This window comes from Pseudoalteromonas sp. CO109Y (assembly GCF_004208935.1).
Classification (GTDB): Bacteria; Pseudomonadota; Gammaproteobacteria; order Enterobacterales; family Alteromonadaceae; genus Pseudoalteromonas; species Pseudoalteromonas shioyasakiensis.
The window spans coordinates 1-57,671 of record NZ_SGPD01000041.1 but is presented as its reverse complement, the minus strand read 5'-3'; the positions used below and the strand labels follow the sequence as shown (position 1 = coordinate 57,671).

Annotated in this window: 53 protein-coding genes and 1 pseudogene; 33 read left to right on the top strand and 21 right to left on the bottom strand. The window is 39.6% G+C overall.

What is annotated here, in order from left to right; genetic code table 11:
* The first annotated feature begins 148 nt into the window (after positions 1–148).
* The 3 genes from EXT43_RS16895 to EXT43_RS16885 all read left to right on the top strand — a co-directional run bounded on the left by EXT43_RS16895 (position 149) and on the right by EXT43_RS16885 (position 3,711).
* Positions 149–1,105, top strand: coding sequence for a patatin family protein (locus tag EXT43_RS16895; RefSeq protein WP_062565476.1), 957 nt, complete (start codon positions 149–151; stop codon positions 1,103–1,105).
* 119 nt (positions 1,106–1,224) lie between these two features.
* Complete coding sequence (locus tag EXT43_RS16890; RefSeq protein ID WP_062565475.1) at positions 1,225–2,634, top strand: alanine/glycine:cation symporter family protein; 1,410 nt, start codon at positions 1,225–1,227, stop codon at positions 2,632–2,634.
* Positions 2,635–2,661: 27 nt separating this feature from the next.
* Positions 2,662–3,711, top strand: a complete 1,050-nt coding sequence (locus tag EXT43_RS16885; protein ID WP_062565474.1) for a patatin-like phospholipase family protein — start codon at positions 2,662–2,664, stop codon at positions 3,709–3,711.
* An 11-nt stretch (positions 3,712–3,722) separates the two neighbouring features.
* On the opposite strand, the gene EXT43_RS16880 is transcribed toward EXT43_RS16885, so the two are convergent.
* From EXT43_RS16880 to EXT43_RS16870, 3 genes and pseudogenes are all read right to left on the bottom strand, one after another.
* Positions 3,723–5,282, bottom strand: a complete 1,560-nt coding sequence (locus EXT43_RS16880; protein ID WP_130167501.1) for a PAS domain-containing methyl-accepting chemotaxis protein — start codon at positions 5,280–5,282, stop codon at positions 3,723–3,725.
* A gap of 255 nt (positions 5,283–5,537) precedes the next feature.
* Positions 5,538–5,684 (bottom strand): annotated as a pseudogene (locus EXT43_RS20790) (cold shock domain-containing protein); the annotation flags it as partial.
* A 529-nt stretch (positions 5,685–6,213) separates the two neighbouring features.
* Positions 6,214–6,777 carry a YSC84-related protein gene (locus EXT43_RS16870; protein ID WP_062565471.1) on the bottom strand — a complete coding sequence of 188 codons (564 nt, stop codon included), beginning with the start codon at positions 6,775–6,777 and terminating at the stop codon, positions 6,214–6,216.
* 134 nt (positions 6,778–6,911) lie between these two features.
* Between EXT43_RS16870 and EXT43_RS16865 the strand changes: the two genes are divergently transcribed.
* A complete protein-coding gene (locus EXT43_RS16865) occupies positions 6,912–8,123 on the top strand; it encodes a tyrosine-type recombinase/integrase (protein ID WP_062565470.1) in 1,212 nt (403 codons plus the stop codon).
* Positions 8,123–9,310, top strand: a complete 1,188-nt coding sequence (locus tag EXT43_RS16860) for a cation:proton antiporter (protein ID WP_062565469.1) — start codon at positions 8,123–8,125, stop codon at positions 9,308–9,310. The genes EXT43_RS16865 and EXT43_RS16860 overlap by 1 nt, the downstream gene beginning before the upstream one ends.
* 36 nt (positions 9,311–9,346) lie before the next feature.
* Here the strand turns inward: EXT43_RS16860 and EXT43_RS16855 are convergent, their stop codons facing one another.
* Positions 9,347–12,391, bottom strand: a complete 3,045-nt coding sequence (locus EXT43_RS16855) for an FAD-binding and (Fe-S)-binding domain-containing protein (RefSeq protein WP_062565468.1) — start codon at positions 12,389–12,391, stop codon at positions 9,347–9,349.
* Positions 12,392–12,538: 147 nt separating this feature from the next.
* Here EXT43_RS16855 and EXT43_RS16850 point away from each other — a divergent pair, with 147 nt between their 5' ends.
* A complete protein-coding gene (locus EXT43_RS16850; protein ID WP_054553331.1) occupies positions 12,539–12,748 on the top strand; it encodes a PGPGW domain-containing protein in 210 nt (69 codons plus the stop codon).
* Between the two features lie 345 nt (positions 12,749–13,093).
* Here the strand turns inward: EXT43_RS16850 and ppsA are convergent, their stop codons facing one another.
* Complete coding sequence (gene ppsA, locus EXT43_RS16845) at positions 13,094–15,469, bottom strand: phosphoenolpyruvate synthase (RefSeq protein WP_054553332.1); 2,376 nt, start codon at positions 15,467–15,469, stop codon at positions 13,094–13,096.
* Between the two features lie 152 nt (positions 15,470–15,621).
* On the opposite strand from ppsA, the gene EXT43_RS16840 reads away from it, so the two are divergent.
* Positions 15,622–16,431: a pyruvate, water dikinase regulatory protein gene (locus tag EXT43_RS16840; RefSeq protein WP_058584340.1), complete on the top strand. Its 810-nt coding sequence runs from the start codon at positions 15,622–15,624 to the stop codon at positions 16,429–16,431.
* A gap of 62 nt (positions 16,432–16,493) precedes the next feature.
* Here the strand turns inward: EXT43_RS16840 and EXT43_RS16835 are convergent, their stop codons facing one another.
* Complete coding sequence (locus EXT43_RS16835) at positions 16,494–17,843, bottom strand: 3-deoxy-7-phosphoheptulonate synthase class II (protein WP_062565467.1); 1,350 nt, start codon at positions 17,841–17,843, stop codon at positions 16,494–16,496.
* A 433-nt stretch (positions 17,844–18,276) separates the two neighbouring features.
* Between EXT43_RS16835 and EXT43_RS16830 the strand changes: the two genes are divergently transcribed.
* Positions 18,277–19,152: a DNA replication terminus site-binding protein gene (locus EXT43_RS16830; RefSeq protein ID WP_062565466.1), complete on the top strand. Its 876-nt coding sequence runs from the start codon at positions 18,277–18,279 to the stop codon at positions 19,150–19,152.
* 58 nt (positions 19,153–19,210) lie between these two features.
* On the opposite strand, the gene EXT43_RS16825 is transcribed toward EXT43_RS16830, so the two are convergent.
* Positions 19,211–20,425 (bottom strand): hypothetical protein, encoded by a 1,215-nt coding sequence (locus tag EXT43_RS16825; RefSeq protein WP_054563104.1) that lies wholly within the window; start codon positions 20,423–20,425, stop codon positions 19,211–19,213.
* 769 nt (positions 20,426–21,194) lie between these two features.
* On the opposite strand from EXT43_RS16825, the gene EXT43_RS16820 reads away from it, so the two are divergent.
* The 5 genes from EXT43_RS16820 (at position 21,195) to EXT43_RS16800 (ending at position 29,644) form a co-directional block, all read left to right on the top strand.
* Positions 21,195–22,433: an AAA family ATPase gene (locus EXT43_RS16820; RefSeq protein ID WP_130167500.1), complete on the top strand. Its 1,239-nt coding sequence runs from the start codon at positions 21,195–21,197 to the stop codon at positions 22,431–22,433.
* A gap of 14 nt (positions 22,434–22,447) precedes the next feature.
* Positions 22,448–23,410, top strand: coding sequence for a hypothetical protein (locus EXT43_RS16815; protein WP_062565464.1), 963 nt, complete (start codon positions 22,448–22,450; stop codon positions 23,408–23,410).
* A 415-nt stretch (positions 23,411–23,825) separates the two neighbouring features.
* On the top strand, positions 23,826–26,969 hold the full coding sequence (locus EXT43_RS16810; RefSeq protein WP_062565463.1) for a DEAD/DEAH box helicase: 3,144 nt from the start codon (positions 23,826–23,828) through the stop codon (positions 26,967–26,969).
* Positions 26,970–27,198: 229 nt separating this feature from the next.
* Positions 27,199–28,665 carry a DNA recombination protein RmuC gene (rmuC, locus tag EXT43_RS16805; RefSeq protein WP_062565462.1) on the top strand — a complete coding sequence of 489 codons (1,467 nt, stop codon included), beginning with the start codon at positions 27,199–27,201 and terminating at the stop codon, positions 28,663–28,665.
* 1 nt (position 28,666) lies between these two features.
* A complete protein-coding gene (locus EXT43_RS16800; protein ID WP_062565461.1) occupies positions 28,667–29,644 on the top strand; it encodes a hypothetical protein in 978 nt (325 codons plus the stop codon).
* A gap of 29 nt (positions 29,645–29,673) precedes the next feature.
* Here EXT43_RS16800 and EXT43_RS16795 read toward each other — a convergent pair whose 3' ends face one another.
* On the bottom strand, positions 29,674–30,378 hold the full coding sequence (locus EXT43_RS16795; protein WP_054563110.1) for a hypothetical protein: 705 nt from the start codon (positions 30,376–30,378) through the stop codon (positions 29,674–29,676).
* 126 nt (positions 30,379–30,504) lie between these two features.
* On the opposite strand from EXT43_RS16795, the gene EXT43_RS16790 reads away from it, so the two are divergent.
* Positions 30,505–31,080, top strand: a complete 576-nt coding sequence (locus EXT43_RS16790; RefSeq protein ID WP_062565460.1) for a DJ-1/PfpI family protein — start codon at positions 30,505–30,507, stop codon at positions 31,078–31,080.
* On the opposite strand, the gene EXT43_RS16785 is transcribed toward EXT43_RS16790, so the two are convergent.
* On the bottom strand, positions 31,075–31,956 hold the full coding sequence (locus EXT43_RS16785; protein ID WP_062565459.1) for a LysR family transcriptional regulator: 882 nt from the start codon (positions 31,954–31,956) through the stop codon (positions 31,075–31,077). The genes EXT43_RS16790 and EXT43_RS16785 overlap by 6 nt on opposite strands.
* 97 nt (positions 31,957–32,053) lie before the next feature.
* On the opposite strand from EXT43_RS16785, the gene tmpT reads away from it, so the two are divergent.
* The 3 genes from tmpT to EXT43_RS16770 all read left to right on the top strand — a co-directional run bounded on the left by tmpT (position 32,054) and on the right by EXT43_RS16770 (position 36,024).
* Entirely contained in the window at positions 32,054–32,686 is a 633-nt protein-coding gene (gene tmpT / locus EXT43_RS16780; RefSeq protein ID WP_062565458.1) for a thiopurine S-methyltransferase, read from the top strand.
* Between the two features lie 112 nt (positions 32,687–32,798).
* Positions 32,799–33,599: a class III extradiol ring-cleavage dioxygenase gene (locus tag EXT43_RS16775; protein WP_062565457.1), complete on the top strand. Its 801-nt coding sequence runs from the start codon at positions 32,799–32,801 to the stop codon at positions 33,597–33,599.
* A gap of 94 nt (positions 33,600–33,693) precedes the next feature.
* Positions 33,694–36,024 (top strand): DPP IV N-terminal domain-containing protein, encoded by a 2,331-nt coding sequence (locus EXT43_RS16770; RefSeq protein WP_130167499.1) that lies wholly within the window; start codon positions 33,694–33,696, stop codon positions 36,022–36,024.
* Between the two features lie 220 nt (positions 36,025–36,244).
* Here EXT43_RS16770 and EXT43_RS16765 read toward each other — a convergent pair whose 3' ends face one another.
* The 3 genes from EXT43_RS16765 to EXT43_RS16755 form a co-directional block, all read right to left on the bottom strand.
* Positions 36,245–37,321, bottom strand: coding sequence for a sel1 repeat family protein (locus EXT43_RS16765; protein ID WP_062565455.1), 1,077 nt, complete (start codon positions 37,319–37,321; stop codon positions 36,245–36,247).
* A 227-nt stretch (positions 37,322–37,548) separates the two neighbouring features.
* Complete coding sequence (locus tag EXT43_RS16760; RefSeq protein ID WP_062565454.1) at positions 37,549–38,559, bottom strand: prolyl oligopeptidase family serine peptidase; 1,011 nt, start codon at positions 38,557–38,559, stop codon at positions 37,549–37,551.
* 70 nt (positions 38,560–38,629) lie between these two features.
* On the bottom strand, positions 38,630–39,478 hold the full coding sequence (locus EXT43_RS16755; RefSeq protein WP_130167498.1) for a LysR family transcriptional regulator: 849 nt from the start codon (positions 39,476–39,478) through the stop codon (positions 38,630–38,632).
* 119 nt (positions 39,479–39,597) lie between these two features.
* On the opposite strand from EXT43_RS16755, the gene EXT43_RS16750 reads away from it, so the two are divergent.
* Positions 39,598–40,260: an NAD(P)H-dependent oxidoreductase gene (locus EXT43_RS16750; RefSeq protein ID WP_062565924.1), complete on the top strand. Its 663-nt coding sequence runs from the start codon at positions 39,598–39,600 to the stop codon at positions 40,258–40,260.
* A 68-nt stretch (positions 40,261–40,328) separates the two neighbouring features.
* Here EXT43_RS16750 and EXT43_RS16745 read toward each other — a convergent pair whose 3' ends face one another.
* Complete coding sequence (locus tag EXT43_RS16745; protein WP_062565453.1) at positions 40,329–40,787, bottom strand: GyrI-like domain-containing protein; 459 nt, start codon at positions 40,785–40,787, stop codon at positions 40,329–40,331.
* Between the two features lie 192 nt (positions 40,788–40,979).
* Here EXT43_RS16745 and EXT43_RS16740 point away from each other — a divergent pair, with 192 nt between their 5' ends.
* The 6 genes from EXT43_RS16740 to EXT43_RS16715 all read left to right on the top strand — a co-directional run bounded on the left by EXT43_RS16740 (position 40,980) and on the right by EXT43_RS16715 (position 45,680).
* Positions 40,980–41,606 carry a fused MFS/spermidine synthase gene (locus EXT43_RS16740; protein ID WP_062565452.1) on the top strand — a complete coding sequence of 209 codons (627 nt, stop codon included), beginning with the start codon at positions 40,980–40,982 and terminating at the stop codon, positions 41,604–41,606.
* Positions 41,591–42,481, top strand: a complete 891-nt coding sequence (locus tag EXT43_RS16735) for a fused MFS/spermidine synthase (protein ID WP_062565451.1) — start codon at positions 41,591–41,593, stop codon at positions 42,479–42,481. The genes EXT43_RS16740 and EXT43_RS16735 overlap by 16 nt, the downstream gene beginning before the upstream one ends.
* Entirely contained in the window at positions 42,478–42,954 is a 477-nt protein-coding gene (locus EXT43_RS16730; RefSeq protein WP_130167497.1) for a TlpA disulfide reductase family protein, read from the top strand. Before EXT43_RS16735 ends, EXT43_RS16730 begins: the two co-directional genes overlap by 4 nt.
* A gap of 135 nt (positions 42,955–43,089) precedes the next feature.
* Positions 43,090–43,566: a MarR family transcriptional regulator gene (locus tag EXT43_RS16725; protein WP_058584360.1), complete on the top strand. Its 477-nt coding sequence runs from the start codon at positions 43,090–43,092 to the stop codon at positions 43,564–43,566.
* A gap of 4 nt (positions 43,567–43,570) precedes the next feature.
* Complete coding sequence (locus EXT43_RS16720; protein WP_058584361.1) at positions 43,571–44,632, top strand: HlyD family secretion protein; 1,062 nt, start codon at positions 43,571–43,573, stop codon at positions 44,630–44,632.
* 13 nt (positions 44,633–44,645) lie between these two features.
* Positions 44,646–45,680, top strand: a complete 1,035-nt coding sequence (locus tag EXT43_RS16715) for a DUF2955 domain-containing protein (protein ID WP_062565449.1) — start codon at positions 44,646–44,648, stop codon at positions 45,678–45,680.
* 16 nt (positions 45,681–45,696) lie between these two features.
* On the opposite strand, the gene EXT43_RS16710 is transcribed toward EXT43_RS16715, so the two are convergent.
* Positions 45,697–46,017 (bottom strand): hypothetical protein, encoded by a 321-nt coding sequence (locus EXT43_RS16710; protein ID WP_062565448.1) that lies wholly within the window; start codon positions 46,015–46,017, stop codon positions 45,697–45,699.
* Between the two features lie 135 nt (positions 46,018–46,152).
* A complete protein-coding gene (gene arfB, locus EXT43_RS16705) occupies positions 46,153–46,566 on the bottom strand; it encodes an alternative ribosome rescue aminoacyl-tRNA hydrolase ArfB (RefSeq protein WP_062565447.1) in 414 nt (137 codons plus the stop codon).
* 112 nt (positions 46,567–46,678) lie between these two features.
* On the opposite strand from arfB, the gene EXT43_RS16700 reads away from it, so the two are divergent.
* Positions 46,679–47,236 (top strand): short-chain dehydrogenase, encoded by a 558-nt coding sequence (locus EXT43_RS16700; RefSeq protein ID WP_130167496.1) that lies wholly within the window; start codon positions 46,679–46,681, stop codon positions 47,234–47,236.
* A 47-nt stretch (positions 47,237–47,283) separates the two neighbouring features.
* On the opposite strand, the gene EXT43_RS16695 is transcribed toward EXT43_RS16700, so the two are convergent.
* From EXT43_RS16695 to EXT43_RS16680, 4 genes are read right to left on the bottom strand one after another with little or no spacing between them, the layout of a single operon-like run.
* Positions 47,284–48,018 (bottom strand): phytanoyl-CoA dioxygenase family protein, encoded by a 735-nt coding sequence (locus EXT43_RS16695; RefSeq protein WP_130167495.1) that lies wholly within the window; start codon positions 48,016–48,018, stop codon positions 47,284–47,286.
* Between the two features lie 3 nt (positions 48,019–48,021).
* Entirely contained in the window at positions 48,022–48,603 is a 582-nt protein-coding gene (locus EXT43_RS16690; protein ID WP_130167494.1) for a uracil-DNA glycosylase family protein, read from the bottom strand.
* 19 nt (positions 48,604–48,622) lie between these two features.
* Complete coding sequence (locus tag EXT43_RS16685; RefSeq protein ID WP_062565443.1) at positions 48,623–48,985, bottom strand: VOC family protein; 363 nt, start codon at positions 48,983–48,985, stop codon at positions 48,623–48,625.
* Positions 48,986–48,994: 9 nt separating this feature from the next.
* Positions 48,995–49,687, bottom strand: a complete 693-nt coding sequence (locus tag EXT43_RS16680) for an aspartate/glutamate racemase family protein (protein ID WP_130167493.1) — start codon at positions 49,685–49,687, stop codon at positions 48,995–48,997.
* Between the two features lie 201 nt (positions 49,688–49,888).
* Between EXT43_RS16680 and EXT43_RS16675 the strand changes: the two genes are divergently transcribed.
* Genes EXT43_RS16675 through EXT43_RS16665 form a run of 3 tightly spaced genes read left to right on the top strand, consistent with a single transcriptional unit; the run spans position 49,889 to position 52,163 of the window.
* Positions 49,889–50,233 (top strand): hypothetical protein, encoded by a 345-nt coding sequence (locus EXT43_RS16675; protein ID WP_240701528.1) that lies wholly within the window; start codon positions 49,889–49,891, stop codon positions 50,231–50,233.
* Entirely contained in the window at positions 50,230–51,831 is a 1,602-nt protein-coding gene (locus EXT43_RS16670; RefSeq protein WP_130167492.1) for a PepSY-associated TM helix domain-containing protein, read from the top strand. Before EXT43_RS16675 ends, EXT43_RS16670 begins: the two co-directional genes overlap by 4 nt.
* The gene (locus EXT43_RS16665; RefSeq protein WP_062565440.1) at positions 51,828–52,163 is read left to right on the top strand and encodes a DUF3325 domain-containing protein; all 336 of its coding nucleotides are present in this window, start codon (positions 51,828–51,830) and stop codon (positions 52,161–52,163) included. Before EXT43_RS16670 ends, EXT43_RS16665 begins: the two co-directional genes overlap by 4 nt.
* 205 nt (positions 52,164–52,368) lie before the next feature.
* Here the strand turns inward: EXT43_RS16665 and EXT43_RS16660 are convergent, their stop codons facing one another.
* Positions 52,369–52,902 carry a lipocalin family protein gene (locus tag EXT43_RS16660; protein WP_063528008.1) on the bottom strand — a complete coding sequence of 178 codons (534 nt, stop codon included), beginning with the start codon at positions 52,900–52,902 and terminating at the stop codon, positions 52,369–52,371.
* 104 nt (positions 52,903–53,006) lie between these two features.
* Between EXT43_RS16660 and EXT43_RS16655 the strand changes: the two genes are divergently transcribed.
* The 5 genes from EXT43_RS16655 to ggt all read left to right on the top strand — a co-directional run bounded on the left by EXT43_RS16655 (position 53,007) and on the right by ggt (position 57,112).
* The gene (locus EXT43_RS16655; protein WP_062565438.1) at positions 53,007–53,456 is read left to right on the top strand and encodes a YaiI/YqxD family protein; all 450 of its coding nucleotides are present in this window, start codon (positions 53,007–53,009) and stop codon (positions 53,454–53,456) included.
* On the top strand, positions 53,453–53,995 hold the full coding sequence (locus EXT43_RS16650) for a hypothetical protein (RefSeq protein WP_240701527.1): 543 nt from the start codon (positions 53,453–53,455) through the stop codon (positions 53,993–53,995). Before EXT43_RS16655 ends, EXT43_RS16650 begins: the two co-directional genes overlap by 4 nt.
* A 70-nt stretch (positions 53,996–54,065) precedes the next feature.
* Entirely contained in the window at positions 54,066–54,434 is a 369-nt protein-coding gene (locus EXT43_RS16645; RefSeq protein ID WP_063530004.1) for a response regulator, read from the top strand.
* Positions 54,435–54,459: 25 nt separating this feature from the next.
* Positions 54,460–55,272: a transporter substrate-binding domain-containing protein gene (locus EXT43_RS16640; RefSeq protein WP_130167491.1), complete on the top strand. Its 813-nt coding sequence runs from the start codon at positions 54,460–54,462 to the stop codon at positions 55,270–55,272.
* Positions 55,273–55,414: 142 nt separating this feature from the next.
* Positions 55,415–57,112, top strand: a complete 1,698-nt coding sequence (ggt, locus tag EXT43_RS16635; protein WP_130167490.1) for a gamma-glutamyltransferase — start codon at positions 55,415–55,417, stop codon at positions 57,110–57,112.
* Positions 57,113–57,554: 442 nt separating this feature from the next.
* Here ggt and EXT43_RS20935 read toward each other — a convergent pair.
* Positions 57,555–57,671 (bottom strand): IS3 family transposase (locus tag EXT43_RS20935; RefSeq protein WP_346470011.1); only part of this gene is annotated, 117 nt, incomplete at its 5' end.

The following is a 57,671-nucleotide window of genomic DNA, read 5'->3' as shown; positions in this document are numbered from 1 at the left end:
TGTAATGAGTTTTATGCGCATTGATTAAGCCCTGACACTCATTTATTAAACGATTTTATAGATTAAATCAATTTATATAATCCGTTTTAAGGATTGAAATTAACTTAATACAATATATTTATTAACCATAACCCTAGGAAGGTGCACCGTGAAATCTCAAACAATTGCCGCAGTAGAACCACAAACAAAAACAGCATTAATCGCTGAGGGTGGTGGGCAACGAGGGATTTTTACCGCAGGTGTGCTCGATGCATGGTTAGAAAATAATTACGATCCATTCGATTTATTCATTGGCACATCGGCAGGCTCACAAAACTTAACAAGTTATTTAGCGCGTCAAAAAGGCTATGCAAAACGTTTGATCAGAGGCCTTTCTCGTCATAAACGTTTTTTCCAACTTGGCCGCGGGCTGTTTGGTAAAAGCATTGTTGACCTTGATTGGTATTTTGATAAAACCAAAGAGGTAAACCGTGCCCTTGATTTTAAAACAGCAACACAAAGCCTAGGTAAACGCGAACTGTTGATCACAACCACTAACGCAGCTGATCGTAAACCGTATTATTTGAGCCCAAATGGTGAAGATACGCAATGGTTGGCATTATTAAAAGCATCAAGCGCACTGCCATTTTTATATAAAGATGGAGTGAACTTAACGCCTTGGCTAACAACAAAGGCCGCAAACGATGCCATTATTCAAAGCTCTAATACTGATTTAGTGCATGATATGTATTTAGATGGTGGTTTAGCCGCACCTTTACCTGTGAAAGAAGCTTATAACCGTGGTGCTCGTGATATTGTGGTCATTCGTACTGTTGATGAAAACTTTCAAGTACAATCTGAATGGGTAAATAAGTTAAAGTCACTAGTTTGCGTATCAGGTTATTGCCCTAAAACCATTGATTACTTGGTTCAACACGAACAAGCTTATCAAGAAGAACTCGATTTCATTGCCAACCCACCAAGTGATGCCCGTATCACGCAAATTTTTGCAGGCGATAAATTACGCAGTAAGCTACTGGGTAGTACAGATTCAGATCTGCGCTATGATCACAAATTAGGTTTAGCGGCAGGTCGTGCCTTTTTACAGCAACAACTGCTAAATTAGTTGGGAGCAGGCCGGGCAATTAATCCCATTGCCTACTTGAGATATTTGTAAATAGAGTTAAAGTGGTTAGCTATTCACTTTTTGTGATTTTTTATCTATAAGAACAATAAAGGCTTGCCATGTTTAACAGTGCTGTATCGACAATCAATGGTCTTCTTTGGGGAGAAGGCCAAATTCTTATCTATATTCTTCTGTTTGCTGGGATCTGGTTTTCGGTAAGGTTAAAAGCGATTCAATTGGTTAAGTTTCGCCATATGTTTAGCCTATTAAAGTCGAGTAGCAGCACCGATAAAAACTCAATTAGTTCGTTTCAAGCTTTATGTACTGGTCTTTCAGCTCGCGTGGGCACAGGTAACCTTGCGGGGGTTGCCGTTGCTATTTCGTTAGGGGGCAGTGGCGCAATATTTTGGATGTGGGTGATTGCCATTTTGGGCATGGCCACAGGCTTTGCCGAGAGCGTACTTGGGCAAGTTTATAAAGTCAGGGATGCCAATGGCGAGTTTAGAGGCGGTCCTGCTTATTATATTCAGCAAGGCTTAGGCAGTAGAGCGCTTGCAGTGTGTTTTGCTTTTTGCTTGTTTCTTGGTTATGGCTTTACGTTTAGTGCCATGCAAACGAATACCATTACCGATGCCCTCAATTACGCATTTGAAATTCCTACTTTGTATTCAGGTATTGTGATCACGATACTGGCAGGCTCTATTATTTTAGGTGGCTTTAAAGCTATTGCCCGCTTTGCTGAACGAATTGTGCCAGTTATGGGCATTTTATTTGTACTAGCCGCCATTATTATTACTTTATTGAATATCGGTAAAGTGCCTGCGATGATTGAAGATATTTTACTTTCAGCCTTTGGCTTACAAGAAGCAGGCGCAGGAGCAATGGGTGCCGCAATTAAAAATGGTATTCAGCGAGGGCTTTATTCGAATGAAGCCGGAGCGGGTAGTGTGCCACATGCATCTGGCTGTGCATCACCAGTACCAAATCACCCAGTCACTCAAGGCTATATTCAAATGCTAGGGGTGTTTTTCGATACCATTGTGCTGTGTAGTTGTACGGCGGTGATTATTTTATTGGCTAATATTGATATTAGCGGCGAAATGGAAGGGATCCGCTTAACTCAATCTGCGATGACAGCGCATATGGCTGCTGGTGGCATTTACTTTGTAGCGGCTGCAATTTGTTTATTCGCGTTTACTTCAGTGGTTGCAAACTATGCCTACGCAGAAAGTAACCTACATTTATTTAAACTAGATAATAAACTCGGCCGTGGAATTTACACCTGTTTATATTTATCCATGATGATTTGGGGCGCATCGGCCACCATTAAACAAGTGTGGGATCTTGCAGACATTGCTTTAGGTTTAATGACAGTGGTGAACGTTATCGCTATCATACGCTTAACGCCAACCATCTTATCTGTGACAAAAGACTACCATAGTCAACGTGAAGCAGGGCAAGAACCGAGTTTTGATTCTGAAAAAGTGCAGGTTCAAGGTCAAACAGAACAAGGGATTTGGCGCAAATAATCTAAAACAATAACGAGAAAAGTAACCATGATAGATATTTACGCAGGGCCAAGTGCTGCAAAAGTAATTCAAGAGCAAGGCCTGTCTGCCGATTTGTTTAATACCTTTTTAGGAGCAAGCGGCGGGCCGAAATGGTTTACATTATTTGGTTTAGATAAATATCTATTTGGTGAATTTTTTAAAGACCGCACTACACCTCTAAACTTGTTAGGGTCAAGTGCCGGTGCATTTAGATCTGCCTGTTTTGCTCAAAATGACCCTGTTGCTGCAATATCTCGATTAGCAAAGTCTTACTCTGAAACACGCTATTCATCGAATAAAGCAAAACCAGAAGAGATAACAACAAAAGCGCGAGAGTTATTAAGCACAGTTTTTGCTGAAAATGGTATTCAAGAAATTATTAACAACCCTATTTTTAAAGCCCACTTTATAGTTGCAAAATCGAATGGCTTTACAGCATCAGAAAACAAAGTGATGCAGTTAATGGGGTTATCTAAAAGCTATTTAGTCAATAGAATGAATAGACGTTTGTTAAGTAAGCAATATGAACGTTATGTATTTCAGCCTGCGGATAGTCAGTTATCGTTTTCAGATAACAATACCTTTAATACGCATACTATTGAGCTAAGCGAAGATAATTTAGCGGATGCGTTACTTGCTTCAGGCTCTATTCCATTAGTCATGCAGGGCATTAAAAATATCAAAGGAACACCACCAGGTATGTATCGCGATGGCGGTATCATCGATTATCACTTTGACTTAAGTATTCATAATGACGGGCTTATTTTATATCCGCATTTTAATAACAGCCCTAAAGCAGGTTGGTTTGATAAGAGCCTAAAGCGCAGTGTTACCCCGAGTAACTATGAAAACGTAGTGATGATCACTCCATCAGCTGACTTTGTTGCTTCGTTACCTTATGGCAAAATCCCAGATCGTAAAGACTTTACAGAACTTGATGCTGATACACGAATTAAGTATTGGCAGCAGGTATTCAAAGAAACAGAACGGTTAGCAGAAGCATTCGATGCGGTGTGTACTAATAAGCACACACCGAAAATAAACCTAATTAAATAGTATTGCTTTCGCTACTTAAACTGATTAATCAAGGCAGTTTGCTCTGTCACTTTACTGAGGAGCGCTTCGCAAAGTTGCTGCGAAGTATGGCCAAGCTCTGTACACTCATGAGCAAAGTCTTGTGCTGACGTTAAGTTGGTAGCAATAACCTGGCTTGCTGTCAGTTGCTCGTTCATTGCATGCGCTATGATGCTATTGAGTTCACTTAGTTTGATAGACTGGGCTTTAATATGGTCTAAACTATCGCCGCTTTGATGTGCAAGCTCAACACTTTTAGCCGACAAGTTAAGTCCGTCTTTCATGGCAAGTTGTGCTTGTTTCGAGGCGTGTGTGAGCTGATTTAACACATTGTTTATTTCTTCAGTTGATTGCTGTGTACGTGATGCCAATGCACGAACTTCACCTGCAACAACAGCAAAACCACGGCCATGGTCGCCTGCTCGGGCAGCTTCGATAGCCGCATTTAAAGCAAGTAAATTAGTTTGATCGGCAATGGCGTTTATCTCAGATAAAATTGCCACAATGTGTTGATTACCTTCAATTAAGTTTTCTACTTGGCTACTTGCTTCTTTGAGTTTTTCATCAAGCTCACTAATTGAAGTTATCGTTTGTTTGACCGCAAGTGAGCCTTGTTCGGTTGCTTGGTTTGACTCTTCAGCAGCTTGATTAGACTGCATTGTGCTTGATGAAAGCTCATTGATTGAGGCCGTCATTTGCTCTGTGGCAACAACAATTTGAGAGACTTCATCTGTTTGTTTATTTAAAAGTTCAGTCACGTTATGACCAGACTCTGCACATTGTTGCGCGTTGTGATTAACGCCCATGGTCACATCATTAACTCGGCCAACAACAGCTTTTAATTTAGCTTGTTGCATCTCAAGGGCAAGATGTAAAAAGCCAGATTGATCATTGGTACCAGAATACAGGTAAGCCATTAAAGGATTATCGTAGACTTGTTTTGCTTTATTTATAAGCGCTAAATATTTTTGACGCCAAATATACATAAGCCCATTAGCTGATGCTAAAAATAGAACTAGTAGACAATGAAAAATATCGAATCCAGAGCTAAAAACGGCAGCCAGCGAACCTAAAAAACTAATGAATAATAGGGCACTTATGTAAAGAGTGGAATCGAACTTTGCTGCAGTGGCATGAGATTTTTGATTATTGTTTATTTTAGCGTATTCAGCGGTCGCTCTTTGTACGACATCGTCACTTTGTTTAGTTCTGACTGATTGAAACTCAACAGTACAACCACTTTTATCTTTAATCGGTGTTACAAAGGCATTAACCCAATAATAATCACCATTTTTACAGCGATTTTTAACAGGCCCCATCCAAGATTGACCATTTTTTAGATGTTGCCACAAATCTGCAAAAGCCAGTTTCGGCATATCAGAGTGGCGAACAAGGTTATGAGGCTTACCTACCATTTCGTCTAGCGTGAAACCAGCTATCTTGCAAAATTCATCATTGGCATAGGTAATATGGCTTTGCAAATCAGTAGTCGATAGGAGGATGTCAGATTCAGAAAATTTAACTTCGGTATCGGTATTAATTCTATGTTTCACGTTAAAATCACCCAAGTACAGCTTTAAGTTCAGAAAGTAAATTAGCGGAGTAAAAACAGTCTGAACCAGAAAGAGGTAGTGTTAATTTGAACACTAATGTTTATAAACAATTTAGCGATAAATTCGTGATAAAGAACTAGGAAAATTCCGGTTTTATGTTACAAAAGTTAATATTATTTAACTAAGAAAAGTTGGGGAGATGGGTTAAAAGTTAGCTAAATTGTAAAATTTAGCCAACTTGATTTTTAAAATACATTAATCTCGCAAAATAAAATCACTCTGGCAGGGGGCTTCACCAGGGCTTTGATCTAACTTTGTGTTAGGGCAATTTTTAGAAAAAAATAACGCTTCTTCTAGAGAGTTCATTTGGCTGCAATATTGTCGGCCATCACATTCATACTCGGGCTTTTCATAATCAGATATTGTGATATCTCGATTATGGCTGTAATTTGATTTTACGGGATCAATAATTTTTGTTTGAAGCGTTTGTGTTGGTGAGATACCCCCATAATTAACTGCATAATAATCCCATGCGAAATAGCCAATTATGATGATTAGAAAAAACTTCCTCATGATGAATCCTTGTTATTATTGTTTAGACTAATGTGATTCGTGAGCGGTATTGAGGCCTAAGCCTTATGTCCCAACCTGAAAGTCTTACTATAATAAGATGAAGAAATAATATTAAGTAAAATTAGTGGCTTATGAATTAAATACGAAATTTCTGATAGCGTAGATAAATAAAAAGTTTGAAATGAACAGCAGTTTTAAGTATTAAATCATTAGAAATGTGGATTTAGAAAACTAGTGATTACCTAAAGATTAAAATATAACAATTACCCATAAATTACGTTATGTTAAATTAGATAAAATAATTAAAAGCGGGAGTTAGGTTGCTAACTAGCCCACTTTTAGAAGGGTTTTAAATAGCTTAATTAAGCTCAGAATCTACCCAAAACTTAGTGCCTTTCAGTACCGCTTGTAACGCAAGGCCATTTTCGGTTAAAGAGTAAACAGTTACTTGGTCTGCAATTGCTTCGGCAACTAAAGCGCCACCTTTATCTTCATATTTGGCTGCTGCATCAGCGTTTCCACCGAATGCCCAACCATGTTCAATAAAGCGATTTACTGCTGCTTGGTTATGAAAAACCATCACAACATTAAAGTCTTTAACACCTAAACCTAGACCTAAACCCGCTTCACCCATATTCATGTAAGTTGATTTACCGGTTAGGTTGTTTTTAACAACACCATAGCCACCGCCAAAACTGGCTAAAACAACATTTACATTGGCATTATCAAAAACCGCATAACCAGCAGAGTTAGCAATTTGTTGTTTAACATCAGGTTTTTGAGTGTAAAGCTCTCTTAATGTATTGTTTTTCATGCTTTGTACTAAAGCACGTTTTTCATCGGGAGATGCACTGCCTGTTGTAGCACAACCGGCTAAAATTGTAGTGATTAAAACTAAACTAATAGCGATAAACTTTTTCATACATATTCCTTGAATATTAGTATGGCAATCTAGTTAATGTTGCAAATACTAAAGATATATTAAGTCCAATACTAGACAGTATCGGACTTTGTGGTAATCTTATAACTAGCTATTTTACAAGATATTACATCATTATGCTCGTTGCTCTCGTCGATACACTAAAACAACTGCGTTACCAAATTGCCCATCTTGAAGATGATACTCTTGCAACAGAATATCCAGAACTTGATAACTTTATACATCAAGTTGGATTGACTGTTGCTGAATCAAAAAATGACTTAGTTTTTCTTTATCAATTTTTATATGTGTATGGCCGAAAATCAGAAGCCACATTTAATCGTTTTCGAAATGAGCTTGAGCGTTTTTGTTTATGGTCTTGGTTGGTTGCTGAAAAATCGGTGTTCGATCTAAAGCGTGACGATATTGAAGCTTATGTTGATTTTATGGTTGAACCAGATTCAGCCTGGTTATCAAATTCAGTGCAATGGCGTTATAAAGATGAACAAGGCATAAGACGACTCAATACAAATTGGCGCCCTTTCATAAATAAAGAAAATATTGCTAGCCAACAAACACTCGCAGCTATGTTTACAGCACTCAATGTTTTTTATAAGTTCGCAATTTTAGAAGAAAAAACCTTTGCTAACTTTGTACCGGTTGTTAAAAAGAATAGCCCTTACTTAGTTGTGCAATCGCAAATTAAAATCCCCGATACACTCAGTGATATTCAATGGGAATATGTTTTTGGTGTTACTCGAGATTTATGTGAGCAACAACCTGATTTAGAGAGAAATTTATTCACTCTTGCTTGCTTAAAAGGATTGTACTTACGAATATCTGAGTTATCAGAACGCCCTCAGTGGTCGCCGGTTATGTCACATTTTTGGCAAGATAATGATGGTTTTTGGTTTTTAAGAATTATGGGTAAAGGTAACAAGTTACGTGATGTTACCTTAAGTGAAGATTTTATATTATATCTAAAACGTTATAGGCTTTACCGAGGTTTACCTGCCCTGCCCCGTGTTGATGAAGCTGAGCCGCTAGTTCATAAAATTCGTGGCAAAGGTGGAATGACTGTTCGTCAAATTCGTCGTTTGGTACAACAAAGTTTTGACTTAGCAAAACAGTCTCTTTTACAAGATGGCTTTAAAGATGATGCGGAACAACTTGAAGCGGCGACTGCTCACTGGTTAAGACATACCGGTGCAACACACGATGCTCAAACAAGACCGCTAAAACATTTATCTGAAGATTTAGGTCATGCAAAAATCGCTACGACAGATCAAATTTATATTCAAACAAATATAAAAGAACGCGCAAAGTCTGGAATAAAAAGGAAAGTTTAATGGAATATACAATACTGGCATTAGTTGGCTCAGCTCTTTTATTTTACTCGCTGACAATTCGTCAGCTAGAACGAACAGAAATTACTGGGCCGATGTTTTTTGTGTTGGTCGGAATTGCAATGTCTTACTTTTTGCCGAGTGAGTTTAAGTTAGGCGAAGCCGGACTCAGCGACATTTTACCTTTGGTAGAATTAACCTTAAGTATTTTTTTATTTACCGATGCAGCAAAATCAAAACTCCCCGTATTAAAACATAGTTATCAGTACCCTAGCCTGCTACTTTTTATGGCTTTGCCGATGACACTAATGTTAGGTGTTGCCGGTGGATTGTTTTTCTTTTCGGAGTTATCACTTTTTCAATCTGCCTTGATCGCGATTATTTTAACACCAACGGATGCTGCGCTTAGCAAAGGAATTTTAGAATGTACATCGGTACCAGAAAAAGTTCGCGAAGGAATAAATACTGAAAGTGGTTTGAACGATGGCCTTTGTGTCCCCATTTTTTTAGTTTTACTTTTATTAGTTCAAAACCCAGAAAGTGCTGTAACGACAATCGATACTTTACTTGTTTTTGCAAGAGAGTTAGGTGTTGCACTGGTTATTGCAGGCGTGTCGATGGCAGTATTTATTCCACTTTTAAAAATAGCATTAGCACGTCATTACTTTGCAAATAATAGCAGTCCATTTTTGTTGATTGGTTTAGTAATGGCCATTTTCTCTTTAACACAAAATTTTCATGGCAGTGGTTTTATAGCTGTTTTTGTTGCGGGACTTTTATTTGATTACTTATCACCTAAAAAAATACGTTCAACATTAGTTAAAGACTCTGAGCATATCGCTGAATTTGTTGCGCTACTAATTTGGTGTTTATTCGGTTTTGTATGTGGTCACTTAATTGTGAATGATATTACCTGGCCAATTGTTTTTTACGCGTTATTAAGTGTGACGGTTTTTAGAATTGTGCCGGTACTACTTTCACTTATGTTTACTAATCTAAATTTCAAAGACAAGTTTACTTTTGCGTGGTTTGGCCCAAGAGGTTTGGCGTCTATCGTTTTCACTTTAATGGTGATGGATACAGCAATTGCAAACAAAGAACAAATTGCCACGGTAACATTAACAACCATTTTATTTAGTGTTTTCATTCATGGCATGAGTACCAAGCCCATCGCAAAAAGTTACCAATAAAAAAGGCGCGTTGAGCGCCTTTTTTATTTTTACAACTTAAAGTAGCTCTGCAATTAATTGCAGTGGATGCTTTGGTTTAAATTTCTCATAGCGCTTCACTTGGCTACGACAAGAAAAGCCAGTTGCTAAAATAGTTTCAGGCTCATTACTTGAAATAATTGGTTGCCAACTCATTTCATAAAGTGCGCGTGAATTTTCTTGGTTTTGTTTTTCGTGGCCATACGTTCCTGCCATACCACAACAACCCGTACTGGTAGTTTCAAGCTGTAAATTTAGATCAGCAAAAATGGTTTGCCAAACTTTAGACGCATTTGGCATTGCTGTTGTTTCAGTACAATGACTTAATAATTTAAAAGTAGAATTCGACTTAGTGGTAAGTGAAAGCTGATTGAAGTTTTGTGTTTGAAGCCATTCATGAGCTAATTCAACTTTAAAGTCACCACGCTCATCTTTTAATATTGAGACATACTCATCTCTGTAACACATAACCAAAGATGCATCGAGCCCAACTAAAGGAGCGTTGATTTCACTCAGTGAATTTAAAAACTCAGCTGCATTTTTTGCTGTTGTTTTAAATTCATTTAAAAAACCTTTTACATGCTGAGCTTTACCATTTGGTTTAAACGGTAATAGCATTGGTTTTTTGCCTAACGCTTTAATCACTTTAATAAAGCTTTCGACTAATTCGGCTTCGTAAAAACTAGTGAATGGATCTTGTACTATCAGTACATATTCTGCTTGTTGTTCTTTTGAAAGCGAATTAAGTAATTGAAAATTAAATTGCTGATCTTTAGAAATACGTTTAGAAAGTTGCGGTACACTTAAGCTTGGCGTATCAACATAACCAATGGTATTTTTAATTAAACCTGAAACAAGCTTTGTATTTACAATTGGATTTACCACTTTAGCAAACTTTGCCATCACCGGCGCAGTTTGCTCGATACCTGCTACTAAGTAATCTTTAGCGGGACGAGCGTAATAACTGTGGTAGAAATTTAAAAAGCGTGAACGAAATGTCGGTACATCAACTTTTATTGGGCATGCAGTAGTACATGCTTTACAAGCTAAACATTCATCCATAGATTCTTTCACTTCGTGAGAAAAATCATAAACACCTTTTTTCTTATCGCGACTATGTTGATAGCGCTCCCACCAAGTGATTACTTCACCATTGATCAATTCTTTTTCAACATTGAGTAAATCAATATTTTCAGACTCTTGAAGTCGTAACCATTCGCGCATTAAACTCGCGCGTCCTTTTGGTGAATATCGGCGGTCACCTGTTACTTTATAAGACGGACACATTGGTGATTTTTCATCGTAGTTAAAACACAGACCATTACCATTACAGGTCATCGCGTTATTAAATTCTGTTTTAACATCGATAGAAATTTCTTTGTCGAACCAGGCACGCTTTTGATCGTCAACAGAAACGAGTAAGTCTTTACTTTCAAATGGCGTACAGATTTTACCCGGGTTTACTCTGTTATTTGGATCAAATGCCGCTTTAATTTTTCGAAGTTGTGTAAATAAATGCTCGCCAAAAAATTCAGGGCCATATTCACTTCGATATCCTTTGCCGTGCTCACCCCACATTAAGCCGCCATATTTGGCAGTCAATTTAACGACTTCATCTGAAATATGACGAAGCAATTTTTCTTGCTCAGGGTCACACATATCTAAAGCAGGTCGTACGTGTAAAACACCCGCATCAACATGGCCAAACATACCATATTGAAGATTGTGGTTATCGAGAAGTTCACGAAACTCCACTATAAAATCTGCTAAGTTTTCTGGTGGTACAGCTGTATCTTCAGCAAAAGCTAATGGTTTTTGATTGCCTTTTACATTCCCTAAAAGACCCACTGACTTTTTACGCATTGCATAAATTTTTAAAATATCAGCCTTGTCATTCGTTAATTGATAACCGATCACGCCATTAGTTTGCTTTGCAACACATTCATCAAGTAACTTACAAAGAGTGTCTACTTTGTCTTTTATGTCTTCTGGTGAAACCGCATTAAACTCAACCATGTTGAGCCCTTGCATATCTTTGTTTTCAACATCGGTTATTAAGTCCGATACTGAGTGCCAAATGATATCTTCTCGAGCAAGGTTAAGTACTTTACTGTCGACTGTTTCTACCGATGTTGCATTTGCTGCGACTAGAAAGGGTGAATGACGAAGTGCAGAATCAAAGCTATCGTATTTAATATTGATTAATGTTTTAAATTCAGCAATGGGCGTAATGTTAAGTTTCGCTTCTGTAACAATACCTAAAGAACCTTCGGAGCCAGTAATTAATCTGCTCATATCAAAGGTTTGTAAATCATCAGAAAAAATATGTTCTAAATCGTAACCGGTTAGAAAACGGTTTAAACGTGGGAATTTTTCTAAAATAGCATCACGGTTTTCAAGGCCAATATCGATAACTGTTTTATATAATTTACCTACAGTCGTGTTTTGTTCAGCAATTACTTTTGCTTTTTCAATAGGCATAGGGGTTGTTGACATTTCAGTGCCATCAACAAGATAAGTTGTTAGGCCTAAAACGTGATCACTTGTTTTGCCATAAACCAAAGAGCCTTGACCTGATGCATCTGTATTTATCATTCCACCGATTGTTGCACGGTTACTTGTTGATAAATCGGGCGCAAAGAAAAAACCGTAAGGACGCAAAAAGTCGTTTAATTGGTCTTTTATTACACCCGTTTGCACGCGCACCCAGTTTTCTTCGACATTGATTTCTAAGATTTCACGCATGTAGCGAGATAAATCAACAACTATACCCGGGGTTAGCGATTGTCCATTAGTACCTGTACCGCCTCCGCGTGGACCAAAAGTCAGTGATAAAAATGGATCACGTGAAGCAATTTGCATAGCAAGTTGTATGTCTTTTGCTGACTTTGGAAAGATGACACCTTGAGGTACCTGTTGGTAAACGCTGTTATCGGTCGATAAACTTAAACGTGTAGAAAAGCTTGCATCGGTATCACCACTAAAACCTTGTTTTTGTATTGTATCTAAGTAATTAGAAACGAGTTCTGTGGCGGCTTGTTGTTGGCTTATTGTTGCTATCATGACGGTGATAAATTAAGGCATTTTGCAAATTATATCATGCTAATAGCTAAGATAAATTGAAGATTTTACAGTTTGTAACACTCTTTTTATCGATTTCGGGGGCAATACTTTTATACTGTGTATTAAAGCAGCAAATGAGATAGTCAGATGAAAAAAATTGCATTAATCAGTTTAGGTGCCTTGTGCATGTTATTGGGTTTAGTTTTTGTCATTATTCCCGGACCGTCGCTGATCTTCTTTATTGCAGGACTTTTCTGTTTATCTTTTTACTATCCTAAAGCGCGTGATTATTTAACCTTGTGCCAAAAGGCTCTGACTAAGTCATGTGCTTATATTGATAAAAAACTTGCTCGCTGATTTAAAGGGCGTGTTGTCCTTTGTAGATTAGACTTTGTTCACTCTAGGGGCGATTTAATCGCGGCGCGAGATTTGTAACCTAGTGGGCTAAGTAAAAATCGAGCAACAAAGAGTTAATCGCCCCTAGAAAGAACCCGAAGGGCAGCACGTGTTTGGCATTGATGCTGCGTTATCACCTATTTATGTGGAACAACCACACGACACAGGCTCTGCCTTGCCTAAATACCAAACACACTGCTGCAAAATCAATCATAAAAGGACAACACGCCCTTCGAAGTAACAAAAATGCCAGCTAAGTGCTGGCATTTTTTATATCAGAATCTTTATTTTAATTAAATAAAGTACTTAGTCGGCTAATTTCTTAGCAAGATATAACCAAGTTTCTAATACTGTATCTGGGTTTAGAGAAACAGAATCAATGCCCTGCTCAACTAACCAAGCTGCAAAGTCTTCATGATCTGAAGGACCTTGACCACAAATACCTACGTATTTGCCTTTTGCTTTAGCAGTTTGAATAGCCATTGATAATAGTTTCTTGATTGCAGGGTTACGCTCATCAAATAGATGCGCAATTAAACCTGAGTCACGGTCAAGACCTAATGTTAACTGAGTTAAGTCGTTTGAACCGATAGAGAAACCATCAAAATATTCTAAGAACTCATCTGCAAGTAACGCGTTTGATGGTAATTCACACATCATGATTACTTTCAGACCATTTTCGCCACGTTTAAGGCCATGTTCTTCAAGTAATTCAATAACGCGCTTACCTTCTTCAAGCGTACGAACAAATGGGATCATGATTTCAATATTAGTCATACCCATTTCGTTGCGAACACGTTTAATCGCTTCACACTCTAACGCGAAACAGTCACGGAAATCTTCAGAGATATAACGTGCTGCACCACGGAAACCAATCATTGGGTTTTCTTCTTCCGGCTCATATTGCTGGCCGCCAACAAGGTTTGCATATTCGTTTGACTTAAAGTCAGACATACGAACAATGACACGCTCAGGTGCAAACGCACAACCTAGTGTTGCAATACCTTCAACAAGCTTAGAAATATAGAATTCTACAGGTGATTCATAACCTGCCATCATTTCTGAGATTTCAGCTTTTAACTCGTCAGATTGAGCATCAAAGTTAAGAAGTGCTTTAGGGTGAACACCAATCATACGGTTGATTACGAATTCAACACGCGCAAGGCCAACACCTGCATGAGGTAAGCGTGCAAAGTCAAATGCACGATCAGGGTTACCTACGTTCATCATAACTTTCATTGGTAACTCTGGCATTTCATCAACACGTGAAGTAAGTACTTCGTAATCTAAAATACCTTCGTAGATATAACCTGTGTCACCTTCGGCACACGAAACAGTTACATCTTGGCCTGCTTTAATTAAATCAGTTGCATTACCACAACCAACAACTGCAGGAATACCTAATTCACGAGCAATGATTGCCGCGTGACATGTACGACCGCCACGGTTTGTAACAATTGCAGCGGCACGTTTCATGATTGGCTCCCAGTCTGGGTCAGTCATGTCAGTAACTAGAATGTCACCTTGTTGTACTTTGTCCATTTCATCAATTGAATCTAGTACGCGTACTGTACCTGAACCAATCTTGTGACCAATTGCACGGCCTTCAGCAACAACAGTGCTTGTACCATTTAATTGGAAACGCTCCATTACGTTAGCGTCTTCGTTGGAACGAACTGTTTCTGGACGAGCTTGAACGATATAAAGCTTACCGTCGTTACCGTCTTTTGCCCACTCGATGTCCATTGGACGACCGTAGTGCTTTTCGATGATCACAGCTTGCTTTGCAAGTTCTTGAACTTCAGCATCTGTGATTGAGAATTTGTTTGAAAGTGACGAATCAACGTCAACAATTTCAACTTGCTTACCATGTGATTCATCTGCAGAGTAAATCATTTGGATTGCTTTTGAACCAATATTACGGCGAACTACCGCTGGTTTACCGTTAGCAAGTGTTGGTTTATGAACATAAAATTCATCTGGGTTTACAGCACCCTGCACAACCATTTCACCCAGACCATAGCTTGAAGTGACAAATACAACATCTTCAAAGCCAGATTCAGTATCAATACTGAACATAACACCTGAAGCTGCTTTATCTGAACGAACCATGCGTTGGATACCAGCTGAAAGTGCAACACCACGATGGTCATAACCTTGGTGAACACGGTAAGAAATAGCGCGGTCATTAAATAGTGAGGCAAACACGTGTTTGATAGCAGTCATTACTGAATCAATACCACGTACGTTTAAAAACGTTTCTTGTTGTCCTGCGAATGAAGCGTCTGGCATGTCTTCTGCTGTAGCAGATGAGCGAACTGCAAATGAAACATCTTGTGATGCGTCGCCGTGTAGTTGGCTATATGCGTCGCGGATGGCTTGGTCTAGGTTTGGTTGGAATGGTGTATCGATAATCCATTGGCGGATTTCGGCACCGACTTTAGCGAGTGTATTTACATCATCCACATCCAATGTGTCTAAAATATCGTGGATTTTTGAGTTTAAACCAGATTGCTCTAGAAACTCATTGAATGCATCAGCGGTTGTAGCGAAACCACCTGGCACTTGAACACCAGCGTTAGCTAGGTTTGAGATCATTTCACCTAGTGAAGCGTTTTTACCGCCAACACGAGGAACATCTTGCATACCAAGCTCTTGATACCAGAGAACGTATTCTTGCACGGATCTTTCTCCATAAACAAATTGTAGTACTAACTGTGAGAGTTAAGAAAGAAAACCTTCTAAAAAGGTCGTAGTCATTCTACACTGGCAACAGACCTCACGTAAACCGTGAAGCCCCTATTTTGCAGATAAAGGTAATAAAAAGGTTAAATATGAGAACTGCATTTTATATTTCTGATGGAACAGCAATCACCTCTGAAGTCTTTGGTCATGCGACCTTATCTATGTTTCCTGTTGAGTTTAATCACAAAACTATTCCTTTTGTTGAAACTGAAAAAAAAGCAATTGAAGTTAAGAACTTAATTAATTCAACAGCGCAACGTGATGGAGAACAGCCACTCGTGTTCTTCACTTTTGTTAACCACGAGCTAAGTGAAATTATTAAATCGTCTTGCGCGGTGTGTTATGACTTTTTATCACAATACAGTGATAAAATTTCTCAAGAGTTAAAAGTTGCGCCGGTACCTAAGGTTCATAGAACGCATTCAATGCACGAGAAAAGTTATGATTTTCGTATTGATGCGGTTAACTATGCGTTGACCAATGATGATGGCGCTAACATTAAAAACTACTCTGAAGCTGACATTATTTTAGTGGGGGTTAGCCGAAGCGGTAAAACACCCACTAGTTTATACCTAGCATTACAATATGGTATTAAAGCAGCCAATTACCCGCTAACAGAAGATGATTTAGAAAGAGGCACCCTGCCTGAGTGTTTAAAAGCTTACAAGCATAAACTTTTTGGTTTAACGATTGACCCAGTTCGCCTTGCCGATATTCGCCAGCGTCGTATGGCAAATTCAAAATATGCGTCTTTAAAACAGTGTCGTATCGAAGTACGTGAAGTAGAAATGCTTTATAAAAAGCAGAAGATTCAATTTTTAAATTCAACTCATCATTCAGTAGAAGAAATTTCTGCAAAGATTATATCTGATACTGGACTTGAAAGACGTAAGTACTAACTTATTTAGTATCGGACATGAAAAAAGGCTACAATATGCAGCCTTTTTTGAATAACTTAGTGTTACTTACGTGCGTCTTTTAATAAGTCAGCAACTAAGAAACCTAGTTCTAAAACTTGATCCGCATTTAAGCGTGGGTCGCACTGTGTGCGGTAGCGTTGTGCTAAATCTTCATCAGATAATCCATACGCACCACCAGTACATTCAGTCACGTGCTGGCCAGTCATTTCAAGGTGAACACCACCTGGGTATGAACCTTCAGCTTTGTGTACTGCGAAGAACTGGCTAATTTCACGAAGAATATTATTAAAGCTACGTGTTTTATAACCTGAGCTCGCTTTCTCAGTATTACCATGCATTGGATCTGAGCTCCAAATAACTTTACGGCCTTCTTGTTGTACTTTACGTACTAGTGCCGGTAGTTTCTCTGGAAGAACATCAGCGCCCATTCGTGTAATTAACGTTAAGCGACCTGGAATGTTATCAGGGTTAACTGCATCAATAAGTTTGATTAGCTCATCTGGGTCCATGCTCGGGCCAACTTTCACACCGATAGGGTTTTTAATACCTTTAAAGAATTCGATGTGTGCATGATCAAGTTGACGTGTACGTTCACCAATCCAAACAAAGTGTGCAGAACAATCGTACCAATCACCTGATAAGTGGTCACGGCGTGTTAGTGCTTCTTCATAACCTAATAACAACGCTTCGTGTGATGTAAATAAGTCTGTTTCTTTTAAGCTCGGTGCAACGGTTGAGTCGATACCACACACTTCCATAAATTCAAGCGCATCTTGAATTCTGTCAGCTAGCTGTTGGTATTTTTCTTTAAGCGGATTTGCTGCTACAAAACCCATGTTCCAACGGTTTACTTGGTGTAAATCGGCTAAACCACCTTGTGCGAATGCGCGTAATAAATTTAGCGTTGCAGCACTGTGATGATATGCCGTCATCAATCGCTGTGGATCAGGTACACGGGCTTGCTCTGTGAATTCAAAATTATTGATGATATCACCACGGTACGAAGGTAATGAAACACCATCGATTGTTTCATAATCTGATGAGCGAGGCTTAGCGTACTGACCTGCCATACGCGCAATTTTAACTACAGGGCATTTACCACCATAAGTTAAAACAACGGCCATTTGTAAAAGTGTTTTAAATGTATCGCGGATATTTGCGGCATTAAAGTCACTAAATGACTCTGCACAATCACCACCCTGTAATAAGAAGGCTCTACCTTCACATACAGCTTCTAGTTGTTTGTATAAGCTACGCGTCTCTTCGGCAAATACCAAAGGTGGTGCGCTTTTTAATTGCCCTTCAACAGATTTAAGGGCTTCTTGATCTGGGTACTCTGGCTGCTGAAGTATCGGCAGTTTTCTCCAGCTGTCTGGGTTCCACGATTGCATGTTCTTTCCTCATTCCTAACATAGACCGTTAACGAAAACTAACTTATTGCACGTACTAAGTTCAAGGACAATATTCAGCTATTTACGATTATTTCGTTATTTGATAAATAGTTTCGATATTAACAATTAGGGTTCCAACATTTTATTGTTTCAAACCAGTCAGTTACACATCTTTGACACCTTATTCGTTACCGCACAGCACAAGAACACATCTTACCTAGTTAATGCCTTACTGTAACCTCAGCTTTACATGCTTAAAATATACTTTTTGAGTTCTACATTGATCAAATTAAAAACTTGTACTAATGGAATGGAAGGAACACATCATACTAAGTTTAATTAAGATGTAAGGTCAGCTACATGGAAAATTTAAACTACAAAATATCAAAAGATAAGGTTACAATTGAACTAACAATAAGTAAGATGTGTTCCTATGAGTACGAAGTTAGAAATACGCAGTCAGTTTGATTTAGTAAGTGAGTTAACTCATTTGTTTTGTGAAGAATTAAAGGAAGTGGGTTTTCATAAGGCATCATATTATCAATTGCCAGATATCGACATAAACGACGAAAAGAAAGTCCCTTCTTCAATTAGTGTACAAAAAATTGAAGGCGATGATGCTCATAAGTTAATTCTAAATTCCTTTGGTGATTTTTATAAAAAGACAGGATTAAGTAGTCGAGTATTAAAAAGACATCCAGGTTTATTAGTTTTAAAAGATGTCGATAAGCAACATTTCATTGCAAGGATAAATCAGTTAAATAAAGCCAAAGCTGATTTTAAAAATAGTGTAATAGCTATCGATAATAATGATGCGCGATTTGAAGCGGTTCACAATGCTGTGCCTAATCTCATTACACTTGCTGCATATCGTAAGATCCATTTTGAAACTGAATCGCCCTACTCTGTTCGTTTTACTTGGATGCACAAACACGCAACTAAAACGCTAACTAAAAAAATGGCCTTAGCAATGCTCGATAAATCGGCTAGTTATTCTAATCCAAGAATGATCGACCAACACTCTTGGCAAGCGCTAGTTGCACAAGAACAAAGTCGTGTTGCAAGTTTAGGTGATAAAGAAAAATTACGAATTCGTAGACCAACAAGAGTTAGTCCACAAGTTAATGTGAGGTATACAGCTCAAAACCGATATCATGTTAGTGCTGCTTTACCTTTTATTTTGATAAACCCAGAACCAGATGTAAAACTGGGTACATTAACTGATTATCAAAAACCAGAAAGTCATCCTCGAAAAAGAGAATATGATTTCTTAGTTGATAGACTTTACTTAGAACAAGTAACAGATTGATTATGTTAAAAAGGCCACATCAGTGGCCTTTTATTTGTAGTTAGTAGTATTAAAGAAATTAGTCTTCGACTATTTCTTCAATTTTATCTTCATCGATTAAAACTGCATTTTCAACAATGCGTTTCCCACCTTGAATTTCGATTCGTTTGTTATGCTTATTAAGCGTAAGAATCTCATCACAAAATTGATCAGATGGATGCATCTCATATGTGTAATCAATAATATTACCCGTTTTGTCATCTTTGACATTGGTAATGTTATATTCAGAGATTGCACCTTTCTCAATTAAGTCTTTCATTGTCGTAGTCATATCACGACGCAAAGCTTTTAATTTATTCTCGGTAATTTCGTCTGTTGAATAAATAGAGCCATATTTTTCCATAATAGATAATAGTCGGAAATGGTAGGTCTTACCCGGTGCCGCATAACGCCATAGATGATATAAACGAAGCATCATCCAACGAGATAAACCACGTTTTAATTCTTGAGCACTATTAAAATAGTAACCTTTGTACTCAAGGTTGTCGATCATGTTATGAACGAAGGCATTCAAACAAGCTACACATTTTACGTTACCACCCTGACCTTTTTTGCCACTAAAATGAAGCGACGATAAAAAGTTCATGTTCGATTCGTAAAATGAGTCATCAATATCAGAGTTACGAGTATCTGTTGCTGAATATTTAAAAGAAAGTTTAGAACCTTGTAATGCTTCTAATGATTCTTTGATTTGCGGATAAGGCATCGACTGACCAACAGCTTTCAGCTCTTGCGCTAATTCATTCATTGAAAAAACAACCGCGTATTGAATACCAGACTTAAAATTGATTTTTACAATTTTACCTTTTGAGGCTAAACGAATTAAGGCACGTTCGACCTTTTCTTCACGATCAGATGGCCAAACAAGATATTCAACATCTTCACCATCTTTTCTTGTGCTTACTACCGCAGGTGTAATTTTGATTTCACCATCATAAAGAATGCCGTCTACTTTTTCAGAGATTTTTCGTGTAACGATGGTTTTCTTTGGTGCTTCTTCAACCGGAAGCTTCTTATGACCAGAACGGACAAATCGTCCCCATAAATCATAATGATTAAATGTATTTGAGTAAGCTCTCAAACCATGTGCAGCATTTTCAATTGAAACACGCACATCTTTGTTGTCTGTAAATAGTGCAAGACTTTCATTATCTATTGCACTTTCCACCCCGTGGATCTGCCCGCGTAATGTATCGGGTAAGTTATCTACCGAGATGTTGACCTTTCGGCTCATTGTTCTTATTTCCAATTTTTCTTCGACAGTTAATAACAACACATAAAACTTCAAAAGTTAAATGTTTAAGTTAGTATAAACTTGATCCGATCATAATTTATTTCTTCGGATCAGTTTTATACTAACTGTTTCGTAATAGCTGATTTTTAGATCAGATTTTTACTAAGTTATAGTTGATAGGTCGCGATTTTACTAACTCAGTTCAAATTATGTCCGGTGAATCACCTTTTTAAAGCTAATTAACACGACATAAATTGCTTTTTTAAAACTCCATGTGGATAAACAGCTCTTAAGTTAGCATAGATCTGATCTGTACCAACTATAGATCAGATCCATACTAACTTATTGTGCATTTTAGTCATGCTCTCGGTGCATAACTTTATAATTTAGTTAGTAAAAAATTGATCTACACCACTATTTTTGTGAGTAAACCAGTGGTTAAACTGTGCATAAGTCGAAAGCTCATTTTTTGCTTAGTAATTGGCTGATCTGCGAGTCATTAAAGATCTGATCTTTACCAAGTAAAAACACGATCTGGCTTTTTACTAAATATTCAACGAAATCAGTAATATATTTCACTATTTTAGCATCTTAACCTTATATACCTATATACTTAACCGATATTAAACTTACTTATTTATACTTAGCATCAGTAAAGTTACAAATTTTTATTAAATGTCTTATAAATAAAAGGTATGTCGCCTTAAATACTTGTTTACAGCAATTTGAATGGACATTATACTTAAAGCATAACTTTGAGGAAGAAAGTATGTCTATCAATAATAATGCGCTAGCCACTTATAGGTTACTAAAAGCGACAGCAGAAGTTGCTGAAAAATCGCTAGAAGGACGTATTCAACATTATCGTGCCCATTTAAAGTCTGAAGAAAAAGAACTTCGTACTTATACGCAAAAAGCAGCCGCTGACTTATTAGGCTGTAATAATCGTACCTTAAAACGACGTCATGATAATGGTGATTTTGATGCACTTGATATCAAACGTGGTGCAAATGGCCACTACGCTTATACCTTAGTAAATATCTTTGCTATGGCTGATATCATGGATATTAAGCCTGATCACCGTACAGTTGATGATAAATTACAAGTTATTGTTATTAACTCCTTAAAAGGTGGTTGTGGTAAAACTACCAGCATGGTAAACATTGCTGCTGCACTTGCTACTACCAATATTAAACGATACAGAATTGGTATTATCGACCTTGATCCACAAGGTTCTTCATCAAGCTTTTTCCCACCAAGTGAGCCTGATCCAATTACAGTTGGTGATTTAATGCGTGATTGCATTGAGCTTGAAGAAAACGAAACCTGGGATGGGTTAGTATCGAACTCTTTCTTACCTACCCATATACCTAATATACGTATTTTGCCTTCTGGTATGGATGACTTTTACTTCGAGCATGAAACAGCAACTTTATTAAAAGATAGCTCTAGTTATGATAAAACTCGTCACTATCATAAATTGCTCGAAAAAGTTATTGAACCGGTAAAAGATCAATTTGATATTATTCTAATTGATACAGCTCCATCACTTAACTTTATGTTTTATAATGCATTAATGGCTTCTACATCGATGCTTATTCCTGTTCATCCTGAAGCTGTAGACTTTGATGCAAACAATAAATACTTAAAGCGATTAGGCGAGATTTACCATACAGTTGCTGCGCTTGGCCACCAAGGTTGGGACTTCATGCAATTCTTAGTAACTAACTATGTTAAAGGGAACCATTCACAGCGCGACATCGTTAAAGATGTTCGTAGTGCATTTGGTCGTCAAGTAATGAGTTACCCAATTAATCATAGCTCGGCAATTACCGCCAGCTCATCTTCTTTTAATACCATTTTTGATCAAAAAACGTCAGATAGCTTAGCTAGTCGTGAGTCACTACTTCGTGCGCAAGAAAATATCAAAGATGTAGTTGATGAACTTGAAATGCTGATCCGTTCTAATTGGCAGTCAACTCAATCGTCTCTAAATACAGCTAAGTAAGGTAATTAATAAAAATGGCTAAAAAACGTAAAAACGATACCAGCTTAGACCCTTTTTCAACGTCTATCGAAAGTAGCAGTTTAGATGCTTTGCTAGAGCAAGCTTCTGCTGGTGATGTTATCAGTATGCCTGCTCCAAGCGATCCTACACGTCAAATTACTTTGGTGTGTAAGGTTATTCCAAGCTCAGAAATTGAAGCTAAAACAAAGGTCTATGGTAAAAACCGCCGTGTACAATCATTACTAAATGAAAAGTCAGTTGCCGATATCCTTCCTGCAATTGCCGAAGACGGCCGTAACCAGCACCCTGCCCTATGTTGGGATAAAGGTGACGAAATGCTTGTATTAGCAGGTTCTCGTCGTCGAAAAGCATGTATCTTAAGTAACTCTGATTACTTAGTTTTAAGCTCTGAAGATTTCACAGATCAAGATGCTAAAATTCTTGCTGTATCATCTGATCAATACATTGCCCCAAGTCTATGGGAGCTAGGTCAAGCATATCAACAGACCCGTGATGAGCTTATTGCTGAGGGGAAAAAAGGCTCTTATCGTGAGATTGCGGCAATTGAAGGTGTATCACACACTGCTATTGCTGATGCTATTAAAGCGTTTGAGAATCTACCTTCTGAGGTTTTAAGTCTTTACCCAACTGCGAATCATGTTGGCCGTGAAGTAGCTAAAAAGCTTATTAGTGCCAAAGAGCGTGATGAGCAGCTGTTTACCAAGCTTGTAAATGACGTAAGTAGTGATAGCGAAATAGCGCAAATCAGCAGCGATGATAAACGTGCTCTTGCAATTACCAAGCTATTAACTGCTGAGCCAGCAGCGCCAAGCCGTCGTGAAGCCCTTATTGATAGTGAGTTTGTCAGCGTACAACGTAACATAAAAAGCGGTGATTTATCTGTGAAAATCGATAATAAAGTGATGACAGACAAACGCTTAGAGCAGCTAACTAAGCTATTAAATAGCTTTAATTAGTTAGTAAAAGAATGATCTCTCACGCTTTTACTGTTAGTAAAAGCGTGATCTCCCCTTCCCTTTCGTTAGTAAAATATTGATCTATTACCAGTAAAATTGGTACTTATTACACTCTCAGATCAGTTTTTTACCAACTAATAACCCCTTTACAGGTTTTTTACTCTCATAATTAGATTGCTTAGTAAAAAATTGATCTGTAAAGCCCCTGCCTTGTTATTAACCTGTTTATATCTTGTGCGATTGTTGTTTGTTAAATACTCAGCATGTCAGTTTTCAGCTTTGATTTTATTTTAAAGCAGATTTTTACCAAGTTATCAGCTCCAACCAGTCCAATATTGCTCAATAGTGCTTTAGCTCTGGTCCGATAGATCATATACTGGCAGAATTATTTTTTGTTTTTACTGCCAAAAGCGTTATGTCTGCTAACTTATCCAAAAATGACTTATTAGCTATCTTTGAAGAAATCAAACAAGAGCAAGAAACTCAGTTTCCTCTGTCTGAGCGCTTCATTAAACAGCTATTTAAGCCGCATGTGTTAAGTAAAGCAAAAGAGTATCACCAGAACGGCCAAATCAACTGGTTAGAACATAACAGTGATTTTAGCGTTATTGATGCATCTATGTTTGGTAACGAAGGGAATACTTTTACTCAGCATATTGAGATCAGTAAATTACCAAGTGGTTTTTCGGTCGATTCGCATTGTACTTGTGGCTCTAAAACTAAATGCCGTCATATTGCAGCTGTGCTCCTAAAACTCAAAATTGAACATTCAGGTGACTATGGTGAAGACTACATCATTAACGATTGGTTTAGTGAGCTAAAAACCCTTAAGCAAGTTGCTAGTGACAATGCCAAACAGGTTTTATTATTTGTTCTTGATGTAGAGAAATCAGTTGTAACCCTTACCCCTAAAATAGCTAATTATGACGCTGAGCATAACTATACGCTTGGTCGTAACCTTACCGAGCAGCAATTAAATAGTTTTGTAACCCCCACTGATTTATTAGAATCGGATTTTCGGTTATATAGCTGGATCCGTTCTCAAAATGCCCTTGGTAAACTAGAGCTTAAAGGTCAATGGGGCTTTGCAGCACTACAGCAATTAATTGCCACCCAGCGTTTGTTTTTAGGCCGTTCGCGCCAAGCAATTAAAGCTGACAGTATGCAAGCGTTAGAGTTTGATTGGAAACAAAACAAAGACTTAACGTCATTGAGCATGACGCTTGCTGGGCAAGATAATTGGTTATTGTTAAAAACAACGCCCCCTACTTACCTTGACCCTGAAAAGCTAAAAGTAGGCCGAATTCGTACTCCGTTAACGGCTGATGAAATAGCGCTACTTGCCAATATGCCTGCTATTCACACAGAGAACTTTGACCGCGTTTATCAACAGCTCAATGATAATTTTGGTGAAGGTGTGATCCCTCATGCATTTAAGGAAAGCAAAAAAAGCCTAGCTCGAACTGTATTCCCTGTCATCAGTATTAATAATGACGAGGGCACAATCCGCTTAGGATTGCAGTTTAATTATCAAAACTCTTTGTATGATTTAAGCCAGGCGCCAGCTGATATATTAAACCAGTCATTAGAAAACACCGTTGTAAATGAATTAACTAACCTTGGCTTTGAATTATGTAAAGGGGCTTTACAAACAGAGTTTATCTTTAATAAACAATCGGTTATTCATGAGCACTGGTTAAAGTTTGAAATAATTCCAAACTTATTAAAACGCGGTTGGAAAATTAATGATGAGTTAGCCGTCGGCAAAGTCCTTAAACAGCTTTCACTGCAAGTTGAGCGTGGTAAAGGTCATCAGATAGTTAGTAAAATCGTGATCTCTGGTGTTAAAACTCAACAGTTGTTTGTCACTGATAACAATACTTATCAATCGCTTAATCGACAAAGTGAGCGTTTTTATTACTTTACTGTAGGAAAACGCTTTGCTGTGGTTGAAAAGGCCGCGATGATGCAGCTTAATGATTATCGTGAACGTTTTGAGCATATTAAAACCCGTGACGAAATCTTAATGCCTTTGTCGTTTTTGCCTAAGCTCATCGAGCAAAAAGCAATTAAGGTTAATATTGTTGACGATGCTCTAGATGCTTACCTAGCTGAATTAAATAGCTCACAACAGCTTATTAAAAAGTCCGATATTCAAGGCTTAAACCAGGGTGTGCAATTGCGTGAGTATCAACAACATGGTGTTGATTGGCTTAACTTTTTAAAACGTCACCAGCTTGGTGGTATTTTGGCTGATGACATGGGGCTAGGTAAAACTCTACAAGTTATTGCCTTTTTAGCTAATGCCAAGCAATCACCACAAGCAGGCCCCACGTTAATTGTTTGCCCAACCAGCTTGGTTGGTAACTGGCAAAGTGAAATTAATAAATTTGCGAGTAACTTAAAAATTACCACCGTCTTCGGTGCTGCGCGCAGCGACCAATTACAACAGTTGTCGCAAGCAGATTGTATTTTAACAACTTATCCTCTATTGAAGCGTGATATTGCCTTTTATTCGCCGCTGTATTTTGAAAACATCATTCTTGATGAAGCGCAATATATTAAAAACGACGCTGCGCAGGTTTCACGCTTGGTTAAGCGCCTTAATGCTGACTTTAAGCTCTGCTTAAGCGGCACGCCTATCGAAAATAACTTATTTGAGCTTAAATCTTTGCTCGACTTTGCAATGCCTTCTTTACTTGGTTCGCAAGCACATTTTAAGAGCTATTTTCAAACGCCAATTGAGCGTGATAACGACGTTGCCCGAGCTGATGAACTTAAGTCGTTGATCATGCCATTTATCTTGCGTCGTACTAAAGCACAGGTAACGCAAGAGCTACCAGAGAAGACTGAGCTAGTTAAAGAGTTTGAATTTGAGAGCAAACAAAAAGAAATTTACAACGGTATAACTGAATCTTTAGAGCAGAAATTAGTCGACCTATTTGCACAGCAAGGAGTACAAAAAAGTAAGCTAGCCTTTTTAGATGCATTATTAAAGCTCAGACAAATCTGTTGTCATCCAAAATTGATCGACCCTAGTTCACAGGCTGGTAGCGCTAAACTTGAATGGTTATCTAAGCATTTGCCTATCATGCTTAGCGAAGGTCGTAAGGTGATTATTTTCAGTCAATTCACCATGGCACTTGATGTGATAGCAGAGCGATTAAATGAATTAGGCATCAGTTTTAGTATGCTTACCGGGCAAACAAGACACCGCGACCGTGTTATCGAAGAGTTTACTCAAGGTGATACATCCGTGTTTTTAATTAGCTTAAAAGCCGGCGGTACAGGGTTAAACCTAACTCAAGCCGATACTGTGATTCATTTTGATCCTTGGTGGAACCCTGCTGTTGAGAAACAAGCGACAGATCGTGCCTACCGTATTGGCCAAACTAACCCAGTGTTTGTTTATAAATTGATTATGGCTAACTCAATTGAACAAAAAGTATTTAAAATGCAGCAGCATAAGCAAGCCCTTGTTGATGCATTATTTACCGAAAAATCAATGAGTTTCACTCAGTTTGATGAAGAGCAAATGCTTGCTCTGATAAAAAATTAAATTTTTTTAAAGTTTTTTTGAACTAATCAAATTTTGGGGCGTCTATTATTATGCTTGTTGTTAAATTGCAGTTTACATAAGCATTATGTTGATTTCCCATTTGGTTACTAAATTTTAGTAATGTTAGAGCCAGCTCACTTTGAGCTGGCTTTTTTTATGCCTAAACCCCCTACTCTGCTGAGCACTAATTCGTTATGATGATGTGTCTTTAAGTTATTGAGTTTTCGTTATGATTACAGAGCTGATTGCACAGATTAATTGGCAAAGTGGTGTGCTTGGTGCTGCTGTAGGTGCTGTTGCAAGTGGTGTTATTTTTGCCTTACAAAAAAGTCGCTTAAAAAATCAGTTAACCGAACTGCAAAATAGTCAGCAAATCCAGCAAAATCATTTAGAACAAAAGCAGCTGCAACTTGAACAAAGCCAACTTACGCTTTCGCAGTTACAGCAAGATTACGCTGAGCAACGTGATGAGTCTCAACACTTTAAAACCCGCTTTGTAGAGCAAGAAAAGCAAGCACAACAATACAACCAGTTTTGGCGTCAAGTTGAAGCTGAGCTAGCTGATACTAAAGCTGCACTCAATCAGCGCGATGTTGATTTAAGTACCTTAAGAAGCACTATAGAACAAAAAGAACTGCATTTTAAAGAGCAGCTTAGTCATATCAAAGAAAGCAAAGAGCAACTCAAAAAAGAGTTTGAAAACCTCGCTAATCAAATCCTTGAAGAAAAATCGCAGCGTTTTAAAACCTTAAACCAAGAGAGTATTGAGCAACTTTTAAAACCGGTTCAGGGAGAGCTAAAAGGCTTTCGCGATAAGATGGAATTGATCCACGTGGAAGATCTAAAGCAGCGTGCAGCACTAAAAACTGAGTTGTTGCATTTACAGGCTAAAAGCCAAGCTATCACCGAACAAGCTGATAGGCTGAGCACCGCATTACAAGGGCAAAAGAAAACCCAAGGTAATTGGGGGGAGTTAATGCTTGAAAACGTACTAGACAGCGCAGGGCTGCGTGCTGGAGTAGATTATCAGCGAGAAGTATCGTTTAACACAGAAGATGGCCGTCTACGCCCAGATGTTGTGGTGTATTTACCTCAGCAACGTCATTTAGTTATCGATGCTAAAACCTCTTTAAACGCGTATACACGCTATGTAAATGCCGATACAGAGCTTGAAGCGCAGCAAGCGCTTAAAGAGCATGTCACCGCGGTGCAATCACGTATAAACGAGTTAGCAAGCAAAGCCTACGACAGACTACCTGGTATTAACTCCCCCGAAGTGGTGATCATGTTTGTACCAATAGAATCTGCATTTGTTGAAGCGCTTAAGTACCAGAGTGATATTTATCAGCAAGCAATCGAAAAAAACATTTTAGTTGCAACTCCAACGACCTTATTGACTAGCTTGAATATCGTAAAACAACTGTGGCGTTTTGAAGAGCAAACTAAATACTCAAAAGAGCTTGCCGCTCGTGCAGAGCGTTTTTACAACAAACTCAATAGTTTCCTAACCAGTATGGAAGGGGTTGGTAAGCAATTAGATCGCGCCAAAGAAAGCTATGATAAAGCGTTTTCTCAGCTGTATCGTGGTAAAGGAAACTTGATTAAGCAGGCCTCAGAGTTCAAAGAATTGGGGGTTTCTGTTCAAAAAGAGTTACCCGCGGAAACTGTTGAAAAAGCACAATTAGAGTTAGATTAATATGCAGGTTTTAAAGCTCATCGGGTTTGTTGTCTTGGCATCTGTATGTTTTGCAAGTAATGTCAAAGCTGCAAATTATGATTACGACAGCCAACTTAATAAAGCGTTACACGCTAATAAACTCGTTGCGATTGGTGATGTTCATGGCAGCGAGCATGTTGTTACTAGGCTTATTAAATACTTAGATGAGCCTAGTAACTGGCAGCAGATTGATGATCTTGTCGTTGAGTTTGGTAATGCGCGGTATCAAGATTTAGCTGATCAATATTTGTTGAGCAAACAGAATATAAGCATTGATGACGTAAGGCACATTTGGCGCGACACCCTGTATTTTATGGCATGGCAATATGATGTTTATGAGCAATTAGTTTTAAAGTTAAAACAGCTTAATAGTTCCCGTGAACATAAAGTTCGCCTTGTCCTTGCTGAGCCTGCAATGAACTGGCAAACCCTCTCTAAAGAGGATTGGCAAAAGCTAGAGCGTAGCCGTGAAACTGGCTATTTAGAGGCTATAAATCAGCATGTTTTCGCTAAGCAGCGCCGTGCAATCTTACTCTTTGGTGCATTCCACACGTTTAAAATGCCGGTAGTTATAAGCAATCAAACTTCGCCTTTTAGTTCTGTTATTGCATTACTTGAGCAGCAAAAACCGGGCTCCACATACACTATTTGGCCAGCGATGAAAAACGATGGTATTGCATCATCATACCCTGCCGACAGCTTGATCCCTTTATCGGTTAATAGTTCGTTGAATAAGCCGTTAGCGTCAATGTCTAAACGCTTTGCTACAAGCAATAGTATTAGCCTTGCGGATGTTGTAGACGCCTATTATGTGCTAAAAAACACAGACAGAAACGCGCCATTAAGTGATGCGGCTTTAAATGATCTGGCGTGGCATAAAGAGTTAAAACGTCGTGCTGAAATAGTGTCACCAAGAAGTGCTAAACAAATCCACTCTTGGCTTAGCCAACATAACTAATAAAAAGCCAACGTCATGTTGGCTTTTTATTAGTTAATAAGTTCTGCTGAAACAATATCGTTGAGCATCAAAAAGTGGTTAAGTACAGACTCTTCAAGTTCGAATACCTGCGCTAGTTTTTCGCCACTTGCTGACATCCCTGTTTGCGCACCAGCAAACTCAATATGCAACCCTAAACGCTTCAGGGTTTGGGCGTCGTAACTATAAATAGCAGAATCACGTTTCTCTGTAATACCAGGCATCATACCTATGATAGTAACTGCCTGTTCAACATTAATGATATCGAAGAATTGTCGCTCTGCGGCTTGCCATTTTGCTATATAGCTAGCGACCTCAGGCGGTTGCTCCATGGGCACGTATAATGGCTGTAATGAGCCCCCATGCCAGCCGATAACGGCTTGCTCTTCAACGAGGACATGTGGGCTTGCGGTAAGTACATAGTTTGCACAAGACGATGCACAAAGCTCGTGTACCACAACATCGAGTTGATATTCATGAACTAAGCCACCTAAATGTAAACCCGCCATCACATCACCACCTTGGCTATTAATAACCAAGGTGTTGATTTGTTGATCGCTACTTACTAATAACTGTTCGAACTTTTCAACATTTTGCTTTGATGTTTCGCCCTGAAAATAAATAGTGCCCGGCGATACTTCACTAATTTCAGCAACGCTTTGCTGTGTTGTTTTACAACCAACCAGCAGCACGCTCAATAAGAATAAAAAACGCATTAACAATGCCTTGAAGTTTTATTTGTATACAGTGCGCAATTTAATAACATGTCATTAACGAACTGCAAAAATGGCATAGTACGTTTTTTTACTTGAGAAATAAATCCACATAATAGGAACAATTGTATGAATATTGGAATTTACATCTATGATGATGCCGAAGTACTCGATTTCTCAGGTCCGTTTGAGGTGTTTAGTACTGCTAAGCGCCTAGCGAATAATGATTGGCAAGTGAGTTTAATTGCCGAAAGTGATAGTCCTGTACTTGCCCGCGGTGGTTATAGTGTAAACCCCCATTACAGCTTTGCTGACTGCCCTTCGCTTGATCTCCTTGTTGTGGTTGGTGGTGACCATACACGAGAGCTAGAAAAAGCAGAGGTTATTACTTGGTTAAAACACACAGCCACTAACACCAAGCGTGTTGCGAGTGTTTGTACGGGGGCGTTTTTGCTTGCCAAAACAGGGCTTTTGAACGGTAAAAATGTCACGACTCATTGGCAAGATCAACCTGAGCTGGCTGCTTTGTTTTCTGATCTCAATGTGATTGCAGATACTCGTTGGGTCACCGACGGTAAGTTTACCAGCTCAGGAGGAATTTCTGCAGGCATTGATATGAGCCTAGCGTTAGTCGCTGAATTTATTAGTTACGAACACGCCCTACTGACCGCCAAACAGATGGAATATAAATGGCAGACGTTATAATTGTTCAGCAATATAGTCGGTTATAAACTGTTTTAAACAGGCAGCCTTTTTACTCAGTAAACGTGCGCTTGGCCAGATGGCATAAATGTCGCGGTTTTCTCCTCGCCAGTGTGGCAGTACTTGAACTAACTGCTGAGACTTTAATTCATCGATAACCTCAAACCGAGGTAACAAAGCGATACCTTGCTCATCACAAACTAAGTATTTTACAAATCCAGTATCGTTAAAAGTACTAGCAAAGCGGCACATGTGAGTATGAGTTGCATTTGTTTGTGTATTAGTTAGCTGCCATTTATTTCTCAACGTGGTACCAATTAACCTATGCTGTTTTAAATCTGCAGGCTCTTCTATGGTAGGTGACGAATCAAGGTATGCTTTTGTGCTTACAAATAAGGTATCAACACTGCCTAACTTTTTCTGATGGAGCATAGAATCAGCCTGCGGCCCGACTCTTATTGCTATATCAGCTTGGCTTTTACTGAGATCTACAAGTTGGTTATTAAGCAGTAGCTCAAGTTGAATATCAGGGTACTGTTTAGTGAATGCGAGCCACATCGGCTTTAAGAAACCATGACTAATATTCAGAGGTGCTAAAACTTTAAGCTTTCCTGACAATTGTGCTTTTTGCTCATTAAGTTGGCGGTGAGTTTGTTCAAATTGCTCAATTAATTCAACATAACTTTGAAAATACACCTCTCCTGCTTGTGTTAACGTGCATTGCCTTGCTGAGCGATTTAAAAGCTGCTCGCCTAGGCGTTGCTCAAGTCGTTGCAAGCGTCTCGATACTGTTGCGGTAGGCAACGACAAGCTTTCAGCCGCATTACTTAGGCCGCCTTGTTTAACAATCTGTATGAATAGGGCAATATCGTCAATCATGTTCTCATTTATGCAATCATAGTTTGTTTATCTTGCTATTTTTAGCATTTTTGTAATTAGTTATCATGTTTTTATTGAAACATTTTAGGAGTATGTAATGGACGCAAAGCATTGGCATCAACGTTGGGAAAATAACGAAATTGGTTTTCATGAAGGAGACGTTAACCGTTATCTAGATCAGTATTTTACTAACTTGAATTTGCAGCAAGGCGATACTGTTTTTGTACCACTGTGCGGAAAAACTCACGACATTCATTATTTGCTAGCACAAGGTATGCGTGTTGTTGGGGCTGAGCTTAGTGAGATTGCCATTAAGCAATTATTTGATGAGTTAAAGCTAGAACCCGAAATCAGCCAACACGGCGAGCTATTACGTTACCAAGGCGCAAATCTAACCGTTTGGGTAGGTGATATCTTTGCACTGACCGCGAATGAACTTGGCACTATCAACGCGGTTTATGACCGTGCTGCCTTAGTTGCGCTGCCAAAGCCAATGCGCATTCGCTATACCCAGCATTTACTAGAGTTGACCAATAGAGCTAAACAATTAGTGGTGGTCTTTGAGTATCAGCAAAATGAGTTTTCGGGCCCGCCGTTTAGTGTAGTCGCCGATGAGCTACATCAGCACTACGATGCTTTTTATCAACTAACATTACTGTGCAAGGAACCTCTCGAAGGTGGCTTAAAAGGGCAAGTCCCCGCCATGAACGTAGCTTGGCATTTAAGTTAGTACTTACAAACTAGTGGTGTGTAAATTCACACTCTAGTTGTGCGTTTTTCTGGCTAGTTTTTGTATCTCTGTGCGTGCACTATAGTGAAAAGTGTATTTAAGGAGCACATTTATGCAAAAGCCACGCGTTTTCTTTGTTTCTCATGGCGGCGGTCCTATGCCTTTACTTGGCGATCCAAGTCATGCCGATATGGTCACTTGTTTGCAGTCTATTGCTGCAAAAATTCAAAAGCCGTCAGCTATTTTGATGGTGAGTGCGCACTGGGAAGCGAACCCTATTAGCATTACTTCGAGCGCAGCTCCTGAGCTAATTTATGATTACTATGGTTTTCCTGAGCCTGCTTACAGTATTGAGTACCCAAGCCCAGGTGAACCAGCCCTTGCCGAAAAAGTACATCAAGCATTGGCAAAAGCTAATATCGATAGCACATTAAACCCATCTCGTGGCTTTGATCACGGTATGTATGTGCCTTTGAAAATTATGTATCCAGAAGCAGATATACCTTGTGTGCAATTGTCGTTACATCCAAGCCTTGAGCCGAGCTTACACCTAGCGATAGGTGAGGCTTTACAACAGCTTGATTACGATAATTTATTGATCATTGGTTCTGGCTTTACTTTTCATAATATGCGCGCATTTTTCACCCCTGAAACCGCTGAAATTAAAGCGCAAAATATGGCTTTTGAGCAATGGTTAGTCGATGTCTGTGGCAATACTGAACTGAGTGAACAGCAGCGACAAGCTAAGTTATTAGAATGGCAAATGGCCCCTGTGGCGCGTTTTAGTCATCCTCGAGAAGAGCACTTATTGCCGTTACATGTTTGCTATGGTGCGGCGATGCGCCCTTGTAGTGATATCTACGAACTACGTATTGCCAATAAGCAAGCCAGTATGTTCTTGTGGGACGATTGAGTTTAAGTTCAACCCCCCTGATAACACGATAAAAGCTCAGATTTTATAAGTTTATTTTGGTACGCTAGGTAAGTTAAAACCTAGGAACAACAAAATGAACTTGATAAAAACATCAACCCTTGCGTTTGCTGTGGTTGCGGGTTTAGGTTTGCAAGCATGCTCAAGTACAGAGCAAGTAAGCACACCATCAGCAACAGTGAACGCAACGGCTAATTCGCTCTCGCTTGAACAAATTTATAAAGAAAAAGACTTTAAAGCTGAGCGTAGCACCTATTTTACGTGGCTCGATGATGGTACTGGTTATACGGTACTTGAAGAGCGCGAAAGCGATAAAAACAACCAAGACGACAAAGCTAAAGACGATGAGCACGGCGTAAAAGGCAATGATATTGTGTTTTATAACGCTGATGTCACGGGTCGTAAGGTACTGGTTAGCTACGAAAAATTAATTCCCAAAGGTGATAAAGAGCCACTCACTGTTGAAAGCTATCAATGGTCTAAAGATGGTAAATGGCTGATGGTTTTTACCAATGGCGAGCAAGTGTGGCGCTCACGTAGCCGTGGTGATTTTTGGCTATTAAACCTCGAAACTGATTCGCTGTATCAGTTAGGTGGCGAAAACATCGAAGCGAAAAAGCTGATGTTTGCTAAGTTCTCACCAGATAGCTCAAAAGTAGCTTACGTGCGTGATAACAATATCTACATGGAAAAAGTCGGCAGCAAGGCTGTGACTGCTTTAACCACTGACGGTAACGACACCATTGTTAATGGTAATTTTGACTGGGTATACGAAGAAGAATTTACCATTCATGATGGTTTTCGCTGGAGTCCAGACAACAAATCAATTGCCTATTGGCAGCTTGATACCAGTGGCGTGAAATACTTCACCATGATCAATAACACCGATGATCTCTACCCTACCCTTAAAGAATTCCCGTATCCAAAAGCCGGCGAGATGAACTCTGCGGTTAAAGTGGGGGTGGTTAGTCTTAATGACAAGAAAACCCGTTGGGCTGAACTAGGTGGTGATAATCGCGATCGTTATATTCCACGTATTAGCTGGGCAGGCACTGGTGAATCTTTGATGATCCAAGATCTTAACCGCCCGCAAAGCCACAACAAGGTTTGGTTATTCGACTGGCAAAAACAGCAGCTGACTAAAATTCTTGAAGATAAAGACGATGCCTTTATTGAATGGTTTTATAAAGCAAACTGGTCAAAAGACGGTAAGTTCTTTATTTGGCACAGTGAGCGTGATGGCTGGCGCCATTTGTACCGTGTATCTCGCGATGGTAAAACGATAGCCGATTTAACACCGGGCGAGTACGACATCATTGATATGTTAGCGCTCAACGAAGATAAAAACGTTATGTACTTTACTGCATCACCGGATGATCCGGGCCAGCGTTACTTATTCCGTACCTCGCTTGATGGCAGCTCTAAACCGGTGCGCGTAACGCCTGCGTCATTTGATGGTTCAAACAGCTATTACATGTCTAAAGATACCTCTTGGGCAATGCATACTTTCTCTAAATTTGGCACCCCACCAATGAAAGAGATCATCAAAGTAAGCGATCACAGTAATGTGAAAACCTTAGTTGAGAACAAAGCATTAAAAGAGAAATTAGCGACTGAGCAATTACCGACTCACGAGTTCTTTACGGTTAATGCGCGCGATGGTGTTGAGCTTGATGGCTACATCATGTTCCCAGCGAATATGGATAAAAGCAAAAAATACCCAATCGTTTTCTATGTTTACGGTGAGCCATGGGGCTCAACAGTACAAGATCGCTGGGAAGGTAACAGTTACTTATACAAGTCGTATCTAACTCAGCAAGGCTTTATTGTTGCTTCAGTTGATAACCGCGGCACGCGCGCACCAAAGGGCAGAGATTGGCGTAAGTCTATCTACAAAAAAATAGGCTCTATAACCGTGCGTGACCAAGTTGACGCCCTAGATGCAATGGTAAAACGTTGGGATGTCATTGATACCGACCGTGTTGGTGTATGGGGTCACTCAGGTGGTGGTAGTTCAACGCTTAATTTGTTATTCCGCCATGGTGATAAATATAAAGTTGGGATTGCCTCTGCCCCAGTGCCTGATATTCGCTTGTACGATACTATCTACCAAGAGCGCTATGCGGGTAACCCAAATACTGATCCTGAAAGTTACGACAACACGTCTCCGATCACCTTTGCAAAAGACCTGCAAGGTAAGTTGCTACTGATCCACGGTACCGGAGATGATAATGTACACTACCAAGGCTCAGAGCGTTTAATTAACGAATTAGTTAAGCACAATAAACAGTTCGAGTTTTTCTCTTACCCGAACCGTTCTCACAGCCTACGAGAAGGTAAAGGCACTACCCTGCACTATCACACTATGATGGCTAACTTCTTCGAAAAGCATTTACTTAACAAGTAAATATGCTTTATTAAAAAATACCGCAGCTTAGACATTAAGACCGCAGCTTAGACATTAAGACCGCAGCTTAGACATTAAGACCGCAGCTTAGACATTAAGCTGCGGTTTTTTTATGCAAACTGTAAACCCCCGTTACACGAAAAAATTACGAGGGTTATGTATAAATTTGATAAGGAAAAAGTTTTGTCTATTGTAATTCTATAGTGACATGGTCTCTCTTTTAATCTGCCATACTTTGTTGGTGTAGGCGGTTGATGGTATATTTTTCTGCAGCACATTGTTCAGGGTCTAAATTTGATACGTAGTTTAAAATCTGACTCAATGCTGTGCTATCTCTTCGTACTTTTAACGCAAATTCCTCTGCGCCAATACAGCGTCTATTGTCATCATACATAATATCTAACGCTGGCTGTAATTCTTCAATCGTTTTAGCCTTACTAAAAAGAGATAAATACTTTTCTCGGCCATTATTAACTATATTTTTTGAATCTAGTTTTATTTTTGCTATTTTATCGAGCCATTTATCATCAAAACCAAGTAAAACATAGTTAAGCAAATATTCACTGTCTTCATCACAGACACCTGGTTTATCCGTATGAGTTGCTAATTTTGCTCTCAGTTCTGAAGCTGTATCTAGCCAAAAAGATGTTGATTTATGAGTCTCTATGCCTATTGTATTAAGGATTGCTAATCGGCGTGCTGAAAACAGTCCTGCACACATCCAACGTATACCGGTATTTATTGTTTTGGAATGCCAATAGACTGCTTTATCAAGATCTTGCTCCACAACAAATTCACCACTTTCGTAGCTAGATGCTAATATATTCATGCACCCAGCATGACCTGATTCCCCACACGTTGACCAATAACGATAAGCTAAGCTGTAATTATCTAATTGATGAGCTGAAATTTGTCCCGCAGTATATTCAAGGTCACCTAGATATGAGTCAGTTACTTCTTTTAAGTCATCTAAGTTATTAAGTAGTTTTTGTACTTGAGAAACATCGATAGGAAGGTTATTAAATTTGTACTTTCTATTAATAGCTTCGGCGGCATTTAACTGAGCGCGTAGTATGATTGCAAAATCTTCAGGAGAAAATGTCATTTCTCGAGAGCCTGACTCAAGGATATCAATATTATTTTGAAGGCGTTTTTCATCGATCTCTGTGATAGATTTATTAGAATGTAAATAATTGAAAGTATCATTAATTGCTACATTCACATCCTCAATAGTTACCGCAACGACTGAGCTTGAAAAAATACTGCAGCATAATGCAAAAAGCCATTTCCTTGTCATTTTTAGTTTCCTTAATAGAGACCCATTTATTCTTTTAGCTTGTTGATAGATAATATGTAATTGTCTATAAAGCCTGATTTAATAGTATTAAAAAATACTCACCATAACACCTTACTTGATAATAATCTTATCAAGATAAAATTTATTCAAGATTTTACCTTTTGATTCATAATGGCTTTAAAAACTTTGTTAGCTAGTTCGTTAGAGAGGGTTTTGACCCTTTAAACTTACAAATAGCTGTTAAACCAATTAACTAGCTCTGATTCAAGTTGTTCTTTATGGTTCATTAAAAAGTGGTTATCACCTTCATACACCACAAGTTTATGAGGTATTTGATGCTTATCTAGCGCTTTGGCAAATTGAATTGAGTTTTCGACCGATACTCGTTTATCGTCACTGCCATGAATAAGTAATATGGGCACTTTAGGTGATAGCTTATCAACCCAGTTCATCACAGAGCGTGCTTCAAGCTCTGCTTGTTTGTTCTCTTTATAATTGGGGATACGACGCACATACACGTTTTTTTCCATGTTAGGTCTAAACGTAAGCTCTTTGACTAAATCAGTCGCCCCTGCAATGGTTGCAATGGCTTTTATCTTGTTTGTGTGTTGCATCGCAAGGTGGGTTTGCATACCGCCTCTACTTACTCCTAACATGCCAATGCGGCTTTCATCTGCACCTGCTATGTGAGGAATAAAATCTATAAGCGCAAGTACGTCGTTAACATCTTTGCCACCAAACTCATCTAAATCATCATTTTTAGTTAATGTACCGCGGTATTGGCTGCCGATAACCACAAAGCCTTGCTCTGCTAAAGGAAATAAATTGCGCATCATTGCTGCAAAATAAACACTGCCAAAATTACCGTTACCGCCGCGGTTATAAATTAATACTGGAAGCTTATTCTTGATGACTTTAGGTTTGATGATATAACCAAGCACCTCAACATTATCGACCTGATATTTAAAATTATGGCAGGTTAAATTAGCTTTAAAGTTATCGAACATATCTTGTGGAAAGGTTTCTTCAAAGGCTTTAATGCGCTTTAAGTATGCTTCTTCGTTTTTAGCTTTGCGTTTATTCTTTTGCGCAATAAATTGATGCCACGAATCATAGTCAGCAAAGATACCTGTGAAGCAGTCTGTTTCTTTTGTGACGTGTTCATCATCGATAATTTTCGCTGCGCTGGTAGAAAAAACAGCGAGAAATAGGCTAGCAAAGAGTAGTAATTTATACACAACAACATCCTTATTGGTGACTAAAAGTTACTAAACCACAGTAACTTAAATGATGGTTATTTGTACATCATTAATTCAGTAACCGCTCAAGCCATTCAATCACAACGTTATGTGTTGCTGTTTCAAAGCGAGACTTTTCGGGAATGTAGTAACACAGTTTTGATTCAACATCTTGGCTATTAAACGATGTTAGTAACCCTGCATCTAGGTATGGTTGTACTAAGGTGTTTGAGCAAAACACCACACCTTTATTGGCGAGCACCTGATTTATACCAAACAGCTCTTGATCGAATGTTTTTACCTTGAAACATGAATCACTTAGGTTATTTACTTTGAGCCACCGCGTTAATGGTGGGGCTGGTAGGGCATTATTTTTCCATTGGCTGGTGTATAAAGTAACCTGTTTATCAAGCCAAGGGGCGCTTTGTTGCGCGTTTGCCGCAAACATATCAAAGCGCTCATATTTGATGATATCTGCTTTGTTTACTTCCTCACTATTTCCTAACCTAACAGGCAAGGTATGCAGTTGCTTATCTAAAGTTTCACTGGTTGATATATCAAGCTGTAAATGTGGTTTCTCGCTATAAAGCTCATCTAAAGCGGGTATTAATCTTAGGGCTGCTAGAGATGATGTTGTGGTGATGCGTACTTGGTTATGTGCTTGGCTCAATTGTTCTATTGCCGCAAAAATAAGCTTAAAGCCGCTAGTTGTGTTTTGGCTCAGGTACTCGCCTGATGGAGTTAAGGTAATCTTTCTCACTTCGCGATGAAATAAGTCAATATTTAAGCGGCTTTCTAGGTTCGCAATGTGGTGCGATACCGCTGTAGGTGTAATCGCAAGCTCAGCGGCGGCTGCTTTAAAGCTACCTAGTCTCGCAGCTGACTCAAAGGCTTTTAAAGCTTGTAATGATATGTGCATAGTTAAACCCACCTAAATTTATAGGTGAGTATAACTTACTTATGGTAAATAATAACTCGTTTGTTAAATATCCCTTATTTATTGATGATACCAACTCATTAACTAATGAGGTATTTACTATGACTACTCTGCTACACATTGATGCTAGTGTGCGTTCAGCTAAAAATGCAAACCCTAATCATGATTCAATCTCTAAAAATATTGCTAAGAAATTTGTAAATCATTTACAGCAAAATAATGCTATAGCTGAGTATATTTATCGTGATGTTGGGATTAATCCACCTTCCTTTATTAATCAATCTTGGATTGGTGCTGTGTTTACGCCAGCCAACAAGTTAACGCTAGAGCAAAAAGAAGTACTGGCTGAATCTGATGAATTGATAAATGAATTAGTTAAGGCTGATACCATAGTGATATCAACGCCTATGTATAACTATGGCATGCCTGCGCAATTAAAAGCATGGTTTGATCAAATCGTTAGGATCAATAAAACGTTTGATTTTGACTTGCAGCGGGGGGATTTTCCTTTGCAACCATTGTTAACAGGTAAACGTTTGCTGGTTATTACCTCAACGGGTGAGTTTGGTTTTGAGGTCGGTGGTATACGCGAGAGTATGAGCCATTTAGTGCCGCACATTAAAACCTTGAGTAAGTATTTAGGTGCTGAGCACATTGATGAAATTGCCTGTGAGTATCAAGAATTTAACGACCAAAGACATCAACGTTCTTTGACTAACGCTTATGCTAAAGCAGAACAATTAGCGCTGAGATACGCCAATTAAGCAAACAAAAAGCCGCAATAAGCGGCTTTATCTGTAATGGGGCTTTACACTAAAAATAGGGGTTGGCGTTATTCAACTGAAATGAATACTTCAACTTCTTCACTGCTTTTATAAAACTCATAGTCAGTTTTATATGCACGAATATGAGGGCACTGTTCATTACTAAAGTACTGCCAAACTTGGCCCCAAACATCGATGACGGTTTGTGGCATTGCTCCTTTGCCACTAAAGCGAAGGTAGTTACCTGTGGCGAGTGTAGTTTGTTCTATCTCTGATGATGTGACTTGCATGTCAGTACACGCAAAGACATCAAACTCCCCTGTGACATCAGATTCATAATGAGTATACACGCCATAAACTTGACTAGATGGGGTTAATTTTGGCGCTATGTCTGTGTAAAACTGCTGCCATAGGCCCGCTATTTTGGCACTTTCCCCACTCATTTCATTAATATTGCTGGTGCGAACTTTGAGGCCAAATAAAGTCGTTGGGTTGTCGATATTGATGTGTGTTACTTGCTGATCCATTGCATTTATCCTTGCTTAATTTGTTCCCAGTAAAATACCAGAGCACATGTACTTTAACCTAGCCTTTTTAATTATTTATTTTAAAAAGACTATATTTTGTCAACGGCCTTTACAGCTTAAAAAACAGTCATGGCATCCTTATCTGCATCAGGTTAAGATGGGTAAAATAACAACAAAATCAGCGGGTGTTTAATGAATAAAATCAATGCGCTTATCTACTTTTTAGCCTTTAGTAGCGGCTTTTGCATTATGGGAATTGAGCTTTTAGGCGGGCGAATTTTAGCGCCGTACTTTGGTAGCAGTGTGCATATATGGGGCAGTATTATCACTGTATTTATGTTGAGCTTATCTTTCGGCTATTTACTTGGCGGTAAGCTCTCAACCCGCAATCCTTCGTTAACTAAATATGGTCTCATTTTCTTTGTAGCGAGTATTATGGTGGTGCCAATAGTATTGTTTGCTGAGCCAATTATGACCTTTATTTTCACCCATGTTGAAGACAGTCGTTACGGCTCGTTGCTGGCATCAACGGCGTTGTTTTTTATTCCTACAACAATACTCGGTATGATCTCACCTTACTCAGTGCGATTATTGGTTACCGATCATGAAAAAAGTGGCCAGGTTGCCGGTGGTTTGTATTTTGTGAGCACCCTAGGTAGTGCGCTTGGTACGATTATTACCTCTTTTTATATGGTGTTAGCGTTTGATGTTAACGACATCATTAAAACCTTTGCAGCGGTATTAGGCGCGCTTGGTTTGCTTGCAATTGCGGTTAGTCAAATAAAAACAAAGGAGCGTACTGTATGTTTAGAGTCTTAATGGTTTGTTTGCTCATGACATTGCCTTTTAGCAGCTTAGCCGAAGTAATACATAAAGAGCGCTCGCTTTATCGAAATATTTTAGTGGAGAAGACAGGCGATTTACTGTGTTTAAAATTTAACGAAAAAACCCGTAAAAGTACGCAAAGTTGTATGTATAAGAGTGAGCCTAAAAAGCTGGTGTTTAATTACACCAAAATGACGTTCGCAAGCTTACTATTTATTGATGATCCTAAAAATGTATTGATCATAGGTTTAGGAGGAGGTTCACTCTCTAATACCATTCATGAGCTTTACCCTAGCGCTCATATCGAAAATGTCGAAATTGACCCCGCGGTAATAAAAGTTGCCCGTGATTATTTTAGCTTTGTAGAAACTAATAACGTAACGTCTAAGGTGCAAGATGGCCGAATTTTTATTAAACGTGCCGCACTTAAAAAACAAAAGTACGATTGGATTATTCTTGATGCCTTTAACGGCGATTATATCCCTGAGCACCTCCTCACTAAGGAGTTTTTTGCGGAAGTAAAAAGTGTTTTGGCTGATGGCGGAATTGTCGCTGCAAATACTTTTTCATCGAGTAAATTGTACCAGCATGAGTCGGCAACTTACTTCGATGTGTTTGGTGACTTTGTTAATGTTGTGACCGATGAAAACTCTAATCGCATTATTTTAGCTGGCTTCGAGACTATGCCTAGCCAGCAACAGTTAGCCGAACGCGTCAACAAACTCGCAAATAAGCTAACCCCTTACGATGTTGATTTGCAGTTACTCAGCGAGCATTTGTTTTATACTAAGGGTAATCAAGATTGGCCAGCGGATACCAAGGTGCTCACTGACCAATATTCACCAGCGAATTTATTAAATTATCAATGATCAAATACGCCTTAATTGCATGTCTTTTATTTACCAGCTCTGCTGCTATGGCAGAGCCCCCTTCTCCCCCACCTTTAGCTGCAAGTCAGCAGCAGTTGTCTAAACTATTAAATCAATACAAAGGGCAAGTCGTGTTACTCGATTTTTGGGCATCTTGGTGCAGCCCGTGCCGACGCTCGTTTCCTTGGTTTATAGCGATGCAGAGCAAGTATCAACAGCAAGGGCTTGAAGTGATAGCTGTAAATATTGATGTTGAGCGCGGTGATGCCGATGCATTTTTAGCTGAGTTTGCAGTTAACTTTAATATTATTTACGACCCAGATGCTGTTATTGGCAGACAATATCAACTTAAAGGGATGCCGAGCAGCTTTTTAATCGATAAAGAAGGCGTAGTACGGTTCCAACACGCAGGGTTTGTAGCTGATAAATTAGACCTCTATGAAAGCCATATCAAAGAGTTAATTGCTAAATAGTGTTATCTATCAGATAACTTTTGCAGTTGTTCGCTTTTATCGAACACAGCTATCTATTTTATTAATTGCACTAATATTTACTTAGCATGCTAACTACATTAAAATAGTTAGCATGCTAAGTAAATGGAGCGCATCATGTCTTCCACTCCCCCTTTTCACGAAACTCTTGATTTAACATTATGCGGCAGTATGGGCCGTGTGCATCGTTTATGTCGCGATGCTGTCACTTTGGCGGTTGAGCCTTTGGGTCTTACCCAATCTCGCTGGACCGCGATGATGCACCTGTTTCATCTAAACCAAGGTTGTACGCAACAAGAGTTAGCAAATAGCTTAGGCATTGAAATGCCTTCACTAACTCGCACTATTAAGCAGCTTGAGCAACAAGAGATTATTGCTCGTAAAGCTGACGCTGAAGATAAACGCAGTAAACGTCTGTATTTCACTGAGCAAGGTCTACAATTGTTAGACACATTGCAGGTGATTATTGCCGATGTGAAAGAGCACCTTTATGCCGATTTAACCACCGAGCAACTCGATACCATGGCGCATGGCTTAATTCAGATGGAACAGAATGCCCGTCAGTGTATCCGTCATTATTCAGGAGATAAGTAACGTTATGACACCAGATCAAAAGTTTGCCCGTTACGTAAAAATCTCTTTAGCGGGTTTTATTGTTTTATTTTTATATTTTGTGATTGCCGATTTGTATATGCCTGTTACACCGCAGGCCCGTGTGTATCATCCGGTTGTGCAAGTGACCCCACAGGTAAGTGGTCGTGTGACTGACGTGTTAGTGACTAATAATCAAGCCGTCGAAAAACAGCAAGCCTTGTTTAAGATTAACGATGAGCCTTTTGAGCTTGCCGTGCAACAAGCTGAACTTGCATATGATGATGCAAAACTACAAAACCAACGTTTAGATAGTAGTGTGAAAGCAATAGAAGCACAGTTAGCGGCTGCTCAAGCTAAGCTACATGAGCAAACGTTGCTGTTTGAACGCGGTGAGTCGCTATTGAAAAAGCGTTCTATTTCAGAGCAAGAGTACGAAACTATCAATGCGAACTATCAATCAAGCAAAGCCAATGTGGCTGCAATTGAAGCCCAGCTTAGCGAGGCTAAATTAGCGCGCGGTAAAATAGGGGATGACAATTTAGCGCTTCGTCATGCTCAAAACCAGCTTGAACAAGCGAAACTAAACCTGTCGTACACCACAGTGACAGCCGATACCGACGGTAAAACAGCAAACTTACAGGTAACACCGGGTACCTATGCTAATAAGGGCCAACCGTTAATGGCGATAGTTGCTAATAAAGCTGATTTAGTGGCTGATTTTCGTGAAAAGTCTTTAGTTCACGTACAAGTTGGTAGCACTGCAAAAGTCAGCTTTGATGCGCTACCGGGCAAAGTGTTTACAGGCAAAATTGTTAGTTTTGAAGCGGGTGTGAGTGATGGCCAGCTTAATGCTAACGGTTTACTCAGTGCTACTGAAAGCAGCAACCGTTGGGTACGAGATGCACAGCGTCAACGTATCCATATTCAGCTAGATGAACACCAGATGCTGGCAAAATTTCCAAGTGGTGCGCGTGCAACTGTGCAACTTCTGCCTGACTCTAGCATTGGCAGTTGGTTTGCAAGCATGCAAATTCGCTTCATTAGTGTTCTGCACTTCATTTACTAAGGCTGGGTGAATTATGTCAGTATTGCAACTCGATGGTAATGGCTTACGCCAAGCGCTACGCATTGCTACGGGCTCAGCATTAGGGTTTTCACTGGCAAAATTGATGAACTGGCCGAATGGCATCTTTTTCACTGTTTACCCTATGTTACTGCTCGGTTTAGTGCCTGTGCTTAACATGCATATTATTCGTCAGTTTTACGCAGGCGCGGTGTTTAGTGCGCTGTTTGTGCTGGTTGTGCAAGGGCTGTTTGCACACTTGCCTGTTGTAATGACAATGATGAGCTTTATAGCCTTTGCCTTTTTGTTCTATCAAATGAGCCGTGGCGCTAACTTTTTATTTGGCGCCACAACGGTGGTGAGTTTGTCGATTCAATTGCATTTTTCGACCTACACCGGCGGTGGTGTCAGTATTTATCCGCTGATCATTAGTAACGCTGTTGCAGTTGTCGTAACTGTGCTGTTTTCGATGCTAATGCATGGTTTATTCCCTGATGTTGCACCACGGCAAGGTCGGGTAATGCCAGAGAAAGCAAAAGAAAGTATACGCCACGAAGTATTGCTTTGTTCAACCGTCGCGACTTTATCATTTGTTGTATTTCAGGTATTTGATTTACAAGACTCTATCTCTGCTCAAGCAGCCTCGGTACTGATATTGTTTTCATTGTGCTGGAAAGCGGCGGGTATGGCAGCATGGCAGCGCGCGATAGGCACCTTAATCGGTTGTAACTTAGCGTTAGTGGCACAGTTATTTTTGTATAACCATACCGATATTTTGATATTTCCTGCGTTAATTCTGTGGATTTTGACCTTTATCTTTAGTCGTTATCACATAATTGGTGGCGGTATTCCGGGTGTTGGCTTTGGTATTATCACCACATTTGGTATTTTATTTGGCCAGTCATTAGGGCCGGGGCAAGATCTGGTTTACAGCGCGCTCTATCGTTTTTCGTCGGTGTCTGTGGCCATACTATTGAGCTTATGTGCGGTGTATATAATGCATCACATCTTAAATCGCTTTGCAATGACTAGGCATCACACGTTTGATTAAAGATTAAAAAAGGGAGTTAATCAGAACTCCCTTTTTTATTGATATTTGGTTCGAAAATTGTAGGTAGAGACTTAAGTAAATCGTCTTGTTTCTTTACGACACTCTGTACACAGGTTTTTGAGGCGACATCTGCAACCCAAGCGCCCCATTGTGAACTGCCAGGCTCTTCTCCTGGGGTTGCCCACCATCTGGCTTTATAAAGAATTTCGTTGTAACAGGTTTCACTACCTTGCGGATACGCGCTTCCGGCTTGCCATGAATCTACAGCAAAACTCGACATAGGCAAAGCTGACAGCGTTATCATTGCAGCGGCAACAATGCGTGATTTCTGGCCCATACGCGGCTCCTTCATTAATGGTGAGATTGTATGACTATTATAGACGCGGCAGGATTAACCATCAATTAACTTTGTTAACAAGTTACACTTCTTTACAGTTCTGCTTATTTTTGACACGATCTTCTGATGTGAAAGTTAGAATTTTACATTTTTTCTTAATGCTTTTGTTTGTCCTCTTTTTGTTTTAGAGTCCATGCGCTTTCTCTGGGAATTTTTACTTGGTTTTGTTGCTCTTCGTTTCTTTTGTATTTGTGTTGCATTAATGATTAATTCTTTCAAACGATTAAGCGCATCTTCTTTGTTCATTTCTTGCGTGCGATGACTTTGCGACTTTATGACAATAACGCCCTCTTTGGTAATTCGAGAATCATTTAAATTAAGTAAACGTTGTTTGTAAAAGTCAGGTAACTTTGAGCGATTAATATCAAAACGAAGATGAATAGCTGTAGCTACTTTATTGACGTTCTGCCCGCCTGCGCCTTGCGAGCGGATCGCACTAAAGTCGAGTTCCCATTCATCAATTTTGACGGTATTAGAAATAATTAACATCAGGTTCAGTTAGCTATGGTAAAAAAGGTATTGTAACATTTGTAATTGGCTAAACATAATAGCTCGACTATTTGCGCCGGTTGCTAACCATTTTGAAAGAAAGGAGATCACGATGAAAGCACTACTTATTTCTATGAGCCTACTTGCGATGAGTTTTTCTTGCTTCGCAGAAGATATTACTGAAAGCCAGCTACAGCGTTATATAAAAGCCTTACCTGCTGTGGTCAATTGGTCACAAAATCAGTCTGAATTAGATACTGTAAATCTCGGTGGTATGCTAGGTAGTTCTGATGGTGTTGACAGTTCGTCAGTAATGGATGCATTAGGCCACATTAAAGATCACGAGCTATACACAGAGTTTGAAGCCCTGACCAAGCAATATGGTTTCACACCTGAGCAGTTAGTTACTGTTGGCTCAGAGGTATCAATGGCGTATTTAGAAAACCTTAAAGCGGGTATGTCAGAAGAGAACAAGCAACGTGTAAATCAAGCAATGAGTGGTTTACAAAGCCTTACAGCATCTTCATCTGATGCGGGGACTCGCTCAATGGCAGGTGCTTTAGAAGGTGTTAAAGCAAGTACTGCAACAGCAAATGTTAGCGAAAGTAACGTTAACTTAGTTAAGCAGTATATGCCGCAGTTAAAAGAATTGTTCGCAATGTTGCAGTAACTGCACAATAAAATAAAGAAAGCGGCTAAGAAGCCGCTTTTTTGTGCTTACTTGAATACCATAGGGTTTTTTAGATGCTGCTTTTGTTGTGCAGTTGGTAAAAATCCAGTTTGTACAAACTCATTAAGGCTTGGGTGACGTTCAAAGTATAAAATATCTAGGGCAAAACGATTCATACCGTATAAGCCCCGATGGATCATATTTGCCGAAAATATGAGTAAGTCACCTTTTTTGAGTGCTACACTTTTACCACGAGTTAGTGAGTCACTATTTCGAGCGCCCTGCTGTTCTAATCTAACTATTAATTCTTCATCTGAATCCCAGTTTTTATGGCTGCTTGGTATTAGCTCTATTCCCGGCTCATCTTCAAAAGCAACGCGGCAATGCAACACTTCAGGGCCGCTAAGAGCGGCCTTTTGCGCATCAAGCTCTAAGTGATACTGCATATCGCGATGCCAATAATTTGCCTGTTTAGGGTTGTAAGGGTTAAAGAATAGTTGAGTATTCATAAACTGGGGCTCAGCAACAATACCCTTAACCTGTTTCAATAGTGTGTTGGCGCTGACAAACTCAAAAAGAGCAAACTTTTCCTCAACACTTAAACATGCAGCACCAGTCAAACCTGAGCTATTAATCCCTCTGGATTGGTAAAAAGATTGGTTTTCTTGCAACCAGTGATGATGAAATTTATTGAGAATTGCCCTTACCTTGCTAAGCTCACTCTCTGTGTAAAGGCCCTTTACATGGTAGTAGCCGTTTTCAGCAAAAAAGTTATTTTCCATTTTTTACCTTGCTAAAATTGCACGTATTTTACTACTAAGCTCAGGCAATACTTGTTGCTCAAACCACGGATTTTTCTTTAGCCAGATATTATTGCGAGGGCTTGGGTGAGGAAGTGGCAAGTAATTTGGCCAATATTCACGCCACGATTTTACTAACTCAGTTAAAGGTAGCTGCTTAGTGTGGGGTAAATGATATGCCTGCGCGTACTTACCTAAGATAATGGTGAGCTCAATATTATTAAGTTGCGCTAAGAGTTTTTCACGCCATGCAATCGCGCACTCTTTTCTTGGCGGTAAATCACCTGATTTTCCTTTGCCCGGGTAACAAAAGCCCATCGGCAAGATAGCAAAATTGCGCTCATCGTAAAACTCATCACTCGTTACACCAAGCCAACATCGAAGCCTTTGCCCGCTTGCATCATTAAACGGTTTGCCACTTTCATGCACTTTAATTCCCGGTGCTTGACCAGCAATTAAAATGCGAGCCTGTGGATTAAACTGAATAACGGGCCGCGCTCCGAGTGGTAAATGAGGTTCGCAGATCACGCATTTACTAACTTGTTCTAATAATGATTGAGTACTCATGAGTTAGTAAAAATATGATCTATGCTTGCTTTGACCAAACTGCTAACTCATTACCACTTGGCTCTGTGAAGTGAAAACGACAGCCTCCAGGAAAATCAAACAAGGGTTTAATAATTGTGCCGCCGTGTTTTTCTACCTGTGCTTGAGTCTCTTTAATATTATTTGAATAAAGCACCAGTAGCGCGCCGCCATTATTGGTTAAGCTAGTTAATGGGGCTTGATAAAAACCGCCATCAAGGCCCGCTGATTCAGCGCTAAAGGCCGTGTATTCAGGGCCATAGTCGGTAAATTGCCATTTAAAAACCTGATGAAAAAATGCCTTTGTTGCGGCTAAATCTTTAGCAGCAAATTCAACATAATTTAAGCTATGGTGGTTCGACATGGTGTGCTCCTAATTTAAACTATTCTCAAGCGCCATAGCGCAATGAAGTGCTGTACTATCAAGTAATGGAATAGATGTATCTGATTGTTGAACTAACAGCGCTATTTCGGTGCAACCAAGAATAATGGCTTCAGCACCTTGCTGAGTTAGATCATCAATAATGGTTAAATACTCAGCTTTAGATTCTGGGCTAATAATGCCTTTACATAGTTCATCATAAATCACTCGATGCACTGTTTCACGCCCCTGTGTATCAGGAATTAACACATCTATGGCGAATTTATCAGCTAGGCGTTGCTTGTAAAAGTCTTGTTCCATAGTGAACTGGGTGCCCAACAAAGCCACTTTTTTAAAGTTATGTTGGATCAGGTTTTCACCAACTGCATCTGCAATGTGTAACAAAGGAATTGCAACCGCAGCTTGCACTTGCTCAGCTAGTTTGTGCATGGTGTTGGTACAAATTAATAAATAATCCGCACCCGCGGCTTCAACTTGCTTAGCGGCCTTAATGAGTATCTCGGCCATCTGTGGCCAATCTTGTTGCTGTTGAAGCACAGCTATTTCGGCAAAATCGAGGCTAACGAGTACTATCTTGGCACTATGCAGCCCCCCCAGTTTGTTTTTAACACCTTGATTTAAAAGCTGGTAGTAACTTTGTGTAGATTCCCAACTCATGCCACCGATTAAGCCTATTGTTTTCATTTCAGCTCCCTTTTTATTTACTTAACACCATATGATATTGCACAGAACAAAGCTAGCAGATCATTATTTTACTAACAGATCGACTTAGTTGGTTCTGTTTCATTATTTTATACGTGCATGCAAATGATAATTACTATCTTTTCTGTTTGTCGGCGATATAATACGGGGTTTTCTTCTCGTGTTATTTTTTAAGGGATTATCATGCATTCTCAATCATTAGATGCAGTGACTACCAATCGCCCTAAAAATACAGCTAAAAAGAGCTCTGTGAGCCTATCTTATCGTTTTGCTGTGTTTTTGCGTTTCGTTGCAGCCATCATTGGTGGTTACGCCTTTACCAGTGTGCTTATTTCATTACTAGCTGTGTTATTACCACTTAATAAACTCGACAGCGTGCTGTTAACCACGACTCTATCGGTATTTTTTTACTGTTGTGTGTTTATTTGGGTATTTGCCGTTAAGTCTTTAAAGACTGTTTGGATCACTATTTTACTAACAACTAGTGGGCAATTGCTGGCCCTTTCATTGATTAAGGATTGGTTATGAAAGAGAGCTTTTTCCGCTCAATGACTTGGCTTCATACCTGGGTTGGCTTATTGGTATGCTGGTTACTGTTCTTAATCTTTTTTGCTGGCACCATCAGCTTTTTTAAAGATGAAATCACTATTTGGGCCAAGCCTGAAACGCACCATGTGCAGCATCAAGCACAACGGGTTCAGTCTCAAGCCGAGCAAATTAATTATGTGTTTGCGCAATTACAGCAACAGGCACCTAATTCATTATCTTGGCGGATAAACTTACCTGAGCCGCGTAACCCTGTTTTAAGCTATGGGTTTGCTGAGCCTAAACAGCCTGGTCAGCGCCGTGCACCTTTCAACTATACACATCTAGACCCTAATACCTTAGAGCAATTACCCGAACCTCGGGAAACTAAGGGGGGTAACTTTTTCTATCGCTTACACTTTGATTTACATTACATAGATGTATTTACTGCAAGGATAATTGTTTGTTTAGCCTCATTATTTATGTTGGTAGCGCTTATAACAGGCATAGTGATCCACAAACGTATTTTTAAAGATATGTTTAGCTTTAGAGCAAACAAAGGCAGCCGAAGTTGGCTCGATGCACACAATGTTTCGTCGGTGGTGGCACTGCCATTTCATATCATGATCACCTACACGGGGATTATCACGCTTATATTTATGCTGTTCCCCTACCCTGCCGAGACTGTATATGAAAATGGCTTAAGGCAAATGTTTGATGAGGCATTGCCTATTAATAAACGTGCAAAGCCCAGTGAAGAGCAGCGCCCTATGGTGGCAATCAAAGATGTGTTAGATCAGATTTATACTAAGTCACCGAATGCCGACATTAGCTACGTGTTTGTTAGAAATGCCAATACAGCGACCTCACAAATCGTGGTTTATTTGGCAACCGGCAAAGAGGTTGTAGATAACGGACCACGCTACTTATTTAGTGGTGTAACAGGTGAGCTTGAAGCGAGTTCTGGCGAAGATTGGAGCGCTTCGGCGCAGTTTTATGACTCAATGACGGCATTACATAGCGGTCGTTTAGCCGAGCCGTTGCTACGTTGGTTATATTTTTTCTGTGGTGTAGCTGGCTGTGCCATGATAGCTACAGGCTGCATCATGTGGGCAAAGCGCTTACGCGAGAGGCTCAAAGCAGAGCAAAAACCAAGCTTTGGGCTTAAGCTCGTTGAGACACTAAATTTAGCCACCCTGATGGGTTTACCAATTGCAACCGCAGCGTTCTTCATTGCTAATCGATTATTACCTTTAGGGTTAGCCGGGCGTGCCGATAAAGAAATACTCGTGTTTTTCTTAGCTTGGCTGGCGATGCTAATCGTTGCTGTGATCGGCCGAGAAAAACGCCACTGGCGCTATAGTGCTTGGCTTAACGCTGCTGCTTGCTTATTAGTACCTGTGGTAAATGCGTTGACAACAGATGGTAATTGGATCACGTATTTACTAACTCAGCAGTGGGCCTTATTCGGTATTGATAGTGCGTTTATTTGTGCTGGGCTGCTGTTTTTACTACAAAGCAAAAAAATACCTAGCCATAAAACCGCTACAAATAAGACTAAATTAAATAAAAACAGGCTGTTAAAGGAGCAACAAGGATGATGGAGTTACTGCAATTTAGTCTCTGCTTTTTAGGCTTTAATTGTTTTGCACTTGCAAAATTCAATCATTTCCGTGATGTATTTAAAAAGAAATTAACCGAAAAACAGCGAAGTAGCTTTTTATTCAGCGGCTGGATCAGTATTTTACTAAGTTTGGTGCTTTGCGTGCTGTCAGATGCTGGGTACGGCGCATTGCTATTTTGCGGTTATATGGCTTTAAGTGTACTTATGCTCATGATTTTATACAGTTTTACTGTTTCATGGGTAAAGCATGTCAGTGTATTAACTATGTCTGTTTTGCTGTTGAGTGGCTTTTCGGTGATGATTTTGTAGTGTAGTTAGTAAAAAACTGATCTGATACCAATTTGCAATAGTGCTTAATTAAGTAATAAAAAAATGGGTAGGCAATGCCTACCCAAGCAGGGGATTAAATTGGGGGATCACATGTTGTTTCAAATTAACGACGCTAAGTTTGCCTAGCATCCATTACAGTTGTGTTGCACATTCGTGATAGTTTAAAGACAGGTGTAAAGCCCCTTTACAAGCTCTCATGGTCAACATAAATAAGTTCGTCTGTTTTAAAACCATATTCTTTTGCTGTGTTTATAAAGTCCTGCATTTGCTGTTCTGTCACGGTCGGTGTGCGCGACAAAAACCATAAATACTCTTTGTTATAGCCAGTAATATAAGCGTATTGATAGTCTTGCTTATCTAATTCAAACACTACATATGAGCTATAGAATGGCCCAAAGAATGATACCTCTAAGTGACCAATGTCTTGTTGCTCTGCAAACTTCGCTTTACCTTCAGCTTGCTGCCATTCTTTATCTTCGGCGCTGTAACCTTTATTGATAACTTTTACACTGCCATCAGGGTTAATTGAGTATTCAGCGGTAATGCCCTCAAGGCCGCGTTCAAATGAATGATCTAAACGTGCAATTTCGTACCAGGTTCCTGTGTATTTGTTTAGCTCAAAATTATCGACGGGTTTGATGTTGTCTGGCACGCCTGTACACGCAGATAAAATGGCTGTGATACATAAAACCCCGATTAACTTTAATGATGTTTGCACGTTTTTACTCCCTTTAAAAATTAAACAAATTAATACGTTAATAGCACTAATTTAGTTCAATTACGGTAAACTATTAATGTCTAAAATTAAAGATTGAGAACAGCATGAAGATTTGGGTTGATGCAGACGCCTGCCCCGTCGTTATTAAAGAAATATTGTTTCGTGCCGCAGAGCGCACACAAACCTTTACCACATTAGTGGCGAACCATGCGATGCGAGTGCCACCCTCAAAGTTTATTAGCCGTTTGCAGGTATCTTCTGGGTTTGATATTGCCGATAACGAAATTGTTAAGCGCATCGAGCCAAATGATTTGGTGATCACCGGTGATATTCCTTTAGCTGCTGAAGTTATCGAAAAAGGTGCCCAAGCGCTTAATCCACGCGGTGAGTTGTATACGACTGAAAACATTCGCTCACGTTTAAATGTTCGTGATTTTATGGAAACAATGCGCTCAAGTGGCGTTGAAATGGCCGGTGGCCCGCCGCCGTTAAGCCAAGCTGACCGCCAAAACTTTGCAAATAACCTAGATCGAATCCTCGCTAAAAAGTCATGAGTGTCGTTAAAAGTATGCCACTGCAGGGTTTTGGTGATGAAGCCTTTAGAGTCGCTGTTTATATAGAAAAGCGCCCGCCGATGCCTGCTTGGCAACAGCTTAAGCATTTGCATGTAATGCAACCCGGCCACATAAACGAAATAAACCAAGCATGTGGCAATGGTTGGCGCAAAGTTTTTAATGTGTATGGCAAAGTACTTTTTGCACTACCAAGTGAATATTATGATTTTGCTAAAAGAGCACCTGATTGGCAGAGCTTTCGCGATGAACAACTACTGCAAACACATAGCCAAACTGCATTACTGTTTAGCCCACCGATATTAGGCAAACCAGAGCAATTACATATAATTGCAGGGCGAACCCATGCTAAGCAGCTTATAAATGACGGGCTTTTGCATTGCCAGCTAACTTGGCTTGACGATGAATTTGCTATTAGTAAATCAGATAAAGTGATTGTTTGCCCCTATTTTGATTACCGCCAGTTGAGCAATATTAAAATTGCACGACTTAGCCAGCTTGTTGCAGATATTTTTTCTTAGTTTCTGGTTTATTGCGTTATTGAGTTAGCAAACTAAGCTTTAAATACTGTAATACTTAATAGTACTCTAGATGAAAATACTGGTCGTTGACGATATGCCACTTATGCGCCATGTGTTGATAAACATGTTGCGTAGGCTTGAATATAAGGATATAACGGAGGCGACTGATGGCGCTCAAGCATTTGATTTACTAGAAAAACACAGCTTTGATCTGGTGATTACTGATTTGCATATGCCGAAAATGGATGGCAAATGTTTGCTTAATCATATTCGCGAAAACCCAGTCCTATGTGATTTACCTGTATTGATGGTAACCTGCGAAGACAGTAAACAAACAGTAAGCGAGATGATCACAGCAAAAGTGAATGGTTTTATCATTAAACCTTTTTGTTTAAATACACTGCAAAAGCAGTTAAGTCGAATTGTTAAACCAGAATAACCTGCAAAAACTGGAGTTAAGAGCGATGTTTAAGCATTTAACAATAGTGAGTTTATTCACTGCCAGCACTGCCATGGCGAGTGCTGAACAATTGACTTTATACACCGAAGTATTCCCTCCCTATAACTTTGTGCAGCACAATCAACTCACCGGTATTAACACCAAAATCATGGAATCTTTGTGTGAAAGAGCCAAGTTGAGCTGTACGTTTAGTGTATTGCCTTGGAAGCGCGCAATGTCACTAACACTCGCCCAACCCAATGCTGGAATTTATTCTACTTCACGCACCGCAAAGCGAGAAACTCAATTTTACTGGGTTGGTCCTTTGGTATCTGGGCATTCATGTTTATACCGTTTAAATGCTCGCAACGACATTAAAGTGACAAGTACACAGTCGTTGCAAAACTACACCATAGGCGTATCTCGTGGTGATGTTTATCAAACCGTTCTTGCTGATTTTAACCTTGCTGAAGGCCTGCAATTTTTAACTTACTCAAAAAAGTTTGAAGAGTTAAAAATGTTTAAGCAAGGTAAGCATGACTTGCTGATTGGCTCCTCTCTCACTCTTTCATCACAGTTGATGAATGTAGGTATGAGCCCAGACCAAGTCACGCCGGTATTTGAGTTAAAGCACCCTGCCTTAGTGGGTAATTACTTAGCACTTAACAAAAATACATCGCCAGAGGTGGTCAATAAGCTGCAACACGCCCTCGATACCATGAAGCAAGAAAAACTGATTGACTCTCTTGTTGATCAGTTTGTAGCAGAGGATATGCACTCTCACGGCGAAGCATTGACAGTTGCACAGCAGTGCTTAAATGGTTCTGCTATTTACTAAATTGGAGTGGTTTTAGGTAAGTTAGCCGCTGTTTTTCTTATTTTTGAAGTCAATCGTGATTTTTCGCGCTAGAACGCAAAGCCATTGCCTCATCTTTAATTGCTTTTTATAGTGATAAAAATAACAAAAAGGGCAAAAAATTATGAAACCAACTCCACTATTTAAAAGCTTAGTGCTAGCAGTATGCTTAGGCGCAACAGGCGCCTCTCAAGCTTACGATCGAATCACTGGCCATAACTTTGCTAGTCGTTCTGAAGTCATCGCACAATCAGGTATGGTTGCAACATCACAGCCGTTAGCTACGCAAGTGGGCTTACAAGTATTAAAAGACGGTGGTAATGCTATTGATGCAGCTATTGCGGCAAATGCAGTGCTTGGTTTGGTTGAACCGACTGGGTGTGGAATTGGTGGCGATTTATTTGCCATTGTTTGGGATAACAAAAGCAAGCAACTTTACGGTTTAAATGCCTCTGGTCGTTCACCACTAAGCTTGTCTTTTGATACTTTAAAAGAACAAGGTGACTACATTCCTGCTTATGGGCCCTTGCCTGTGTCGGTACCTGGTGCGGTAGATGGTTGGTTTGAGTTACATAAAAAGTTTGGCAAAACACCAATGAAAGCCTTACTCCAACCTGCTATCGACTATGCTGAAAATGGCTTCCCTGTGTCTGAACTGATTGCCTATTACATGCAAAAAAGTGTGGCTGCACGAGGTAAATACCCAGGCTTCAAAGATGTTTATATGCCTGATGGGGCAATGCCAGAAAAAGGTGAAATCTTTAAGAACCCTGCCCTTGCAAACACCTATCGTAAAATAGCCAAAGGCGGCCGAGATGCCTTTTACAAAGGCGATATTGCTAAAGAAATTGGTCGCTACATGAAAGAAAACGGCGGCTACTTATCGTATGAAGATTTAGCTGCCCATCATAGTGAATGGGTTAAGCCTGTGAGCGCCGATTATAGAGGGTATACGCTTTGGGAATTGCCACCAAATGGCCAAGGTATTGCTGCACAGCAAATTCTGAATATTCTTGAAGGTTACGATATCAAAGCAATAGGCTTTGATAGCCCTGAATACGTACACACCTTTGTTGAAGCGAAAAAACTCGCGTTTGCAGATCGTGCTAAGTACTACGCCGATCCAGCGTTTAACACCATTCCTGTACAAACACTTATATCGCAGCAATATGCTGACCAAAGACGCAAACTGATAGACCCTAACAAAGCCGCAAAACGTGACCACGCAGGCCCAGTAGAAGGCGATACCATTTATATGACGACCGCCGATAAAGACGGCAACATGGTTTCACTTATTCAAAGTAATTACCGTGGCATGGGCTCAGGTATGACACCGGCAAAATTAGGTTTTGTATTGCAAAACCGTGGCGAAATGTTCGCCCTTAAAAAAGGCCACATGAACCAATATGAGCCAGGCAAACGACCATTTCATACAATCATTCCTGCTTTTGTCACCAAAGATGGCAAGCCATATATGAGTTATGGCGTAATGGGCGGCGCCACACAGCCTCAAATGCACGCTCAAATACTTATCAACATGATTGATTTTGGCATGAACCTGCAAGAAGCCGGTGATGCACCACGTATTCTGCACACAGGTTCATCGCAGCCAACCGGTGAGATTATGGAAGACGGTGGTTTTGTTAGCTTAGAGTCAGGTTTTTCAATGGAAACCCGCCGCGAGTTAATGAAAAAAGGCCACACTTTACAAGACGCGGTTGGCCCATACGGTGGTTATCAAGCTATATTGAAAGACCCAAAAACCGGCGTTTACTACGGCGCATCAGAAACCCGCAAAGACGGCCAGGCTGCGGGGTATTAGGCTCTCGGAATTAAAAAGAGCTGTCAGCTATCAGCCGTCAGCTCTCAGACTCAAAACCATCACCTAGCGAGTTTCAAGAGTAAAGAGTAAAGTTACATCGCGTAGGCGTGAAATTTATTTCGCGCGATGGTTTGTAGGTTGGGTAGAGCGGAGCGAAACCCAACAAGTTAGCGAGTTACAAGGGGAAAGAGTAAAGGCGCTTTAAGCTGTAAGTCATAAGCTTTAAGTCGTTGATACCTACTCGCTGCTGAGATGGATTAGTTACCGTAGGCGTGAAATTTATTTCGCGCGATGGTTCATGGCTCGTATGTTGGGTAGAGCGGAGCGAAACCCAACAAGCTAGCGAGTTTAAAGAGTAAAGTTAGCAAGTTAAAAGAGCTGTCAGCTATCAGCCGTCAGCTCTCAGACTCATGATCTGACCCCGATAAAGTAGACACGGGGTTTAATTAACTTGTTCGTATTGCATGGGACTTTTATACCCAAGGGTGCCATGCCTTCTTACTGAGTTGTAGTATTTTTCAATATAAAAATACGTTTGTGTTGTCATTTCACTACGACT

Excerpts from the sequence above, each read along its gene's own strand:
- EXT43_RS16890 (WP_062565475.1), top strand. The coding sequence starts at position 1,225 with ATGTTTAACAGTGCTGTATCGACAATCAATGGTCTTCTTTGGGGAGAA.
- EXT43_RS16885 (WP_062565474.1), top strand. The coding sequence starts at position 2,662 with ATGATAGATATTTACGCAGGGCCAAGTGCTGCAAAAGTAATTCAAGAG.
- EXT43_RS16870 (WP_062565471.1), bottom strand. The coding sequence starts at position 6,777 with ATGAAAAAGTTTATCGCTATTAGTTTAGTTTTAATCACTACAATTTTA.
- EXT43_RS16865 (WP_062565470.1), top strand. The coding sequence starts at position 6,912 with ATGCTCGTTGCTCTCGTCGATACACTAAAACAACTGCGTTACCAAATT.
- EXT43_RS16860 (WP_062565469.1), top strand. The coding sequence starts at position 8,123 with ATGGAATATACAATACTGGCATTAGTTGGCTCAGCTCTTTTATTTTAC.
- EXT43_RS16855 (WP_062565468.1), bottom strand. The coding sequence starts at position 12,391 with ATGATAGCAACAATAAGCCAACAACAAGCCGCCACAGAACTCGTTTCT.
- EXT43_RS16850 (WP_054553331.1), top strand. The coding sequence starts at position 12,539 with ATGAAAAAAATTGCATTAATCAGTTTAGGTGCCTTGTGCATGTTATTG.
- EXT43_RS16840 (WP_058584340.1), top strand. The coding sequence starts at position 15,622 with ATGAGAACTGCATTTTATATTTCTGATGGAACAGCAATCACCTCTGAA.
- EXT43_RS16835 (WP_062565467.1), bottom strand. The coding sequence starts at position 17,843 with ATGCAATCGTGGAACCCAGACAGCTGGAGAAAACTGCCGATACTTCAG.
- EXT43_RS16830 (WP_062565466.1), top strand. The coding sequence starts at position 18,277 with ATGAGTACGAAGTTAGAAATACGCAGTCAGTTTGATTTAGTAAGTGAG.
- EXT43_RS16825 (WP_054563104.1), bottom strand. The coding sequence starts at position 20,425 with ATGAGCCGAAAGGTCAACATCTCGGTAGATAACTTACCCGATACATTA.
- EXT43_RS16820 (WP_130167500.1), top strand. The coding sequence starts at position 21,195 with ATGTCTATCAATAATAATGCGCTAGCCACTTATAGGTTACTAAAAGCG.
- EXT43_RS16815 (WP_062565464.1), top strand. The coding sequence starts at position 22,448 with ATGGCTAAAAAACGTAAAAACGATACCAGCTTAGACCCTTTTTCAACG.
- EXT43_RS16810 (WP_062565463.1), top strand. The coding sequence starts at position 23,826 with ATGTCTGCTAACTTATCCAAAAATGACTTATTAGCTATCTTTGAAGAA.
- rmuC (WP_062565462.1), top strand. The coding sequence starts at position 27,199 with ATGATTACAGAGCTGATTGCACAGATTAATTGGCAAAGTGGTGTGCTT.
- EXT43_RS16800 (WP_062565461.1), top strand. The coding sequence starts at position 28,667 with ATGCAGGTTTTAAAGCTCATCGGGTTTGTTGTCTTGGCATCTGTATGT.
- EXT43_RS16795 (WP_054563110.1), bottom strand. The coding sequence starts at position 30,378 with ATGCGTTTTTTATTCTTATTGAGCGTGCTGCTGGTTGGTTGTAAAACA.
- EXT43_RS16790 (WP_062565460.1), top strand. The coding sequence starts at position 30,505 with ATGAATATTGGAATTTACATCTATGATGATGCCGAAGTACTCGATTTC.
- EXT43_RS16785 (WP_062565459.1), bottom strand. The coding sequence starts at position 31,956 with ATGATTGACGATATTGCCCTATTCATACAGATTGTTAAACAAGGCGGC.
- tmpT (WP_062565458.1), top strand. The coding sequence starts at position 32,054 with ATGGACGCAAAGCATTGGCATCAACGTTGGGAAAATAACGAAATTGGT.
- EXT43_RS16775 (WP_062565457.1), top strand. The coding sequence starts at position 32,799 with ATGCAAAAGCCACGCGTTTTCTTTGTTTCTCATGGCGGCGGTCCTATG.
- EXT43_RS16770 (WP_130167499.1), top strand. The coding sequence starts at position 33,694 with ATGAACTTGATAAAAACATCAACCCTTGCGTTTGCTGTGGTTGCGGGT.
- EXT43_RS16765 (WP_062565455.1), bottom strand. The coding sequence starts at position 37,321 with ATGACAAGGAAATGGCTTTTTGCATTATGCTGCAGTATTTTTTCAAGC.
- EXT43_RS16755 (WP_130167498.1), bottom strand. The coding sequence starts at position 39,478 with ATGCACATATCATTACAAGCTTTAAAAGCCTTTGAGTCAGCTGCGAGA.
- EXT43_RS16750 (WP_062565924.1), top strand. The coding sequence starts at position 39,598 with ATGACTACTCTGCTACACATTGATGCTAGTGTGCGTTCAGCTAAAAAT.
- EXT43_RS16745 (WP_062565453.1), bottom strand. The coding sequence starts at position 40,787 with ATGGATCAGCAAGTAACACACATCAATATCGACAACCCAACGACTTTA.
- EXT43_RS16740 (WP_062565452.1), top strand. The coding sequence starts at position 40,980 with ATGAATAAAATCAATGCGCTTATCTACTTTTTAGCCTTTAGTAGCGGC.
- EXT43_RS16735 (WP_062565451.1), top strand. The coding sequence starts at position 41,591 with ATGTTTAGAGTCTTAATGGTTTGTTTGCTCATGACATTGCCTTTTAGC.
- EXT43_RS16730 (WP_130167497.1), top strand. The coding sequence starts at position 42,478 with ATGATCAAATACGCCTTAATTGCATGTCTTTTATTTACCAGCTCTGCT.
- EXT43_RS16725 (WP_058584360.1), top strand. The coding sequence starts at position 43,090 with ATGTCTTCCACTCCCCCTTTTCACGAAACTCTTGATTTAACATTATGC.
- EXT43_RS16720 (WP_058584361.1), top strand. The coding sequence starts at position 43,571 with ATGACACCAGATCAAAAGTTTGCCCGTTACGTAAAAATCTCTTTAGCG.
- EXT43_RS16715 (WP_062565449.1), top strand. The coding sequence starts at position 44,646 with ATGTCAGTATTGCAACTCGATGGTAATGGCTTACGCCAAGCGCTACGC.
- EXT43_RS16710 (WP_062565448.1), bottom strand. The coding sequence starts at position 46,017 with ATGGGCCAGAAATCACGCATTGTTGCCGCTGCAATGATAACGCTGTCA.
- arfB (WP_062565447.1), bottom strand. The coding sequence starts at position 46,566 with ATGTTAATTATTTCTAATACCGTCAAAATTGATGAATGGGAACTCGAC.
- EXT43_RS16700 (WP_130167496.1), top strand. The coding sequence starts at position 46,679 with ATGAAAGCACTACTTATTTCTATGAGCCTACTTGCGATGAGTTTTTCT.
- EXT43_RS16695 (WP_130167495.1), bottom strand. The coding sequence starts at position 48,018 with ATGGAAAATAACTTTTTTGCTGAAAACGGCTACTACCATGTAAAGGGC.
- EXT43_RS16690 (WP_130167494.1), bottom strand. The coding sequence starts at position 48,603 with ATGAGTACTCAATCATTATTAGAACAAGTTAGTAAATGCGTGATCTGC.
- EXT43_RS16685 (WP_062565443.1), bottom strand. The coding sequence starts at position 48,985 with ATGTCGAACCACCATAGCTTAAATTATGTTGAATTTGCTGCTAAAGAT.
- EXT43_RS16680 (WP_130167493.1), bottom strand. The coding sequence starts at position 49,687 with ATGAAAACAATAGGCTTAATCGGTGGCATGAGTTGGGAATCTACACAA.
- EXT43_RS16675 (WP_240701528.1), top strand. The coding sequence starts at position 49,889 with ATGCATTCTCAATCATTAGATGCAGTGACTACCAATCGCCCTAAAAAT.
- EXT43_RS16670 (WP_130167492.1), top strand. The coding sequence starts at position 50,230 with ATGAAAGAGAGCTTTTTCCGCTCAATGACTTGGCTTCATACCTGGGTT.
- EXT43_RS16665 (WP_062565440.1), top strand. The coding sequence starts at position 51,828 with ATGATGGAGTTACTGCAATTTAGTCTCTGCTTTTTAGGCTTTAATTGT.
- EXT43_RS16655 (WP_062565438.1), top strand. The coding sequence starts at position 53,007 with ATGAAGATTTGGGTTGATGCAGACGCCTGCCCCGTCGTTATTAAAGAA.
- EXT43_RS16650 (WP_240701527.1), top strand. The coding sequence starts at position 53,453 with ATGAGTGTCGTTAAAAGTATGCCACTGCAGGGTTTTGGTGATGAAGCC.
- EXT43_RS16645 (WP_063530004.1), top strand. The coding sequence starts at position 54,066 with ATGAAAATACTGGTCGTTGACGATATGCCACTTATGCGCCATGTGTTG.
- EXT43_RS16640 (WP_130167491.1), top strand. The coding sequence starts at position 54,460 with ATGTTTAAGCATTTAACAATAGTGAGTTTATTCACTGCCAGCACTGCC.
- ggt (WP_130167490.1), top strand. The coding sequence starts at position 55,415 with ATGAAACCAACTCCACTATTTAAAAGCTTAGTGCTAGCAGTATGCTTA.